This window comes from Pelomonas sp. SE-A7 (assembly GCF_030345705.1).
Lineage (GTDB): Bacteria > Pseudomonadota > Gammaproteobacteria > Burkholderiales > Burkholderiaceae_C > JAUASW01.
In genome coordinates, this window is record NZ_JAUASW010000003.1 from 335972 (window position 1) to 392660 (window position 56689).

Annotated in this window: 54 protein-coding genes and 1 pseudogene (2 of these 55 cut by a window edge); 18 read left to right on the forward strand and 37 right to left on the reverse strand. The window is 62.9% G+C overall.

Features of this window, described 5'->3' with window-relative positions:
• The 4 genes in view from QT382_RS19500 to QT382_RS19510 are tightly spaced (at most 14 nt apart) and all read left to right on the forward strand, a layout consistent with a single transcriptional unit that may run on beyond the window.
• On the forward strand, window positions 1–136 hold the final stretch of the coding sequence (locus QT382_RS19500) for an E2/UBC family protein (RefSeq protein WP_289255792.1). It extends 260 nt beyond the left edge of the window; the window shows 136 of its 396 coding nt (coding positions 261–396); its start codon lies off the left edge, out of view; the stop codon is at window positions 134–136.
• Entirely contained in the window at window positions 133–1518 is a 1386-nt protein-coding gene (locus tag QT382_RS19505; RefSeq protein ID WP_289255793.1) for a HesA/MoeB/ThiF family protein, read from the forward strand. Before QT382_RS19500 ends, QT382_RS19505 begins: the two co-directional genes overlap by 4 nt.
• On the forward strand, window positions 1515–1835 hold the full coding sequence (locus QT382_RS21130; RefSeq protein ID WP_502929929.1) for a ubiquitination-like system serine protease family protein: 321 nt from the start codon (window positions 1515–1517) through the stop codon (window positions 1833–1835). The genes QT382_RS19505 and QT382_RS21130 overlap by 4 nt, the downstream gene beginning before the upstream one ends.
• Before the next feature lie 14 nt (window positions 1836–1849).
• On the forward strand, window positions 1850–2845 hold the full coding sequence (locus QT382_RS19510) for an SDH family Clp fold serine proteinase (RefSeq protein ID WP_289255794.1): 996 nt from the start codon (window positions 1850–1852) through the stop codon (window positions 2843–2845).
• A gap of 157 nt (window positions 2846–3002) precedes the next feature.
• On the opposite strand, the gene QT382_RS19515 is transcribed toward QT382_RS19510, so the two are convergent.
• The 6 genes from QT382_RS19515 to czcI all read right to left on the reverse strand — a co-directional run bounded on the left by QT382_RS19515 (window position 3003) and on the right by czcI (window position 12335).
• A complete protein-coding gene (locus QT382_RS19515; protein WP_289255795.1) occupies window positions 3003–3350 on the reverse strand; it encodes a hypothetical protein in 348 nt (115 codons plus the stop codon).
• A gap of 58 nt (window positions 3351–3408) precedes the next feature.
• Window positions 3409–5940 (reverse strand): heavy metal translocating P-type ATPase, encoded by a 2532-nt coding sequence (locus QT382_RS19520; RefSeq protein ID WP_289255796.1) that lies wholly within the window; start codon window positions 5938–5940, stop codon window positions 3409–3411.
• A 338-nt stretch (window positions 5941–6278) separates the two neighbouring features.
• Window positions 6279–9464 carry a CusA/CzcA family heavy metal efflux RND transporter gene (locus QT382_RS19525; protein WP_289255797.1) on the reverse strand — a complete coding sequence of 1062 codons (3186 nt, stop codon included), beginning with the start codon at window positions 9462–9464 and terminating at the stop codon, window positions 6279–6281.
• An 11-nt stretch (window positions 9465–9475) separates the two neighbouring features.
• Window positions 9476–10684 (reverse strand): efflux RND transporter periplasmic adaptor subunit, encoded by a 1209-nt coding sequence (locus QT382_RS19530; protein ID WP_289255798.1) that lies wholly within the window; start codon window positions 10682–10684, stop codon window positions 9476–9478.
• A 13-nt stretch (window positions 10685–10697) separates the two neighbouring features.
• The gene (locus QT382_RS19535) at window positions 10698–11906 is read right to left on the reverse strand and encodes a TolC family protein (protein ID WP_289255799.1); all 1209 of its coding nucleotides are present in this window, start codon (window positions 11904–11906) and stop codon (window positions 10698–10700) included.
• A gap of 72 nt (window positions 11907–11978) precedes the next feature.
• Window positions 11979–12335: a cation efflux protein, CzcI family gene (gene czcI / locus QT382_RS19540; protein WP_289255800.1), complete on the reverse strand. Its 357-nt coding sequence runs from the start codon at window positions 12333–12335 to the stop codon at window positions 11979–11981.
• A gap of 302 nt (window positions 12336–12637) precedes the next feature.
• On the opposite strand from czcI, the gene QT382_RS19545 reads away from it, so the two are divergent.
• Window positions 12638–13390: a hypothetical protein gene (locus QT382_RS19545; protein WP_289255801.1), complete on the forward strand. Its 753-nt coding sequence runs from the start codon at window positions 12638–12640 to the stop codon at window positions 13388–13390.
• A 56-nt stretch (window positions 13391–13446) separates the two neighbouring features.
• On the opposite strand, the gene QT382_RS19550 is transcribed toward QT382_RS19545, so the two are convergent.
• The 10 genes from QT382_RS19550 to QT382_RS19595 all read right to left on the reverse strand — a co-directional run bounded on the left by QT382_RS19550 (window position 13447) and on the right by QT382_RS19595 (window position 26105).
• Window positions 13447–14100, reverse strand: coding sequence for an HAD domain-containing protein (locus tag QT382_RS19550; protein WP_289255802.1), 654 nt, complete (start codon window positions 14098–14100; stop codon window positions 13447–13449).
• The gene (locus QT382_RS19555; RefSeq protein ID WP_289255803.1) at window positions 14097–14483 is read right to left on the reverse strand and encodes a metallophosphoesterase family protein; all 387 of its coding nucleotides are present in this window, start codon (window positions 14481–14483) and stop codon (window positions 14097–14099) included. Before QT382_RS19555 ends, QT382_RS19550 begins: the two co-directional genes overlap by 4 nt.
• Window positions 14484–14574: 91 nt before the next feature.
• Entirely contained in the window at window positions 14575–16005 is a 1431-nt protein-coding gene (locus QT382_RS19560) for an SNIPE associated domain-containing protein (protein WP_289256079.1), read from the reverse strand.
• Window positions 16006–16439: 434 nt separating this feature from the next.
• Complete coding sequence (locus tag QT382_RS19565) at window positions 16440–19655, reverse strand: efflux RND transporter permease subunit (RefSeq protein WP_289255804.1); 3216 nt, start codon at window positions 19653–19655, stop codon at window positions 16440–16442.
• A complete protein-coding gene (locus QT382_RS19570; protein ID WP_289255805.1) occupies window positions 19652–21136 on the reverse strand; it encodes an efflux RND transporter periplasmic adaptor subunit in 1485 nt (494 codons plus the stop codon). Before QT382_RS19570 ends, QT382_RS19565 begins: the two co-directional genes overlap by 4 nt.
• 3 nt (window positions 21137–21139) lie before the next feature.
• Window positions 21140–22447: a TolC family protein gene (locus tag QT382_RS19575; RefSeq protein ID WP_289255806.1), complete on the reverse strand. Its 1308-nt coding sequence runs from the start codon at window positions 22445–22447 to the stop codon at window positions 21140–21142.
• 23 nt (window positions 22448–22470) lie between these two features.
• Window positions 22471–22878 (reverse strand): hypothetical protein, encoded by a 408-nt coding sequence (locus QT382_RS19580; RefSeq protein WP_289255807.1) that lies wholly within the window; start codon window positions 22876–22878, stop codon window positions 22471–22473.
• Window positions 22879–22940: 62 nt separating this feature from the next.
• The gene (locus QT382_RS19585; RefSeq protein WP_289255808.1) at window positions 22941–23189 is read right to left on the reverse strand and encodes a DUF2789 domain-containing protein; all 249 of its coding nucleotides are present in this window, start codon (window positions 23187–23189) and stop codon (window positions 22941–22943) included.
• Window positions 23190–23199: 10 nt separating this feature from the next.
• Window positions 23200–23724, reverse strand: a complete 525-nt coding sequence (locus QT382_RS19590; RefSeq protein WP_289255809.1) for an SRPBCC family protein — start codon at window positions 23722–23724, stop codon at window positions 23200–23202.
• Between the two features lie 5 nt (window positions 23725–23729).
• The gene (locus QT382_RS19595; protein ID WP_289255810.1) at window positions 23730–26105 is read right to left on the reverse strand and encodes a copper-transporting P-type ATPase; all 2376 of its coding nucleotides are present in this window, start codon (window positions 26103–26105) and stop codon (window positions 23730–23732) included.
• 253 nt (window positions 26106–26358) lie between these two features.
• Here QT382_RS19595 and QT382_RS19600 point away from each other — a divergent pair, with 253 nt between their 5' ends.
• Window positions 26359–26646, forward strand: a complete 288-nt coding sequence (locus QT382_RS19600) for a hypothetical protein (RefSeq protein WP_289255811.1) — start codon at window positions 26359–26361, stop codon at window positions 26644–26646.
• Window positions 26647–26692: 46 nt separating this feature from the next.
• Here QT382_RS19600 and QT382_RS19605 read toward each other — a convergent pair whose 3' ends face one another.
• The 12 genes from QT382_RS19605 to QT382_RS19660 all read right to left on the reverse strand — a co-directional run bounded on the left by QT382_RS19605 (window position 26693) and on the right by QT382_RS19660 (window position 34760).
• Window positions 26693–27268, reverse strand: a complete 576-nt coding sequence (locus tag QT382_RS19605; protein WP_289255812.1) for a hypothetical protein — start codon at window positions 27266–27268, stop codon at window positions 26693–26695.
• 49 nt (window positions 27269–27317) lie between these two features.
• Window positions 27318–27968, reverse strand: a complete 651-nt coding sequence (locus QT382_RS19610) for a methyltransferase family protein (protein WP_289255813.1) — start codon at window positions 27966–27968, stop codon at window positions 27318–27320.
• Window positions 27965–28207: a DUF2933 domain-containing protein gene (locus tag QT382_RS19615; RefSeq protein ID WP_289255814.1), complete on the reverse strand. Its 243-nt coding sequence runs from the start codon at window positions 28205–28207 to the stop codon at window positions 27965–27967. Before QT382_RS19615 ends, QT382_RS19610 begins: the two co-directional genes overlap by 4 nt.
• A 127-nt stretch (window positions 28208–28334) precedes the next feature.
• On the reverse strand, window positions 28335–29015 hold the full coding sequence (locus tag QT382_RS19620) for a hypothetical protein (protein WP_289255815.1): 681 nt from the start codon (window positions 29013–29015) through the stop codon (window positions 28335–28337).
• Between the two features lie 193 nt (window positions 29016–29208).
• Complete coding sequence (locus QT382_RS19625) at window positions 29209–29562, reverse strand: copper-binding protein (protein ID WP_289255816.1); 354 nt, start codon at window positions 29560–29562, stop codon at window positions 29209–29211.
• A 10-nt stretch (window positions 29563–29572) separates the two neighbouring features.
• On the reverse strand, window positions 29573–30073 hold the full coding sequence (locus QT382_RS19630) for a DUF411 domain-containing protein (protein ID WP_289255817.1): 501 nt from the start codon (window positions 30071–30073) through the stop codon (window positions 29573–29575).
• Window positions 30054–30608 carry a cupredoxin domain-containing protein gene (locus QT382_RS19635; protein WP_289255818.1) on the reverse strand — a complete coding sequence of 185 codons (555 nt, stop codon included), beginning with the start codon at window positions 30606–30608 and terminating at the stop codon, window positions 30054–30056. Before QT382_RS19635 ends, QT382_RS19630 begins: the two co-directional genes overlap by 20 nt.
• A 37-nt stretch (window positions 30609–30645) precedes the next feature.
• Window positions 30646–32058 (reverse strand): copper oxidase, encoded by a 1413-nt coding sequence (locus QT382_RS19640; protein ID WP_289255819.1) that lies wholly within the window; start codon window positions 32056–32058, stop codon window positions 30646–30648.
• Window positions 32059–32075: 17 nt separating this feature from the next.
• On the reverse strand, window positions 32076–33494 hold the full coding sequence (locus QT382_RS19645; RefSeq protein ID WP_289255820.1) for a TolC family protein: 1419 nt from the start codon (window positions 33492–33494) through the stop codon (window positions 32076–32078).
• 9 nt (window positions 33495–33503) lie between these two features.
• Window positions 33504–33866 carry a hypothetical protein gene (locus QT382_RS19650; protein WP_289255821.1) on the reverse strand — a complete coding sequence of 121 codons (363 nt, stop codon included), beginning with the start codon at window positions 33864–33866 and terminating at the stop codon, window positions 33504–33506.
• 117 nt (window positions 33867–33983) lie between these two features.
• Window positions 33984–34406 (reverse strand): hypothetical protein, encoded by a 423-nt coding sequence (locus QT382_RS19655; protein WP_289255822.1) that lies wholly within the window; start codon window positions 34404–34406, stop codon window positions 33984–33986.
• A 99-nt stretch (window positions 34407–34505) separates the two neighbouring features.
• Window positions 34506–34760 (reverse strand): heavy-metal-associated domain-containing protein, encoded by a 255-nt coding sequence (locus QT382_RS19660; protein WP_289255823.1) that lies wholly within the window; start codon window positions 34758–34760, stop codon window positions 34506–34508.
• Window positions 34761–34944: 184 nt separating this feature from the next.
• On the opposite strand from QT382_RS19660, the gene QT382_RS19665 reads away from it, so the two are divergent.
• Entirely contained in the window at window positions 34945–37143 is a 2199-nt protein-coding gene (locus QT382_RS19665) for a heavy metal translocating P-type ATPase (RefSeq protein WP_289255824.1), read from the forward strand.
• A gap of 41 nt (window positions 37144–37184) precedes the next feature.
• The gene (gene cueR / locus QT382_RS19670; protein ID WP_289256080.1) at window positions 37185–37646 is read left to right on the forward strand and encodes a Cu(I)-responsive transcriptional regulator; all 462 of its coding nucleotides are present in this window, start codon (window positions 37185–37187) and stop codon (window positions 37644–37646) included.
• Between the two features lie 26 nt (window positions 37647–37672).
• Here cueR and QT382_RS19675 read toward each other — a convergent pair whose 3' ends face one another.
• The 4 genes from QT382_RS19675 to QT382_RS19690 all read right to left on the reverse strand — a co-directional run bounded on the left by QT382_RS19675 (window position 37673) and on the right by QT382_RS19690 (window position 43643).
• Window positions 37673–39481, reverse strand: coding sequence for a 2Fe-2S iron-sulfur cluster-binding protein (locus QT382_RS19675; RefSeq protein ID WP_289255825.1), 1809 nt, complete (start codon window positions 39479–39481; stop codon window positions 37673–37675).
• An 8-nt stretch (window positions 39482–39489) separates the two neighbouring features.
• Window positions 39490–40182, reverse strand: a complete 693-nt coding sequence (locus QT382_RS19680; protein WP_289255826.1) for a PepSY-associated transmembrane domain-containing protein — start codon at window positions 40180–40182, stop codon at window positions 39490–39492.
• Window positions 40183–40251: 69 nt separating this feature from the next.
• Window positions 40252–42963 (reverse strand): TonB-dependent receptor, encoded by a 2712-nt coding sequence (locus QT382_RS19685; protein WP_289255827.1) that lies wholly within the window; start codon window positions 42961–42963, stop codon window positions 40252–40254.
• Window positions 42964–43196: 233 nt separating this feature from the next.
• Window positions 43197–43643, reverse strand: coding sequence for a hypothetical protein (locus QT382_RS19690; protein ID WP_289255828.1), 447 nt, complete (start codon window positions 43641–43643; stop codon window positions 43197–43199).
• Between the two features lie 278 nt (window positions 43644–43921).
• On the opposite strand from QT382_RS19690, the gene QT382_RS19695 reads away from it, so the two are divergent.
• Window positions 43922–44749 carry a hypothetical protein gene (locus tag QT382_RS19695; protein WP_289255829.1) on the forward strand — a complete coding sequence of 276 codons (828 nt, stop codon included), beginning with the start codon at window positions 43922–43924 and terminating at the stop codon, window positions 44747–44749.
• Window positions 44750–44960: 211 nt separating this feature from the next.
• On the opposite strand, the gene QT382_RS19700 is transcribed toward QT382_RS19695, so the two are convergent.
• Window positions 44961–45248, reverse strand: coding sequence for a helix-turn-helix domain-containing protein (locus QT382_RS19700; protein ID WP_289255830.1), 288 nt, complete (start codon window positions 45246–45248; stop codon window positions 44961–44963).
• Window positions 45249–45720: 472 nt separating this feature from the next.
• Here QT382_RS19700 and QT382_RS19705 point away from each other — a divergent pair, with 472 nt between their 5' ends.
• The 5 genes from QT382_RS19705 (at window position 45721) to QT382_RS19725 (ending at window position 48883) form a co-directional block, all read left to right on the forward strand.
• The gene (locus QT382_RS19705; protein ID WP_289255831.1) at window positions 45721–46416 is read left to right on the forward strand and encodes an HAD domain-containing protein; all 696 of its coding nucleotides are present in this window, start codon (window positions 45721–45723) and stop codon (window positions 46414–46416) included.
• A gap of 91 nt (window positions 46417–46507) precedes the next feature.
• Window positions 46508–46912 carry a hypothetical protein gene (locus tag QT382_RS19710; RefSeq protein ID WP_289255832.1) on the forward strand — a complete coding sequence of 135 codons (405 nt, stop codon included), beginning with the start codon at window positions 46508–46510 and terminating at the stop codon, window positions 46910–46912.
• Window positions 46913–46938: 26 nt separating this feature from the next.
• Window positions 46939–47562 (forward strand): HAD family hydrolase, encoded by a 624-nt coding sequence (locus QT382_RS19715; protein ID WP_289256081.1) that lies wholly within the window; start codon window positions 46939–46941, stop codon window positions 47560–47562.
• Window positions 47559–48398, forward strand: a complete 840-nt coding sequence (locus tag QT382_RS19720) for a metallophosphoesterase (protein ID WP_289255833.1) — start codon at window positions 47559–47561, stop codon at window positions 48396–48398. The genes QT382_RS19715 and QT382_RS19720 overlap by 4 nt, the downstream gene beginning before the upstream one ends.
• Before the next feature lie 5 nt (window positions 48399–48403).
• Window positions 48404–48883 (forward strand): HAD domain-containing protein, encoded by a 480-nt coding sequence (locus tag QT382_RS19725; protein WP_289255834.1) that lies wholly within the window; start codon window positions 48404–48406, stop codon window positions 48881–48883.
• Window positions 48884–49841: 958 nt separating this feature from the next.
• On the opposite strand, the pseudogene QT382_RS19730 reads toward QT382_RS19725, so the two are convergent.
• The 3 genes and pseudogenes from QT382_RS19730 to QT382_RS19740 form a co-directional block, all read right to left on the reverse strand.
• Window positions 49842–50039, reverse strand: a pseudogene (locus tag QT382_RS19730) (magnesium chelatase domain-containing protein); the annotation flags it as partial.
• Window positions 50040–50089: 50 nt separating this feature from the next.
• On the reverse strand, window positions 50090–51664 hold the full coding sequence (locus QT382_RS19735) for a fused MFS/spermidine synthase (RefSeq protein WP_289255835.1): 1575 nt from the start codon (window positions 51662–51664) through the stop codon (window positions 50090–50092).
• The gene (locus tag QT382_RS19740; RefSeq protein ID WP_289255836.1) at window positions 51661–52272 is read right to left on the reverse strand and encodes a fused MFS/spermidine synthase; all 612 of its coding nucleotides are present in this window, start codon (window positions 52270–52272) and stop codon (window positions 51661–51663) included. Before QT382_RS19740 ends, QT382_RS19735 begins: the two co-directional genes overlap by 4 nt.
• A gap of 277 nt (window positions 52273–52549) precedes the next feature.
• Between QT382_RS19740 and QT382_RS19745 the strand changes: the two genes are divergently transcribed.
• The 4 genes from QT382_RS19745 (at window position 52550) to gshA (ending at window position 56678) form a co-directional block, all read left to right on the forward strand.
• A complete protein-coding gene (locus QT382_RS19745) occupies window positions 52550–53275 on the forward strand; it encodes a TorF family putative porin (RefSeq protein WP_289255837.1) in 726 nt (241 codons plus the stop codon).
• Between the two features lie 49 nt (window positions 53276–53324).
• The gene (gene glnK, locus QT382_RS19750; RefSeq protein ID WP_289255838.1) at window positions 53325–53663 is read left to right on the forward strand and encodes a P-II family nitrogen regulator; all 339 of its coding nucleotides are present in this window, start codon (window positions 53325–53327) and stop codon (window positions 53661–53663) included.
• A gap of 22 nt (window positions 53664–53685) precedes the next feature.
• Window positions 53686–55212 (forward strand): ammonium transporter, encoded by a 1527-nt coding sequence (amt, locus tag QT382_RS19755; protein WP_289255839.1) that lies wholly within the window; start codon window positions 53686–53688, stop codon window positions 55210–55212.
• A 170-nt stretch (window positions 55213–55382) separates the two neighbouring features.
• Window positions 55383–56678: a glutamate--cysteine ligase gene (gene gshA, locus QT382_RS19760; protein WP_289255840.1), complete on the forward strand. Its 1296-nt coding sequence runs from the start codon at window positions 55383–55385 to the stop codon at window positions 56676–56678.
• Here the strand turns inward: gshA and QT382_RS19765 are convergent.
• On the reverse strand, window positions 56669–56689 hold the 3' end of the coding sequence (locus tag QT382_RS19765) for a hypothetical protein (protein WP_289255841.1). Its footprint extends 744 nt past the window's final position; the window shows 21 of its 765 coding nt (coding positions 745–765); its start codon lies beyond the right edge, outside the window — the gene reads right to left on this strand; the stop codon is at window positions 56669–56671. The two genes, gshA and QT382_RS19765, sit on opposite strands and share 10 nt — an antisense overlap.

A 56689-nucleotide genomic window follows, 5' to 3' on the forward strand; every position in this document is an offset into this window, starting at 1 on the left:
TGGACGTGCGTGGCAACGATGGTCGAGGCACCTCGGGCCAGGTCAATGGCGCTCAGGGACTGACGACGTGCAGACGTATCTGGCGATGATTGCGCGCGAACTTCAGCGCACCACGGTCAAAGAGGCGGTGGCATGACAATCACGCTTGTCATTCCCGAGGCAGTCTCACGACTGCTGGCAGACGCAGTGATCCAGCCGTTGGAAACGGCGGGGGTCCTCTTGGCCCAGGTGGTAATTGTCGGAGGCGAGCACATCCGACTCCTAGCTCGCGAGTACCACCCTGTCGCAGACAGTGCCTATTTGCGTCGCGAGGTTGACGGACTCACCATCGATTCTGCTGGGTATGTCCCCGCTCTGGCGCGAGCAGAGGAGCTGGGCGCGATGGCGATTTGGCTGCATACGCACCCCGGGTCAGGAGCCAATCCGCATCCCAGCTTGCATGATGTGAAAGTTGATTCGTTGCTGGCAGAACCTTTTCGCCTGCGTTCTGGAAGCGACTTTTATGGCGCTCTGATACTTAGCCCGACGGACAACGGTTTTTGCTTCACCGGCCATATGGAGTCGGAGGGGCGCCAGGCCCAATCAATTGATCGCATTTGGGTGGTTGGCGATCGCTTCGCTTTGACCTCGAGCGTTGCCCGTCAAGCTGGTGACACCCTCGAGATGTTCGATCGCAATGTCCGCGCGTTCGGTGCCGCTGTTCAGAACACGTTGTCGAACCTGACGATCGGGATCGTCGGCTGCGGTGGAACGGGCTCGGCTGTTGCCGAGCAGTTGGTACGTCTTGGGGTGAGGAACTTTGTCCTCCTAGATCCCGACACCCTTTCCGAATCGAATCTCACGCGCGTTATTGGATCTACGGTCGGCGATGTAGGGCGTCTCAAGGTCGACGTGATTTCCGACCATCTGAAGACCATTGCACCTGATGCGCAGTGCAAGCCCATCGCAAGCATGTTGACCATCAATGCTGCGGCTCAGCAATTGCTTTGTTGCGACGTAGTTTTTGGATGCAGCGATGACAACGCGGGGCGTCTGATTCTGTCTAGGCTGCCAACCTATTTGCTTACACCGGTTATCGATTGTGGCGTGCTGCTGTCGAGCGATTCATCGAATCAGCTGACCGGCATCCATGGAAGGGTCACGACAGTTGTTCCCGGTCAAGCTTGTCTGCTTTGCAGAGACCGTATTGACGTCGCACGCGCCGCTGCGGAGATGATGACGCCAGAAGAGCGCCGACGACTGGAGAACGAAGGCTATGCCCCGGCGCTAGGGCGGATTGAACCTGCAGTCGTGACGTTCACCTCAATGGTGGCCGCAACGGCTGTGAGCGAACTTCTTGAACGGCTGATTGGGTATGGGCCTGAGCCGCGTCCAACAGAGGTGCTGCTTCGGTGCCATGACCGCGAGATTTCCACCAACATCGCTACGCCTCGGCTCCGGCACTATTGCCATCCTCAGTCCAATGTCATTGGACGAGGGATGACCGAACCGTTTCTGGACATGGCGTGGCCCAAATGAACTTTTCCTGGAAAGAGTGGCTTCCTTGGCGTCGATGGCGAGTGGGCTTGGTCGTCGAAGCTGCGGACGAGGTGCCCGACAAGCTGCCGCCGCGGTTAGCTGTTCTAGTCGGCAGCCGGCCGATGCCCAAGTGGGTTGCCTTTGACTGCCCGTGTGGCGAAGGGCACCGCATCATGGTGACGCTGGACCCGAACCGCCGTCCCCACTGGCGCCTTAGCGGTACAGAAAGGCTCTCTTTATGGCCCAGCATTGACGCTTGGCGAGGTAAGAAGCGTTGCCACTACGTGGTTAGAGACGGCAAGATCTTTTGGACATAGGCAGGGAGATAGTCATGGAACAGCCTCAGCAGTTGGAAGCCGGCGGTGACGGGGGCGTTGCGAAGGTCGATGGCGAACCTTCAAACTTACCGAGCGTTGCGGGTATCCCTCTGAGCCGCGGCGTTGCGAGCAAGCCGCTGAGCAAGACGCCTGCATTCCACGCCATGCATGCGATGCGATACAAGAGACAGGAGTTCATCAACGAGATTGAGAAGCTGACCGGCAATAAGCTGATTTGCTACCTCGGAGGTCATCATGGAGAAATTGGTCGCGATGACGCTGTCTTCTTTGGCGACCTGCTCCATAACATTCCGTCCGGTCACCCAATAGATCTGATGCTGCAGACTCCGGGCGGGGACATTGATGCGGCTGAGAAGCTCATTAGCATGGTGCGCAACAGAGTTGGCAGCGCCAAGCTGCGAGTCGTAGTGCCAGACTACGCAAAGAGTGCAGGCACCCTAATTGCACTGGGCGCCGACGTTGTGGTGATGAGTGACAGCTCCGAACTGGGGCCGATTGATCCACAGGTCGTGATGATCGATTCAAGCGGGAATCGCGTCACGACGTCCATCCACAGCTATCTAGAGGCATTTCGCGAGCACAGCGATGCACTTCGTAGAGACCCAGCTGATCCTGTAGCAAAGCTCATGCTGGGCAAGATGGATCCCACAAAATTCAAGCATTTCGACATGGTCATGCGTCGTGCACGCACGATTGCTGAAGATCTACTCAAGCAAGGGATGCTGCGATCAAGAACTGGTTCAGCAGGGGCGTCATTTACATCTATCGCAACAGCATTGTTGGACCCCAACCGTTGGCCTTCGCATGGTCAGATGATTTGCGCAGAGGACGCCATTGAGATTGGCCTAACGGTCGATCGGCGGAACCCTGAAGATCCCGAGTGGCAAATGTTTTGGCAGCTGTATTGCTATCAGCGACTCGATCTGAATGCGACTACGAAGTTTTTTGAGTCGAGCTGCGCCAGTCTGGCATGCGACTCGGCAGCCTGACAGCATTCCTATCGGCGACTCATTTCTCAAGATTTGGACGACCGCCTTTGACCATCGGGGAGCTTGTCGCGTTCAATCCCGCCAAGTACATCGAGAGACGAGGGCAGTGCAGGTAAAGGCTATCTACGCAAGGCACAGCAGGCATTCGTACCTCAGCCTAGCTTGAAGCAAGCTCAATCACGCAGCGTTTGACGTTGACGTACACCTTGTCGCCGGCCTTTAGCGTTGAATCAGACGCGACGGGTAATGCGACGAACTTGCCTAGCCGCCCACTACGAAGACCAACTTTTGCAACCCGGCGGTCATCCTTCTCGCTGTTCGTCTCGCATTGCCGGGATGTGGTAGTGGACAGTTCGATTGCTGGGCCGATTGCCTGGATCCATCCCATTCGCCAGCCGTCCTCTGAAGGATATTTGCCTTCATAAACGGTGGCGCATCCGACCAAGGAACCAAGCAGGGGTATCAAGCAGAGGAACCGGATCTTCAGACCATGGGATCGATTCATGTCCATCTCCTCAATCAAGCCAACTGCAGAGGTCCCTCATGCTTGTGCGACAGGGCTGCTATTCCGGCTTGTAGGCCAAGAGCCGCAACGCGTTCACGACAACCAAAAGCGTCGATCCCTCATGAAAAATCACCGCGGTCCCGATGTTCAAGCCGAAGATCGTCGCGGGAATGAGCACGGCCACCACCCCGAGGCTCACCCACAGGTTCTGCTTGATAACACGGCTGGTGCTCCTGGAGAGCCCGACGGCAAAGGGCAGCTTTGCCAAGTCGTCCGCCATCAAGGCGACGTCGGCCGTTTCCAGCGCCACATCTGAGCCAGCAGCCCCCATCGCGATGCCAACGGTCGCGTTGGCCATGGCAGGCGCGTCATTGACGCCATCGCCCACCATTGCAACCTTCCCGTGCTGTGCGCGCAGCTTCTTGATCTCCTCGACCTTCTGGTCAGGCATCAAGTCTCCACGCGCTTCCGTCAGCCCCACTGTCTGGGCAACAGCATCGGCGACCTTCTGGTTGTCCCCGGAGATCATGATGAGCCGCTCAATGCCAAGCTTGCGCAGGCTCTCTGTCACCTGCTTGGCACCAGGACGCGGCGTGTCCATCACGCCCAGCACGCCCAGGAAGCGACCACCTTTTCGGATGACCATGGTCGTGCGACCGTCATTGACGAATCGTTGATTGATCTCCTCGACGTCAGGCGGCATTGCTGCATCTGGCAGCTCTGTGAACAGCACGGGCTTGCCGATGTAGGCCGTTTCGCCGCCGATCTGCGCCTGAACGCCTCGCCCGGTGATGCTCTTCACCTCAGAGGCTTGGAGCAAAGCCGCACTGCCCAGCCGCTCCCGCGCTCCGGCGACGATGGCCGAAGCCAAAGGATGATCGCTGTGCTCCTCGACAGCCAGCGCGACAGACAGCAGCTCCTCTTCGGTGGCTCCACTCGCGACGGCCACGTCGGTCAGCTTCGGTCGTCCCTCCGTGAGCGTCCCGGTCTTGTCGAACGCGATTGACGTCAAGGTCCCCAGGTTCTCCAAAGGCCCGCCGCCCTTGACGAGGACGCCTCCTCGCGCGGCACGCGCCACCCCACTCAGAACCGCGCTGGGCACCGAGATGGCCAGCGCGCAAGGGCTGGCCGCTACCAGCACCGCCATCGCGCGGTAGAAGGTCGCTGAGAAGGGTTCGTCGACGACCAGGCCCGCAAACATCAGCAGGCCGACCAGCGCCAGCACGGAGGGAACGAAGATGCGCTCGAACTTCTCTGTGAACTGCTGGGTCGGTGAACGCTGTGCCTCCGCTTCCGTGACCATCTTGACCACCCGAGCCATGGTGGACTGATCTGACTTGCGCGCGACCATCACCTCGATGGCACCGGCTCCATTGATCGTCCCGGCAAAGACCCGGTTCTCTGGCGGCAGTCGTTCAAAGCCTTCGATTGCAGCCTTTCCGTTCTCCACAGGCCGCTTGTCGACGGGGACACTTTCTCCCGTCACCGGCGCCTGATTGACGCTGGAGGTGCCAACGACCACAACGCCGTCGGCAGGCAGACGCTCATTGGGCTTCACGACCACCACGTCGCCGACCTGCAGTTGCTCAAGGCCAACCACTTCGGTCGAGGTGCCGCGGCGGACCGTCGCGGTCTCTGGCGCCAGCTTGGCCAAGGCCTCGATGGCGCGTTTCGCACGCCCCATCGCGTATTGCTCCAACGAGTGCCCCAGGCTGAACAAGAAGAGCAGCAGCGCGCCTTCTCCCCACTCGCCCAAGGCTGCTGCGCCACCTGCTGCCACCAGCATCAAGGTGTCGATCTCGAAACGCCGCGCCCGTAGGTTCTCGAGAGCCTCCTTTACCGTGAAGTAGCCGCCGAAGAAGTAGGACGCGACGTAGCAAGCGGTCGAAAACCACTTGGGCAGCAGATCATTCCGGCCGCATAGCCAACCGATGAGCAAAAGAGATCCGGCTAGCGCCGCGAAGATGAGTTCGGACTTTTCACCGAAAGGCCCGCCATGGTTGTGCCCGTCCTCACCGGCGCCATGATCCTTGTGATCGTGGCCTTCATGGCTGCCCTTGTGGTCATGGTCGTGACCATGCTCATCGTCAGCGTGGCTTTCGTCATTCGCCGCTTCGGGCCTGGCAGTCGACTTTCCTACGGTGCCGACAGTCGCGCCCAATGCGTTGAGCCTTCGATGCATGTCGGCAAGATCGATCTCTCTTCGGTCGTACTCGATGCGCATGGCGCCTGAGGCCGACACTTCAGCTTCGATCACACCGGGCAATTTCCTCAATTCGTTGGCAATGCGCTCCGCCGCGCGGGCGTGCATCGGTGTGGCGACGGTGCCCACGAAATGGGCGAACTTGCCCGTGATCTCGAGTCCAGCGGACATCACCAGCTCCCGCAGTCGGGCGACCGAGATCACCTCGGGGTCGTAATGCACGCAAAGCTGAGGCTTGCCCTCGTCAACGCCAACAACATGGGCGTCTGCAATGCCAGGTCGCCCCATCAGTCGTTCCGTCAGACGCGCTACACAGGCGTCTCCCGCATCAGGAACATCTGGCAGCAGCAGGGGCAGATCCAGGCGCAAATTCTGAGATTGACTCATAGTGAATTCACCTTGTTCAAAGGTAGAGGGCTATCGCTTCTTCCTGTTCCGGTGTCGCCGTCTTGCGTTCCGAATCCTTCGCATTCCTTGCAGTCTCCGCGCCCGTCTGTTTCGCAGATGGGTCCAGCTCGCATAGGCGAAGAACGCCGCGGTCAGCGCGGCGAACGCAATCAAGCAGCCGAGGAGGTAGTCGGCGATAGCGCATTGGTCAGTACAAAGGCGGACGAGGCTCAAGATCGATCCCCCCGTTCCTTGTGTTCAGTGGAGCAAAGCTGTGCATCGCAATCCTTGTGATGGAAGCGGGCTGCCTGGCACGTATGCTTGCAGCCCGCCGTTCATCAATGCATGGCCAATTTCTCTTCGGGAACTGCGGACTCCTCTTCAGTGCTGGCTTCTGCGTCATCGCGCCTGTGCGCCCAGCGATAGAGGATGGGCAGGACCAGCAAGGTCAGCGCCGTGGACGACAAGATGCCGCCGATGACCACGGTTGCCAGAGGCCGTTGCACTTCGGCGCCCGTGCCGGTGGCCAAAGCCATCGGCACAAAGCCGAGCGATGCCACCAGCGCCGTCATCAACACGGGGCGAAGTCGGGTCAACGCACCCTCGCTCACAGCCTCGTCCACCGAGCGGCCTTCCTCGCGCAGGCTGCGGATGAAGGACAGCATCACCAAGCCGTTCAGCACCGCAACCCCGGAAAGCGCGATGAAGCCAACCGCGGCCGAGATCGACAGAGGAATTCCTCGCATCCACAGCGCCAGCACGCCGCCCGTCAGGGCGAACGGGATGCCGGTGAACACCAGCAAGCCATCCTTCGCGTTGCCGAACATCGCAAACAGCAGCACGAACACCATCAAGAGCGACAGGGGCACGACGATCTGCAGCCGCTGGGTCGCGGACTGCAGTTGTTCGAAGGTGCCACCCCAGGTGGTCCAGTAGCCGGTCGGTACCTTGATCTTCTGATCGATGGCCGCTTGCGCGTCGGTCACGAAGGAGCCCAGGTCTCGGCCAGTCACGTTCGCACTGACGACGATGCGCCGCTTGCCGTTCTCGCGGGACACCTGGTTGGGACCAGGCGCCAGTTCCAAGGAGGCAACTTCGGACAACGGCACGTAGCTGACCCGCCCTTCAGCACTTCCCTTGGGCAGGGGCACCGGCAGGCGGCGCAAGGCCTCCATGTTCTCGCGCTGAGCATCCGGGAGCCGGACCAACATCTGGAAGCGACGGTCGCCTTGGAAGAAGGTACCCGCCTCGCGGCCGCCGATGGCTGTGGCCACGGCATCCTGCACATCGGTCATGTTCAGGCCGTAGCGCGTTGCCTTGGACCGGTCGATGTTGACCGTGAGCATTGGCAAGCCCGTGGTCTGCTCGACCTTGACCTCGGTGGCGCCAGGTACTGCCTGAAGGACCTGGGCAATCTTGCCGGCGGTCTCGTTCAGCACCTCGTTGTCGTCACCGAAGACCTTCACCGCCACATCGGAGCGAACGCCGGATATCAGCTCATTGAAGCGCAGCTGGATGGGCTGAGAGAACTCGTAGTTGTTGCCCGGCACGTTGTCGGCTTCCTCCCGGATGGCAGCCAGCAGCTCATCTCGCGTCTTGCGCGGAGTCGGCCACTGGTCCATCGGCTTGAGCATGATGTAGCCGTCCGAGATGTTGGGCGGCATCGGGTCGGCAGCAATCTCCGCCGTGCCGGTCCGAGCAAATATTCGCTCGATCTCAGGGAACTTGGCCTTGAGATGGGATTCGAGCTGCTTCTGCATCTCGATGGACTGGGTCAAGCTCGTCCCAGGAATGCGCAAGGCCTGGATGGCAAAGTCGCCTTCGTTCAGGTTGGGCACAAACTCTGAGCCCAGCTTGGTCGCCACCGCGCCGCAGAAGACCACCAGGACCGCAGCGGCGGTCAACACGACAGGCGCATTGCCCAGCGAGCTGGCCAGCAGCGGCTTGTAGCGGCGCTCCGCCCACTGCATCAGGCGGTTCTCCTTCTCGGACACGCGATTGCCCATGAACAGCGCCACGGCAGCCGGCACGAAGGTCACCGACAGCAGCATGGCGCCGAGCAGTGCCAGCAGCACGGTGTAGGCCATCGGATGGAACATCTTCCCTTCGACGCCCGTGAGCGCCAGGATCGGGATGTAGACCACCATGATGATGAGCTGCCCGAACAGCAGCGGGCGACGAGCCTCGCGGGCAGCAGCGAACACTTCATGGAAGCGTTCGTTCCGAGTCTGGGCGCGTCCTCTGTGCTCCTGCGCGTGCGCCAGGCGGCGTACGCAGTTCTCGACGATCACGACAGCACCGTCCACGATGATGCCGAAGTCCAGGGCGCCGAGGCTCATCAGGTTGGCGCTGATGCCCGCTTTCACCATGCCAGTGAAGGTGAACAGCATGGACAGCGGGATCACCATGGCGGTGATGAGAGCCGCGCGGATGTTTCCGAGGAACAGGAACAGGACAGCCACGACCAAGGCCGCGCCTTCGATCAGGTTCTTCTGGACTGTGCGGACTGCCTTATCGACCAAGGTCGTGCGGTCGTAGACCGTCACGGCCTTCACGCCAGCCGGCAGGGTCTTGTTGATGGCATCCATCTGCTTGTCGACGGCGCGGGACACCGAGCGGCTGTTTTCACCCATCAGCATGAAGACGGTGCCGAGCACGACTTCCTTGCCGTTCTCGGTCGCCGCGCCAGTGCGCAGCTCCCGGCCCAGCTCCACGTCGCCGATGTCTCGGACGCGGATCGGCTGCCCTTGCGCGGTGCCGATGATGATGTCGCGCATGTCGTCCATGGACTGGACCTGGCCAGGCGCGCGAACGAGGTACTGCTCGCCCTTGCGCTCGATGTAGCCGGCGCCTTGGCTGGAGTTGTTCTTCTCCAGCGCATTGACGACGTCCGCCAGGCTCAGGCCGTAAGCAGAGAGCCGCTCCAAGTTGGGAGCAACCACGTACTGCTTCTCAAAGCCGCCGATGGAGTTGATCTCCGTGACGCCCTTGACGTTGCGCAGCTGAGGCTTGATGACCCAGTCCTGGACCTCGCGCAGATCCGCCGGCGTGTAGGGCGAGCCGTCAGCCTTCTTAGCCCCGGGCTCGGCCTCCACGGTCCACAGGTAGATCTCTCCCAAACCGGTCGAGATTGGTCCCATGGCGGGGGCAATGCCTGCAGGGAGTCGATCCCGAGCTTCCTGGATACGCTGATTGACCAGCTGGCGGGCAAAGTAGATGTCGGTGCCATCTTTGAAGATGACCGTCACCTGCGACAAGCCGTAGCGGGACAGCGAGCGTGTCTGCTCCAGGCCGGGCAAGCCGGCCATCACGGTCTCGATTGGGAAGGTGATGCGCTGCTCGGTCTCAAGCGGCGAGTAGCCAGCGGCCTGGGTGTTGACCACCACCTGCACGTTGGAGATGTCGGCGACGGCGTCGACGGGCAGCTTGGTATAGCTGAACAAGCCCAGCCCGGCGATGCCGAGCACGGCGAGCATGACCAGCCAGCGCTGCTCGATGCAGAAGCGAATAAGTCTTTCAAACATGGATTCGCTCCTCAGTGGCCATGCTCGGCGCTGGCCTTGCCCAGCTCCGACTTGAGGATGTAGGAGTTGCTGGTGGCGACCTTGTCGCCGGCCTTCAGCCCCTGCAGGATCTCGGTCCACTTGCCGTCCGACCGTCCGGTCTTCACCGACACGAGTTGGAAGCCAGTTGGTACCGCCTTGAACACCGCGCTTTGGTTGTCGATGCTCTGAATTGCCTCGGCCGGCACGGCGATGGGAACCTGCTGTTCGACGCCCAGCACGCTCACGGTGACAAAGAGCCCGGGGCGCCATGCGCCTTGCGGATTCGCCAAGGTCACGCGTGCTCGGGCCGTGCGTGTCTGTTCACCCAGAAGCGAACCAACATAGGAGATCGTGCCTTGCACCTTCTCATCAAAGGCCGACGAGGAGACGATGACCTTTTGCCCCACGCGCACGACAGCCAGGTCCTTGGGCGCGACCGCGAACTCGGCCCAGACCGAGTTGAGGTCGGAGACCGTGAAGATGCTGGCATCCTCTTTGACGGACTCGCCGCGAGACAGATGCTTCTCAACCACCGTTCCGTCGAACGGTGCTTTGACCTCCAGGCGATTGAGGCCCGTGCTGGAGCCGCTGGCTCCGATGGCTGCGAGCTTCTGTCGCGCGTTGTCGACGGCGATATTGGCCTCACGCAAAGCCGTCTGGGCTTGCAGGAAGTCCTGCTCGGCAGAGATCTTTTCCTGCCAGAGCTTCTTCTCGCGGTCATGGGTGGCCTGTGCGGCCTCCTGGCGACGCTGAGCCGTCAGCAGTTCACTGCGCTGTTCGGACAGCGAGGTGCTGGCAATCACTGCGAGCACCTGGCCGGCACGCACTTGCTGCCCCAGGTTGGCGATGACGGATTCGGCGACGCCGCCCAGGCGCGGTACGACGTGAGCAGTCTTGTCTTCGTTGAATTTGACTTCGCCGCTGAAGTCGTTGGCGGCTTGGAGCTCGCCGCTGCCGGCAACGGCGACAACAATGCCTGCCGTCTTTTGCTGCTCAGCAGAGAGCTTCACGACACGCTCTTCTTCATGGTCGCCCTTGGCTGCGCCATGACCCTTCTCTTCGCCTTCATGCGAGTCCGAGTGCTCGGCTTGCGCTGCAGCGCCGCCACTGCGGCCGCTCCACAGGACGGCACCGCCGCCGATGACACCGGCCACGACGACCGCGACCATGGTGAGTTTTTGCTTCTTGGTGATATTCATTTGGGTTGCCCTCTCAGCGGCCCGTAATACGGTCAATGGCGGCAGCAGCTTGGTAGGCGCCGGCCAGGGTGTTCAGGTAGCGGGTGCGTGCTTGCAGCAAGGAGCGTTGGGCATCGATGACTTCCAGGAAGCCAAACTTGCCGGCGTCAAAGCCCTTGCTGGCGGCCTCATAGGCCTCCTGGGCGGACGGCAGCACCGTGTCCTGCAAAGTCCTCAGCGAAGCGCTCGCAACCGTCAGCCGGTTCGAGGCCTCTTGCAGCTCGCCCAGCAGGCGCAGGCGCGTCATTTGCAACTCGTCCTTGGCCTTCTCTGCACGGCGGGAGGCCTCGAGGATGGCGCCCTGGTTGCGGTCGAAGAAGGGCAAGGGGATGGAGAAGCCGACGATGGCCTGGTTGCGTCCGGCTGAGGCGTCGCGCTTGCCACCCATGCTGAGGGTCAGGTCCGGGACCGCCTTGCTGCGCTCGATGTCGACCAGCGCTTTGCGCCGTTCGGCTTCGAGACTGCCGATGATGAGCATCGGGGAGCCTTCCAGCATCGACACCAGTTCTGCGAAGACTGGGCGACCGGGCAAGGCGTTGGCGTCGCCTTGCACTTCATCGAAGGTCGGTGCGCTGTCACCCAGCACTGTGGCCAGGCTGAATCGGAGCGTCTGCAGTTCCGACTTGGCCTCAGCCCATTCAAGCTGGGCATTGGCCTGGTCGACTTTGGCGCGGGTTTCCTCGACAGGAGAGGCCTTGCCAGCAATGACACGCTTGCCAACGGCGTCCGTAGCCCGGCCGGCAATGCCGGCGGAGCTGCCAGCGAGCTTTGCACGCTCCTGGGCGACCAGGACGTCGAAGAAGGCCGCAATGACGCGCGCCCGCACCTCGGCTCGGACGTTGTCCAGCTCGGCAGAGGCCAGGCTGGCCGCGCGCTCGGCAGCGGTGATGCGTGCCGTGCGCTTGCCTCCAAGCTCGATCGGTATATCGACCGTGACGGTCGTGGTCCGCGTGTTGTTGCGGAAGTCCTCGACCGTGGTGCTCAGTTCAGGATTGCGCCAAGTGCGGGCCTGACGCGTCGCGCCTTCGGTCGCTTCGACCTCTTTGACTGCCGCGGCAATCGCAGGGTTGCGTGAGAGGGCCTGATCGAGCGCTCGCTCAAGTGTCAGGGTGGTTTGCGCCCACAGGGGCACGGGGCTGAGCAATGCTGCCGCCAGCCCGAACGGCAATAGAAGTTTTCTCATCGAATCTCATCGGTTGGAACCTTGGGATTCGGCGAGACGGAACAAACAGAGGGAGTTCAGACGTCTCGCCGACTAGGCGAGACGGGACCACTTAGGGCGTTCAGGCGCACGCTGTGGCGCTGATGGGTGGCCAACGTCTCCGAGGTGCATTGGCACTTGTGCAAGCACCTGGATCGGCGAGACGGGATTCAAATCAGGCAGCATGCCGCCGGGGGAGGCATGGCAGAAGTTGCAGTCGGCATCGATTTGCAGCTTCAGCGCAGCCTTCTTGGCTGCGTCTTGCTTGGCAGCTTCATGGACATGGGTGTGATGCCCGAAGTGCTTGGCGGTCACGACGCTTGTCTCATGCTGGCAATAGGTCGCGGCCACTCCCCAGGCAAGCTGGAGTGGCAACAGCACAGCAAGAAAAATGGCGACGAGACGCTTCATTGGATACGGATTATCCCTAGGTCTGGGATTTTGGCAATCAAGCCCTTCGGTGACATCTGGGCAAGAAGTCGCATTTGACAATGGCTGATCGACGCCAATGCATCTGTCGCCAATACGGTGAACACTCGATGGCTAGTGGCTGTTCTGAATGCGTCGCCGTCTTCTTCGCTCCGCGCGCCCCTTCTTCCCGGGACTGTGCTCAGCAGCCTCTCTCTTGCTGCGTTGTAGCCGCGACCTTGGGTGCATAACACCGGCTAGCCATGACAGCATTGGGGAGTCCAAAGATCACCCAACTTTTGCCCATGGAACACCAAGCAGGACTGTCGTTTTCCCACTCGGCCGACTACACATACATCGACTACGCACTCAGGGCTCGCTGGGAGCCATTCGTCGCTCTAGAGCAAGAGGTGACAAACTTTGTCCCAAGGACTACGGGTGACTTCGCCGATCATCGAGTTGCTGAGTTGGCTCGGCTCAAACGGCTGAATCCAGATTCGCCGGATGAACCTCTTCTGGAAATCATCGATGGTCAGATTCGAGCGAACGCCGATCCAGCCCTTCAGACATACTTTCGATTTAATGATCGGGTAATGTCGGAGTACGTCACTGTCGCATTCCTAGCGCATGCGCTGGCTGAGGCGTCCATCAATACCATCCTTGCCATCGGATTGGCAACGTCAGATGCGGTTGATCTTTTCGCTCTGATAGAGCGCGCTGACATCAAGGAGAAGTGGGTCGCTGGTCCGAAGGCATTTCACCCACCCTATTCGTTAGCAAAGGGGGCGACTCTCTATCAAACGCTTCAGCACCTTACGCGGCAGAGAAATTCCTTTGTGCACTACAAGATCGAGCTCGAGATGAACGGGAAGAAGACGCTTGAGGGATCCCGGCTGGACAGAGTTCCGCTGCAAACGCAACTCCAATGGATTCGCCGGTTCTTTAGCCTTCCCTACGACTTGGTATCGCATGTGAGGAGTCAAATCCCTGGCTATCCTGGTCTCATGCTGTACGACCCGACCCCTGTTGAACGCTTCGCGGCACATTCAGCAACTTAGACCCACCCGCAATTGCTGGAAGGCACTTGGCCGCGACAGCCAATCGCGCGGACACGCTAAAGGCTGCCGCCATGTTTGATGGCTTGCAAAATGCTCTGGACTCGTTTGAGCCCGCCAGGCGAGGCTGCAGCCTGAATTGGCGTGCGGCTCCCAAGCATGGGATGCGTCCGTTGCAGCCATGCGCGAGCCTCATCTGCGCTCTCGAAAATGTCCTTGGCCGCAGCCTCCAGTTCATATGCAACTGGATCGGTCGCCGACCACCCCAGTATCCGATCGGCGTCATCGAGATTGGAGCTCGTGAGGCCGATTGAACCGTCGCAACGCACAAGTCGTGGTTCATGCGGTGGAAACAGCCATGCCTGATCGTCCAGAGCAACCCATGAGCTGCACGGCCCTTCGTTGCGATTCAACCATTGGAGGATTTCACGCTGTCGCTCAAAGCGCGTTGGCATTGGCTCTCCGTCCCACTGCGCCCATTCATCCCGCTTGATCTGAGGCGTCGCGCCAAGTACTCTAGATTGCAGATCACCATCGAAGAAGGAGCGGAGTTCATCTAGCGGATGGCACTCTCGCCAAGAACTTGAGATCACGACATCCACACTTGGTCGATTGCGGAGCCAGTCCTGAAACAGGTGAAGTCGACAGAAGAGCTGGTCGACGGTCGATCGAACGGGATGCAAGACGCCGTCGAAATCTAGAAACGCAATCACGATAGAACCTCAATCAGGAACTGTGGATCGAACTTCGAGTTCTCCAGATGCCCGCTGCCTCCTTGATATCCGGCCGGGTTGGCCACAACGCGGCACCCGGCCACGCGGTAGTCGAAGCTGTCGTGGACATGGCCATGCAACCACAAGTCTGTCTGTCGAAGCAGCGGCTTTAGATCGCTATAGAACCCGCCATTGATCTTGCTCCCAGCAAACCTGTGATGGATGGAAAGCGGATGGGGCGCGTGATGGGTGATGACGACCGTGGTTCCTGGCCAGGACTTTGCGAGTTCTGATTCCAGCCAGGATCGTGAAGATTGGTGATCGGCCAGTGTGGAGGCGGGCTCTAGAGGCGCGCCTGCATCGGAGCTTGAATAGAGGCTCATGAAGGGCAATGAAGGTAGCGCCCCTGTGTACATCGCCTGCTCTCTGACGCGCCACGCCCACCCTTTGGGTGGGTGACCTGTTTTACGCGCATCAAGGGGCCGCTGGCGCGCCATTCTCCTCATCAGGGATGGTAAGCCGACCATTCGCCGCAGCGCACTCGGCCACCTGGATTGCCTGCAGCGGCATTGCCATGCGAATGCTCTCTCGGTACTGTTCCGCCGGCGCGGTGTGGACCACCTCAACCACCGCGTCATAGTTCGCCCGGATGACAGCCTCGATCTCCGCTAGGTCCGCGCGGAAGAATTCCTTGCGCCCGTTGACCTTATTGATGCGGCCTGCTGCGAAGTGCGCATGGAGCTTAGCCTCAAGCTGCGGTGCGTTGTCTGAAAACACCAGAGCATGCACGTCGAATCGGAAGGGCACCGAGGCGTCACCAAGTTCGTCGACTCGGTCCATCGGCTCAAGCCGTCGGGTCATGCCAATCTTGAAGACGCCGTCACCGAACGCGCCGATGTTGGAGATGACGTAGACATAGCCTGCGCGAGCATTCTGCTCGCGGTAGTCGAGCAGCCGCTCCTCTTCATCCAGCTTGCTGTTCTGGCTGGACAGCTCATCGATGCGGGCCTGAATCTCAGCACGCTCCTTCTCATCGGCCGAAGCCTGCATTCGCACCAGGAGCTTCTGAAGCGCACCAGTGAAATGACGTCGCTCCTTCTCGATCTTCGCCCTGGCCTCCCGAATCTCACGCTCCAGCTTCTCCTGCTCACGCTGATCCTCGCGAGCCTGACGCGCTGCATCCTTCTCCTCTTGCCGCTTGACCTGGTACTCGTGGGAAAGGCGCAGCTCTTCTAGCTTGCGCTCCAGGACGATGTCCTTCCACCATGCGTCGGTCCTCCGCAAGAGCTTGTTGCAAGCTTCAAATGAACGCCGGATGCGCTCGTCCATCCGTTCGACGTTGTTGAACTTGACGTTGTCGATGCAGTATTCACTCTCGCTGTTAAAGGACCTAAGGGCGAGCTTGAGTACATCCTTGCGGAGTTGCTTCCACTCAGCCTTGGTCAAGGTGACGCCAGGCGCATCCCATGCGTCGACTGATGCACTCAGTCCTCTTGCAGTTGCCTTCTGGTCTTCTCGGATCTCTTCGAGCCGCGCCTTGTATTCAAGGCTGTTCGTGAACTGGTATTTCGGGTTGTAGAGAGCAAACTCTTCTAGTTCAATCGTGTCCTCCGCGACAAGGATCTGCTTGCGCAACTGTGCGAGCCCTTCCTGTGCCTTGGCCAGCTCCGCCTGGGCGGCTTCAACCTCGGTGCAAATACCGGCCAGACGCGACTCCTCGCCCCTGATGCGTTCCTGCACCTCCAACAGACTTAGAAGACCGATTTCTTTGGCCTTGGCCTGCAGTTCGTCGAACTGGGTCTGAAGGGTGCTGTACTCCTGCCGTGCTCGATGCTTGGCCGCTTGCAGGTCTGCCTCAAGGCGCAGTGCCTTGGCCGCGTGCTCCGGGCCCTTTAGGTAATCCATCAGCGCCACACATGTCTCCCTTCTGTTCCATCACCTGTCTGAGCAACTGTGGCTGCTCCCAAAGGCCGCCACGGATGGGCTATCGCTGGCGGCACAGGTACGCGCACTGCCGCCTGTCCATTGCGGATTCTCACTGTTTCGCATGCTCCGTGTCATAGGCGATGGGTCGTCCGACGACGAGCCAGGGAATAGACCGAACCTCGCTGAAGTTCCAGTTCGATGGACTGCGCGGCTCGCTATGCAATTCCGCTAACGGCCGGGAGTGCCAATTCCAGATGGAGGGCCAGTGGTCCGCGTACTCCTAGCGAATGTCCGGTTCCTTCAAAACTTCGGCCCTTCAATTTGATGGTTGCGGCCGGTTGTATTCGATGTTGAACTGCGGCCGCCTTGGTAAGGGCTGGTCAAGGCTGGTTGCGGACATCCTGCGCGATAGGCTATGTGTCCGCTTTCGTACAGGAAGCTGGCGTCGAAACCTGCAAACTCGGAGGCCCCTCCTGCAAGTCGCGTTGAAGCTCGCGGAGCTTTGCTTGCTCGCTCGGACCGCGCCTAAGCAAAAAGGCCGCCGGAATCAAGAACAGCGACAGCAATGGCGCGCTGACCATGCCGCCCAGCATCGGCGCCGCAATCCGGCTCATCACCTCGATGCCGGTCCCGCTGCCCCACACGATGGGCACCAGGCCGGCGAGGATCACGGCCACGGTCATTGCCTTCGGTCGCACGCGCAGCACCGCGCCTTCGCGGATCGCGTCGAGCAGCAATTCGCGCGTTGGCGTCTTGCCAATTTCGACCCGCGCTTCCAGAGCGTGCCGCAGGTAGATCAGCATCACCACACCAAACTCCGCCGAGACCCCGGCTAGCGCGATGAAGCCGACACCGGTGGCGATCGACAGGTTCATCCCCATCAGGTAGATGAACCAGATGCCGCCCGTCAGCGCGAACGGCAAGGTCGCCATGATGAGTACCGCTTCGTCCAGTCGCTTGAAGGTCAGGTACAGGAGCACGAAGATGATGAGCAAGGTGGCAGGCACGACCACCTTCAGGCGGGCATTGGCTCGTTCCAGGTATTCGAACTGGCCTGAGTACGCAACGCTGGCGCCTGGCTCCAATCGAACCGACTTGGTGACGGCCGCGCGCAGGTCATGGGCGACCGCCGCCAAGTCTCGCCCGCGTACATCGACATAGACCCAGCCCGAGGGCCGGGCGTTCTCGCTCTTCAACATCGGCGGGCCATTCGTCAAGGCCACCTCAGCCACCGTTCCAAGCGTGATCTGCTGGCCCATTGGCGTCAGGATGGGCAGTTGGACCAGCCGCTCGGGCGAGTCCCGCCACTCTCGCGGATAGCGCAGGCTGATCGGGTAGCGCGCCAAGCCCTCCACGGTCTCGCCGATGTTCTCGCCGCCGATCGCGCCTGCGACGATGGCTTGCACATCGGCTACGTTGAGGCCGTAGCGGCCTGCCGCCACGCGATCGATGCGAACGTCGACGTATCGCCCACCAGTCAACCGCTCCGCCAGGGCCGAAGACACTCCAGGCACGGTCTTGGCGACCTGCTCGATAGCAGTGGCCATGCGATCGATCTCCAGCAAATCTGAGCCCGACACCTTGACGCCGATGGGGCTCTTGACCCCGGTCGCCAGCATGTCCACGCGATTGCGGATCGGCGGAATCCATATGTTGGCCAGACCGGGAATCTTCACCGCGCGGTCCAGTTCGTCGACGAGTTTCTCTGGCGTCATTCCAGGACGCCACTGCTCACGGGCTTTTAGCTTGACCGTGGTCTCGAACATCTCCAGCGGCGCCGGATCGGTCGCAGTCTCGGCGCGGCCGGCCTTGCCAAACACCCGTTCGACTTCGGGCACCGTCCTAATCATCCGGTTGCTGAGTTGCAGAAGTTCGGTGGCGCGCTGGGCCGAAAGCCCCGGCAGTGCCGACGGCATGTAGAGCAAGTCGCCCTCATCAATGTTGGGCAGAAACTCGCCGCCGAGATGCATGAGCGGCCAGGCCGTCGTTGCCAGCACCGCCAGGGCAATGCCCAAGGTTGCCTTGGGCCAGCGCAGTACCCATTCCAGCGCCGGTCGGTAGACGGCAATCAGTGCGCGCGTGATCGGATTCTTCTGTTCGTCGGGGATGCGGCCGCGTATCCAGTAGCCCATCAACACCGGGATCAGCGTGATGGACAAGCCGGCTGCCGCCGCCATCGCATAGGTCTTGGTGAAGGCCAAGGGCCCGAACAGGCGCCCCTCTTGCGCCTCAAGCGTGAAGACGGGGATGAAGGACAGCGTAATGACCAGCAGCGAGAAGAACAGCGCGGGTCCGACTTCTACTGCAGCCTCGGTGATGACCCGCCACCGCTCCGTACCCACCAGTTGCTGGTCGGGATGAGCATGCTGCCAAGCCTCCAGCTTCTTGTGGGCGTTCTCGATCATCACGACCGCCGCATCCACCATCGCGCCGATGGCGATGGCAATGCCGCCGAGCGACATCATGTTGGCATTGATGCCCTGGTATCGCATCACGATGAAGGCCGCGAGAACGCCCAGTGGCAGCGAGATGATGGCCACCAGCGCCGAGCGCAGATGCCACAGGAACACGACACAGACCAGGGCGACGACGATGAATTCCTCGCCGAGCTTGTGCGTCAGGTTGTCCACTGCGCGCTCGATCAGCGCGCTGCGGTCGTACGTGGTCACGATCTCGACGCCCTTCGGCAGGCTCGCCTGCAACTCGACCAGCTTCTTCTTGACCGCTGCGATGGTCTCCTGGGCGTTCTTGCCTGAGCGCAGGATCACCACGCCGCCGGCCACTTCACCTTCCCCGTCCAGCTCGGCAATGCCGCGTCGCATCTCGGGACCGACCTGAACGGTGGCCACGTCGCCGACCCGTACCGCAACGCCGCCGCGGGCGGTCAGCGGGATGGCGCGGAAATCGGCCAGCGATTTCAGGTAGCCGCTGGCGCGCACCATGTACTCGGCGCCCGCAAGCTCGAGCACCGAACCGCCGGCCTCCTGATTGGCTGCCATCAGGGCGTCGCGCACCTGGACCTGGGTGACTCCGAATGCCGCCAGCTTGGTCGGATCCAACACCACCTGGTACTGCTTGACCATGCCGCCAACGCTGGCCACCTCCGCCACGTTGGGGAGGCTCTTCAGTTCGAATTTCAGGAACCAGTCCTGCAGCGATCTCAGTTGAGCCAGGTCCGTCTTGCCGCTGCGATCCACCAAAGCGTACTGGAAGATCCAGCCCACACCCGTGGCGTCAGGCCCCAACGCCGAACGGGCGGAAGCTGGCAAGCGCCCTTGCACCTGATTCAGGTACTCCAGCACGCGCGAGCGGGCCCAGTACAGATCGGTGCCGTCCTCGAACAGCACGTAGACGAACGAGTCACCGAAGAACGAGAAGCCCCGCACCGTCTTCGCGCCGGGCACCGAGAGCATGGTCGTCGCCAAGGGGTAGGTGACCTGGTTCTCGACGATCTGTGGCGCCTGCCCGGGATAGCTCGTGCGGATGATGACCTGGACATCCGACAGGTCGGGCAAGGCGTCGATGGGCGTGCTCCGCACTGCCCAGATGCCCCAGGCGAGCAGCGCCAGGGTCGTCAGCAGCACCAGAAAGCGGTTGCCGACGGACCAGCGGATGAGCCGCGCGATCATGGCCGACCTCCAGACACTGCACCCGGCTGGATAGCAACGATCACGTAGTCGTCGCCACGCTTGGTGAAGCTGAACTGGATGGCCTGGCCTGGCTTCAAGCCGGCACTCAGCCCGGGTTGCCCCAGCTTGAACCCCATCGTCATGGCCGGCCATTGCAAGGCGGGAATGGCGTCGTGGGACAAGGTCAATTCGCCCGCAGTCATTTCGGTGATCCGGCCCCTGCCGGTATAGGCGACCGCGTGCCCCTGGTGCTCCTGTGCATTGGACGCCGCAGGCTCGGCCGGCTTGGGCACAACGCCTCGCAGGCTGGCCTCGGAATCGATGAGGAACTGAGCCGAGGCGACCACCTCCTGCCCAGCTTCAAGGCCTCCGAGGACGACCAGGGCATCGTCCAGTTCGCGGCCCAATTGCACCTCGACAGGGCGGAAGCGCCCGGGGGCATCAACCACATAGGCGATGGCGCGTCGGCCCGTGCGAATCACGGCCTCGCTGGGGACCAACAGCTCGGGGCGCTTGGGCCCGTGCAGACTGGCCAGCGCGGACATGCCCGCCTTCAGACGCAGCCCAGGATTGGGCAGCTCGAGCCGCAGCTTCAAAGTTCGGGTCTCGCCGCTCGCCTCGGGCAGGACCGCTGCCACGCGCGCCTTGAACACCTGACCGCCGAAGGCGGCCAGGCGCAGCTCGACGGTCTGGCCGACGGCGATCACACCGGATTGAGCTTCCGGCACCGCCACCTCGAACCACATCGAGCTCAGGCCGTTGATGCGCGCCAGGCTCATGCCCGCCGACACCGTCATGCCTTGCCTGACCATCAGTTCGGCAATCAGGCCACCCTGCGGCGCCATGATGGTGTGCCGAGCTTGAACCTGGCCGCTGCGCTCCACCGCTGTCACAACGGCCTCCGGCATTCCGAGCAGCAGCAAGCGCTGACGGGTGGCCTCGGTGAGTGTTGCGTCACCCAGCGAACGAACCGACAGGTACTCGCGCTGGGCAGCCACCCATTCGGGAAGCAGCAACTCGACCAGCGGTGCGCCAACCGCGATCACGTCGCCCGGCGCGCGGGCATAGACCTTCTCGACAAAGCCGCCGCTGCGCGCCTGGACAATGCTGACCTCGCGCTCGTTCAGCTGCACCGTGCCCAATGCATCGACACGGGCTGCGATCTCGCGTCGTTCCACCTTGGCGGTCCGAACGCCCAAGGCCTGCACTGTCCCGCTTGCGACGCTGACCCCGATTCCCGCTGCATCTGCCTCGTCGGCGTATTTGGGCTGCAGTTGCATGTCCATGTACGGTGACTTGCCGGGCTTGTCGAACCTCTGAGCTGGTGCCATGGGGTCGTACCAGTACAGGACCTTGCGGTCGGCAGAGACAGATGCTTGAGGCTGAGCTGACGGCGTGTGGGACCACCGCGAAGCAGCCCAACCCAGTCCGGCGCCGAGAACTACCAGGCAAAGAGCCCATGAGAATTTCTTGGTGTTCATCGCTTACTCCTCGGCGAGCGAGTTCAGTCGTACGCGCAGCAGCGTCTGCTGCGATTGCAGGTCGATCAGGCGCAGGCGCAACTCCAGAAGTTGGCCGCGGGCGGCAAGCACGGCCCCCAGGTCGGACTTGCCGGACTGGTAGCTACTCATGGCCAAGGTCAGCCGCTCCCGCCCCAACGTCAGGCCTTCCGACTGCATCCGGGCGATCTGATTGCCCAGCGACTGCAGTTCTGCAAGCTGCTCATCAAGCTCCTGGCGGTGCCGACGCTCGGCTTCCTCGCGCTCGGACTCCACCCGTGCGGCCTCGCGCTGCTTGGCTGCAATGGCCGGCTGCTGGCGTCGGTCCTTTTGCCACGGCAGGTCGAAGCTGAGTTGGAACGAGACCATGTCGCCCCATTGCCGGCCGCGGCGGCTGTAGGCCACCTCCCATGCCCAGTCGCCACGCGACTCGGCCTGCGCTTCACGTAGCTCGGCTCGCGTCATGGCTTGCATGGCCGGATAAGGAGCCAACTCGGCGTGCTGGTGCAGCTTGGCACGCAGCTCGTCGGGCTCCATCTGGGGCAGTGTCACGTCACCGTCCAATGGCTCATCGGCCTGTGGGCCGATCAGGCGGCGGAGCGCGGACCTGGCCTTGTCGGCATCTCGCTGCAAGTCGTCCAACCGATCGGCCAGGGACAGCGCCTCCTGGCGGGCCATCAGGAGCTCGGCCGCTCCAGCGGCGCCACCGGCGATGCGGGATGGCAACGTCTGTTGGAGTCGCTGGTTCTCCGCGACCAAGTCTTTGAGGAGCGCACGACGTTGCTCAACGCTCCGCGCGCCAACCCATGCCAGTCCCAGGGCCTGACGCACTTGCAAGCGCTGGACGACGAGCATGGCGCGCTCGCGTGCCGCCCGAGCCTCGGCTACATCCGCTTGCGCCACCCTCTTGGCGCTGTTCGGCACTTCCTGCATCAGCCCGATGCGCTGCATGGTCATGAAATCGCGCGTCGGGCTCCAGCGATCCATGCCGCTGGTCGGCAGGTTCTCGATGCCTACGGACAGGCGGGGATCTGGCAGTGAACCGGCTGCAACTTGAAGCGCCACAGCGCCATCGACGTTGGCTTGCTGAGCCCGCAAAGCGGGGTTCTGGCGCTCGGCGAGGCTGAGAGCCTCGGTGTAGCTCAGGGCAAAGGCCGGGAAGGCAAAGAAGGCTCCCGACAGCAACAGCGCCTGGCGGATGCGCTTGGCGACCAGGCGCGGGGCGTGGTCGGACGATGGAATAGGCATGTTGATCCTCGAAATCAAGACTTGAACGAAGGTCAGCCGCGTCAATTGCGCGGCGACTGTCGTTCAGCTCAATTCCTGAGAATCAGCAGGGAGATGTAAAGCGGCGGCGCGCCCGTCGGGCGATCAAGAGTGCCAGCCGGGCCTGTGGCAAGCGACCTGGGCAAGGCCAGGGGCACCGGCTCAACCACACCAACCAGCAAGGTCAACGCGGCGGGATTGGGCTGCAAGTCAGGCACAGCAGCCGCGCCCGTGCCCTGCACGTCCTTGACGCAATGGGCCTTGCAGAGCTGTGGTTGATCCTGGTCCATCTGACCGGACATGCCCTCGCATCCCGGCATATCAGCGGCCATGGCTGATTGCTGGACATCCTTCACCAGTTGCGGGCACGCGTAGGCCGCCGTGGCCAGCTGCATGAACAGCATGGCCATCATCACGCTGGATGCGATCCAGCGACGTAGGCGCTTGGTGAAGGGCATGGCATCAAGCATAAGCCCTAGCGCAGCAGACTGTTTGTCCTAAGTCAGAACCCGGCCCAAGACTATCCCCTCGAATTTGGCTTTCGCAGCGCCGCATTGAGTTGGTCGACCACCTCGGCCCAATCGGCATCTTCGAGAAGCTCGTCCTTCAACAGGCTAGCCTGCGATGGATTCCAGAACGGGGCCTCGGCCAACGGGATGTGAGCCGCCAACGGCGCATGGTTCTGAAGAAAGGCGGCAATGCCTGCCTCGTCGGTGGGGAGCCCCAATTGCTTGAACAACTCCGAGAACTTGTGAAATGGTTTGTCCATCGTGCTTCCTCTAGCTCTGTGTCGCCCGACTGCCCGAGACGTCCGGTCGTTCGCCGAATCGATCCACGGCATCTTGCAGCATGTGGTCCACGCACCAGCGCGCGTAGGCCTGGCCGAACCAGCGACCGAGCAAGGCTGGCGCGCCGACTATTGGCAGCGAATAGTCGATCCAGATCAAGGTGCGCGTGCTTCCCTGCTCATCACGCAGCTCGAACCCCATCCGATAGCCGGCCAGCAGAATCAGCTTCGGGGTCCGAATCGTCTGCCACGTCTTTCGTAACGGCACTTGCCGATCGACCACCTGCTCATCGACTGCCAGCGAGAGGCCGAGCATGTTGCCACGCAAGTTGATGACACTGCCAATCGATTGGCCACCCGCTGCATCCAGTGCCAAGGACATCCTTCCGCCGGCCATCATCAACGAGCGCTTCGCCATATGCCCCACCAAGCGGGCGGGGTCGTCCAGGAACGCGAACACCACTTCGGGCGTCGCTGTCAGCACCCGCTCTGCCCGGTAATGCTTGTCATCAGGCATGGCCGTCATCCACGGCGCAGGCGCAGCGCATTGGTGATGACCGACGCCGAGCTGAGGCTCATGGCCAACGCGGCAATCATTGGCGACAAGAGCCATCCCGTGAACGGGTAAAGCAGCCCGGCGGCGATGGGAATGCCCAGGGCGTTGTAGACGAAGGCAAACATCAGGTTCTGCTTCATGTTGCCGACCGTGGCCTCCGACAGCGCACACGCCGTCGAGATGCCGCGAAGATCACCCTTCACGAGGGTGACTTGGGCGCTGTTCATCGCGACGTCGGTGCCCGTGCCCATCGCGATGCCAACGTCGGCCTTGGCCAGTGCCGGTGCGTCGTTGATGCCGTCGCCGGCCATCGCCACAACGCGCCCTTCGGATTGCAGGCGCGATACGAGTTCCAGCTTGTCCGCTGGCTTGACTTCCCCGTGGACCTCGTCGATCCCGAGGCGAGCGCCAACCGCCTTGGCCGTCGTCAATCCGTCACCCGTGGCCATCACGATGCGGATGCCTGCGTCCCGCAATGCGGACAGCGCCTCGGGCGTGCTGGCTTTGACTGGGTCAGCGACGGCCAGCAAGCCAAGAAGTTGGCCATCTGCCGCCAGGTACATCACGCTGGCACCTTCGGTTCGCAGGGACTCAGCTTGCGGCAGCAGCGCGCCGACTGCGACGCCATCCTGTTGCATCAGCGCCGTGTTGCCGAGCGCGAGGCGCTGGCCGCCGACCGAGCCCCGCACGCCGATGCCGGTGCTCGACTCGAAGCCCTCGGGCTTTCCGAGCGTGAGGCCTCGCTCGCGGGCTGCCTTCACGATGGCCTCAGCGAGCGGGTGCTCGCTGCCCTGATCCAGGCTGGCGGCAAGGCGCAGCACCTCATCGCCGTCGACGCCGGGCGCCGGCAGCACCCGATCAAACACCGGACGCCCTTCGGTGAGCGTCCCCGTCTTGTCGACGATCAGCGCATTCACCTTGCGCAGGTTCTCGATCGCTGCGGCGTCGCGGAACAGCACGCCGCTGGTCGCGCCTCGGCCCGTGGCCACCATAATGGACATCGGCGTGGCCAGGCCCAATGCACAGGGGCAGGCAATGATGAGGACGGCGACGGCATTGACGAGGCCGTAGACCCAGCGCGGCTCGGGTCCGAACAGACCCCAGGCCAGCAGCGTCAGCAAGGCAATGCCCACAACGGCGACGACGAAGTAGCCGGCAACCTGATCGGCCATGCGTTGCATCGGTGCCCGCGAGCGCTGTGCCTGCGCCACCATTTGGACGATCTGCGCCAGCATCGTCGCTGAGCCCACCCGCTCCGAGCGCATGACCAGTGCACCGTTGGTGTTGAGCGTGGCGCCGATCAGTTTGTCGCCCGGCTCCTTGACGACGGGGACGGGTTCGCCGGTCAGCATGGCCTCGTCCACTGCGCTGCGTCCTTCGACGACAACGCCATCCACCGGAACCTTCTCACCCGGCCGAACGCGCAGCAGATCGCCTACATGCACGTGGGTCAGTGGAACGTCGCTCTCCACGCCATGCTCGTCGATCCGGCGCGCGGTCTTGGGCGCCAGGCCCAGCAGCGACTTGATGGCCGCCGAGGTCTGCGAGCGTGCCTTCAACTCCAGGATCTGGCCCAGCAGCGTCAGCGAGATGATGACCGCTGCAGCCTCGAAGTACACCGCCACGCGGCCCATCGCCTGGAACGAGGCCGGGAACAGTTGCGGCGCGACGGTGGCGACGACGCTGTAGACAAAGGCCGCGCCCGTGCCCATGCCGATCAAGGTCCACATGTTCGGGCTGCGGTTCAACACGGACTGCAGCCCTCGCTGGAAGAACGGCCACCCCGCCCACAGCGCCACCGGCAGGGTCAACACCAGCTCGATCCAGCTCTGCGTTGCCATTTCGAACCATTGAAGCCGATGACCGACCATGGCCAGCAGCGTGACGACCATGGTCAGCGGCAGCGTCCACCAGAAGCGCCGCTGGAAGTCGACCAACTCCGGGTTCGTCTCCTCATCCAGTTCGGGTAGCAACGGCTCCAGCGTCATGCCGCATTTCGGACAAGTCCCTGGATGGTCCTGCCGCACCTCCGGATGCATGGGGCAGGTGTAGATCGTCGAATCAAGCGGCAGTGCTCTGAGCTTGGCGCCGGCTGGCGGCGTCGGCGTGTCGACCCGATCAACATGCTGTACCGGAGGCTGTGGGGCCGTGTCATGCGAGTGATGGTGCCCGTGATCGTGATGATGCTCGTGCGCTGAATGGGCGTGCGACTGGGCCATTGCTGCGGGCACCAAGGTCATGCCGCATTTCGGGCATCGCCCAGACTGCTCCTGCCGCACCTCGGGATGCATGGGGCAAATGTAAGTAGTCGGGTTCGCGGGCTGGTCGTGCTCGTGCTTCATGCTTTTCCCTGTATTGGTGCAATCCATGGACGGCTGATACGACCTCGACTGTCGACCTTGACACGATGGCAAGGTCAAGAGAATCTTCTTCCGCACGGGGCTGCCGATCAGTATCCGGGGCAAGCCGCCGCAGATCCAAGAACGCACTGGCCCAGAGTTGATGTCGATCAACGCGACCGCCAAAGCCTGTTCCTATCCTGCACCGTGAGTCGGTCGCCGACCCATCGAAATGACAACGTTCAGGAGTAGCGACATGCGCGCCTTTTCCACCATTGCCTCCCTTGCCACCTTCATGCTCGTATCCGCCGCTGCAGTGGCCCAGGACCGCCCGGCTGCTGCCGCCTCGGCGGCCCCCGCAGCCTCGATGCCCATGGATTGCGCTGGAGGGAAGATGAAGCGTCACGACCATGGCGCCGAACGAGGCATGCCCAGTGCGGCGGCCGCTCCTTGTGCGCCTTCGGCGGCATCGGCCGCGTCTGCGCCGGCCAAGGCGAAGGCCAAGCCATTGCATGACCACGCGAAGGTCCACAAGAACCAATGACGAGACAGCTGCGGCAATGCCGCGGACTGAGACCGCCCGCCGGTCGTCAAGGACCGGCGGGCGCCTTCATGCTTCGTGCGAGCGTGGCACGCAGGGCTTCGACATGTCGCCACTCGGTTCGCAGCGCACGCTCCGGAAACCGTGAAGCCAGCCAGGCATACAGCAGGTACTTGAAGAGCTTTCCGAGCCACAGCGCCAGCAGCACCTCGACGATGGGCAGTCGAGAGATACCCGCGAACATCAGCGCAGGCGTCAATGGCAGTGGCGTGCTGGCAATGGCGAACAGAGCCACTACGCCATAGGCACCCAACCATCGGGTCGCATCGCTCCATGCGGATGAGCGCACGACATCGGGATAGGCCGCGAGCAATCGCTCCCAGCCCAGGTGATGAAAGGCCAGCAGCCCCCCACCCAACGCCGCGCCGAGGCTGGCGAATAGCGCAATCGAGCGCCAGCGCCTTGGCGCTATCAAGACGGATGCCATCAGTAAGCTTGCGAACGGCACTGACATCGACAAGGTCGAGATAGCGGCGATGCCGCCAACGACGACAGGAAGTGTCTGGGTGTCCGCGCGGTCGAGAATCGAACGCAACAGACCTGATTCCAATGCGCGGCGCAGCATGGCCATTCCTTGAGAGGGACTTAGCCTGCTACGGGATCCGGCACTTCGCTCAGGTCTCGGCGGGCTTTGCGCCCAGCGCTGGAATGAACCGCGGCGTGCGGGCCGCATAGCGCCGATACGCGTCGCCGAACTGCTGCTCCATCTCGCGCTCTTCGGTGATGGCCAGGCGGCCGTACATCACCATCAGGATCGGGAACATCAGCAAGGTGAGCAGTGTCGGCCACTGCGCCAGGAAGCCGAGCAAGATCAGGACGAAGGCCACGTACTGAGGATGCCGGATGCGCGCATAGGGCCCGACGATGGCCAGGCTGTGGCGACGCTGAGCGTGATACAGCACATGCCAGGCGCTAGAAAGCAGCCAGAAGCCACCGCCCAGGAGGATGTAGCTGGCAATGTGCGGCACGCCGAAGTGCGGGTCGCCCTTCTCGCCGAGCAGCGTCGACCAGAGGTGGCCCGAGTTGTGGGAAAGCAGGTCAAGGCTGGGAAATCGTGTCTGCAGCCAGCCGGACAGCAGATAGATCGTCAGCGGGAAGCCGTACATCTCGACGAAGAGCGCAACGATGAACGCCGCAAAGGCGCTGAAACTGCGCCAGTCACGCGCCGTCTGCGGCTTGAAAAAGCTGAACGCGAACATCAGGAAGACGGCCGAGTTCAGGATGACCAGCGACCAGAGCCCGTAGGCTGGCGCGTCGTGCGTCATGGCTGCCTCCCTTCGTCGCGTTCCTCGGCGTGGTGGTGATGTCCTCCGCCATGGTGATGGCCCCGGTGCATGAAGACATGCATCAACGGGCAGGCCAGCAGGAACAGGTAGGGCAGGACGCCAAGGAGGTGGGCACGGTGCTCCTCCCAGAGAAACCAGCCAGCAATAGCCGCCAGCACGAGCCAGCCCATGCCAAAGCGCGAACGCCAGAACGGCGCGGGTCGATGGTCGTGGTCCATGTCGAACTCCGAATCAGCAAGGAAAGAATGCGGCAAGTGCGCAGCTTTCGAATTGATCCGAGTCAACAAGACGAGTGGTCGCTCGTCACCCCTGGTGAACATTCGCGTTGCTTATCCGCAGAGGCTGTCAGTGGCCGAAATGCCCCACACCGATCGCGTGCAGGATGACAAGGTGCAGGACGAAGATCGCCCCCACTATTCCGATCATCTGGGCGCGATTCAACCTGATCGTGACGACTGGATGCTCCGCCTCAGCTCGGCTGTTGTCGTTCACCGTTTGCACGGCAGGCCGATCAGCACTGCCCTGTGTGCGTCGGCCATGGTCGGTCATGCCGCGCGGCTTGTAGATGGAGAGGATGGTCGGAACCAGCAAGACCAATAGGCCACTGATTGAATGGAAATCGAGCTGGGCGCCGGCTTCATGCAGCGCACCGAGACGCAGGACCGGCTCGTTGGCCAGAGCGGCGGCGGTTGCGGCAAGCGGCATCTTGGCCAGCAAGACGGCCATCGCGAATGCGGTGAGCAGCAGCTTTGCAATGACCCAGTAGTGCCGGAAGAAGCCCCATGGAGTTCCCCACGCCATGAGAGCCCCCGTGAGCAAGGCTGCCAGTGCCAGCGGCAGGATGGCAAGTCGCGCGAGCAGGTCCATCCCGACATAGGCAGCGCGCATCAGCTGCGGTTCATGTGCCTGCAATCCGGCGACGGCCAGCACAAGAAAGCTGGCCACGGCGCCGAGCAAGCTCACCGAGGTGGCGACATGAGCAGTGAGCGCCAATCTGCGCTGTCCCTGGGTCAGGATGAATCCCATGCTCGCTGCTCCTCGTGATCTACCTCTGAAGCATAAGGCTGAGGTCGACGGGCTTGTCGGTTTTGTTCGTCCACATCCAGCAGTAGCCCTGATCGACTGGAACCGTCTAGCTTGTTTCCGGCTGCTGCGGTCGCGTCGAGCTTGAGAGAGACGCATGCTTGGTCTTGAGGACCGAGCATGCGTCTTGCGCCGATTACTTGCCTGCCTGCACCAGTTCGGTCACCACAAAGCCGGAGGCAGACTTCTCGACCACAAAGCGAACCTTGTCGCCGACCTTGACGCGATCGACCATGGCCGGATCCTTCACCTGGAACACCATGGTCATGCCGGGCATGTCGAGGTTCTTGATGTCGCCATGCTTGATGGTCAGCTTCTTGTTGTCCTTGTCGACCTTCTTGATTTCGCCATCGGTCATTTCCGTAGCCGGGGCCGACGCGCCAGCGCCATGCATCTTGCTGTGATCCATGGCTTGCGCGCTTGCGGACAGGGCCAGGGTCGAGAGGGCCGCCACCAGGGTGGCCTGAGCAATGTTCTTGACGATCTTCATGGGTTCTCCTTCAACGGTAGGTTTGAAAAACACGCGCACTGCCATCCTTGTTCAGCAGCAGCACGTCATAGGGATCCTTGCGCGAGCCGTAGGCCGGCCCATCCATGCCCGGTGAGCCAATCGGCATGGCGGGCACCGCCAAGCCGACGGCCTGCGGCCGCTCCTGCAGCAGGCGCCTGATGTCCTTCGCTGGAACATGGCCTTCGATCGCGTACCCGCCGACCAAGGCCGTGTGGCAAGAGCCGTACTTGATGTCGACGCCCATGCGCTCGCGCGCATCGGTGTTGCCGACGTCACTCACCTGCACCTGGAAGCCATGGGCCTCCAGGTGCTTGATCCAGTCCTTGCAGCAGCTGCAGCTGGGCCCTTTCCAGACCTGAATCGCCACGGCTGACTTGGTCGGCGGCGAAGTCTTGGCGCTGGCCGATCCAAGCAGCAGCCAGGCCGCGCCGCCAGCGATGAACTGACGGCGTTGAATACGGAGCAGAGGCTCAGTGCTTGTGGTCGGCATGGCCATCATCCTTGCCGTCCTTCGTCGGCTTGGCCGCGGCGACCTTGACCTTGCCGACCATGCCGGCCTGGTAGTGGCCAGCGATCAGGCAGGCGAAGTCGAACTGGCCGGCTCGGTTGAAGGTCCAGGTGATTTCACCCGCCTTGCCTGCCGGCACATGGGACATGTAGGGCTCGTCGTGCTCCATACCGGGGAACTTGAGCATCAGCGCCGCATGCTCGTCGAGCTCCTTCTTCGTCCCGAGCACGAACTCGTGCAGCATCTTGCCGTCGTTGCGGATCACGAATTTGACGGTCTCGCCTTGCTTGACCTCGATGAGATCGGGTGAGAAGCGCATCACATCGCTCATCGAGATTTCGATGGTGCGGCCGGCGTCCTTGGCCTCGGCGGCAATGCCCCAGGCCTTCTGCTCTTTCTTGACCGGGCCGGCCTTCTTGGCATGGTCCTCATTGCCATGGGCACAGGCGATGGTGCTTGCGCCCAGGAGCATCGTGATGGCGGCTTGGGCCGCGACTCGCTTGATACTGATCTTCATGTAACTTCCTTGTTCGGTTGAATTTGGCGAGCTGGGCTCAATGCCCCGAATGCCCGCTCGGCTTGCGAACGTTGACTTCGGCCGTGGCGTCCTTGCGCTGCAGCCTGGGCATGGACTGGCCGCCTTCGGCGGCGAAGCGTGCAGGCTCCGGCAGAGCACCGGTCCAGGGGAAGGCAACCTCGCCCTTGGGGTGCTGATACCAGCCCGGGTCGCTGTAGTCGCCGCGCTTCTGGTCCTTGCGGACCTTCAGGATCGAGAACATGCCGCCCATCTCGACGCCGCCGAACGGCCCCTCGCCGGTCATCATCGGCAAGGTGTTGTCGGGCAAGGGCATCGTCATCTCGCCCATGTCGGCCATGCCGCGCTCGCCCATCACCATGTAGTCGGGCACCAGCTTCGTGATCTGCTTGGCCACCTGACGGTGGTCGACGCCGATCATGGTCGGCACGTTGTGCCCCATCGCATTCATCGTGTGATGGCTCTTGTGGCAATGGAAGGCCCAGTCGCCTTCCTCGTCGGCGAGGAACTCGATCTGACGCATCTGGCCAACGGCGATGTCGGTCGTCACCTCCGGCCAACGGCCGGCCTTCGGCGTCGGCCCGCCGTCGGTGCCGGTCACCGTGAACTCGTGGCCATGCACGTGGATCGGGTGATTGGTCATGGTCAGGTTGCCGATGCGGATGCGCACCTTGTCGTTCTTGCGGACGTTCAGCGTGTCGATGCCCGGGAAGACGCGGCTGTTCCAGCACCACAGGTTGAAGTCCGTCATCGTCATGATCTTGGGCGTGGCAGCGCCGGGATCGATGTCGAACGCATTCAGCAGGAAGCAGAAATCGCGGTCGACCTCGTCGATCTGCGGGTTCTTGACCTTGGGGTGCGTCACCCAGAAGCCCATCATGCCCATCGCCATCTGCGTCATCTCGTCGGCATGCGGGTGGTACATGAAGGTACCGGGCCGGCGCGCGACGAATTCGTAGACATAGGTCTGGCCCGGCTGGATGGACTTCTGCGTCAGGCCCGACACGCCGTCCATGCCGTTGGGCAGGCGCTGGCCATGCCAGTGGATGCTGGTGTGTTCGGGCAGGCGGTTGGTGACGAAGATGCGTACGCGGTCGCCTTCGACCACCTCGATCGTCGGTCCCGGCGACTGACCGTTGTAGCCCCACAGATGGGCCTTCATGCCGGGTGCCAGCTCGCGCACGACCGGCTCGGCGACCAGGTGGAACTCCTTGACGCCCTGGTTCATGCGCCATGGCAAGGTCCAGCCGTTCAGCGTCACGACCGGGTTGTACGGGCGTCCGGTATTGGGCACCAACGGGGCCATGGTGTCCGGCTTGGTCTGCAGCACGGGCTCGGGCAAGGCTGCCATCGCCACGCGACTGACGGCGCTGGCCGACACAGCCGCGGTCAGCGCTCCGGCGCCGCGGAAGAAATTGCGTCTTGAAAACATCGTGGATGACTCCTGATTCAGTGGGCTGCAGCGCCGCCGCCGGTGCCGGCCACGGAGGCCGAGGGGCCTGCGCCGCCCAGGCTGGGCTTGCCGACAAGGGCCATGTCGAGGTCCGACTGGGCGACCCAGAAGTCGCGCAGCGCCTCAATCGATCCGTTGACGCTGGCAATCTGGGCTCGAGCGTCGGCCAGCAGTTCGAACACGCTGATGAACATGCCGTTGTAGAGCAGCACGTTCTCGTCGGAAATGCGCTTGGCCGTGGGCACGACGTCGTCGCGGAAATGCTTGGCCACGTCGTAGGCCGAGCGATAGCCCTGATAGGCCTCGCGCACCTCGGACCTGGCCTCGACCGCCGTCTTCGCAGCGCGGTGTGCGCTCTGCATGTAGACCGCTTCGGCCTTGGCGATGCGAGCATCACCCCAGTCGAACAGCGGGATCTCGATGCCGATCTCGTAACCGGTCTGGCGCGGCGCCTCGTTCGAGCTGTTGCGCTGGTAGCCCAGTTCCAGCACGTTGATGAAGCGCGTCACCTTGGAAAGGCCAAGGTTCTTGGCCGTTGCTTCCACCATCGCCTTGGCGCCCTGCACGTCGAGACGCGTGGTCATTGCGACCTGCTCGATGTCGGGGCGGTCCTGCGGATCGGCCGGAAGGTCGGGCAGGCGAGCTGGCAGGGCGAACGCGCTTTGCGATCCCCAAAGCCCCATCAACCGGGTCAGACGCTCACGGGCCGAAACCCGGGCCGACTCGGCACGGGCTGCGTTCAACACGGCCTCGGAGAAGAAGCCATGTTCGCGGGCCTGCTGCAGCTTTGTCCAGTTGCCGGCCTGTGCCAGACGCCTGGCCAGCTCGGCGCCGGCATCGGCCGTCGCTCGGACGTCGCGCATGTAGCTGGCGGTTTGCTCGGCAGCCACGGCCGCATAGAAGGCCTTGCGGGTCTCCGCGGCGAGCGACAGCATTTCCATCGCCACGCTGCGCTGGACAGCGGCAAAGCGACGGCTCTCGACCTGGCGGGCCAGCGGCAGCGCCACGAGATGGCCGAGGTCAAAGGAGAAGCCCCGCTCGATCTCGCGCTCATCGCCTCGCTTCAGCTTGGCGATGCTGAAGCCGGGATTGGGCATGCGGCTGGCCTGCACCATCTCGGCCTCGGCGATGCCAAGTTCCTGGAAGCTGGCTTGCAGCCCGCGGTTGTTCAGCAGCGCAATCTGCACCGCTGAATCGGCCGTCAGCGGCTTGGTGAGCAACTCGGCGACTCGCTGGTCGATGCCGTCCAGGTCCTGGTCCGTCGAGGCGGCCAGGAGCGTTGCGCCGAGATGGTTCTTCGCGGCATCCTGGATGGGTGTCATGCCGCCGTTGCCGCTGAGGCTGGCACAACCGGCCAGGAGCAACGGTGCAGCCAGTAGCGCAAAGCGTATTGCCGTGTTTCGGGAAGTGGTCATTTCGGCCCCTCAGTGATGCGCATGGCCGCCGGGTTTGTCGGTTGGCGGCTTGGATGGTGTCGAAGCTGCCGAAGCTGCCGGTAGCGGCACAGCGGGTGCATCGGCCTGTTTGGCTTCCTTGGCATAGGCTCGCCACCCGCCGGCCTGATGCACGGCCTGGTTGGCGTCCTTCCACGCGCCCACTTCGACTTCGGCGTTCGGTCGGTAGTCTTTGAAAGTCGATCGGTAGACCAGGGGCGGGATCTGGGCCTTGGGATTCAGGGGATCAGCGCGCCGTGTTTCGGGCGGCGCCGTCTGGGCCGACGCGCGAGGCGCCAGCCACATGGTCGTGGTCGCCAGACATAGCGCCACGCCAAAGACGATGGATTTCATGGTTTTCTCGCAAGTGAGCTGATGTGCTGCCACCGGCTTGCTGCGTCAAGGCGACGCTACCGAGGCAGGCTCAGGGAATGGGGCAAGCTGCGGCGCGTGACGCGCCGCAAAGCCCGTTCAGATGCGAGTGAGTCGGGGAGGTCGGTCGAGCCCACCCACCATGACGCGGTCGCGGGAGACTTTGATGGTGGGGACTTCGGGCAGATCAGGGGCCGAGACGGCAAAACTCACGACCGAGGTCATGATTGCCGCGGCATTGCAGCAAGAGGAGCACAGGCTGCATTTGCCGGCATGCTTTGCCTTGGCGGGCGACGCCTTGTCGGCATCACTGCTTGGCGAACCCATATCCGCCTTGGCATGAGCCGTGGCGTCGTCATGGGCCATGCTGGCATGGTCATGGTCGTGCCCCGCGTGCTCTTCCAACACGCTGCTTTGATGATTGGCGGGGCCGCACAGGAGCATGGTCTGGGCGGCGTACCCCTGAATGGGTAGCGCCACGGCCAGCAGCCATGCCAACGCGATCCGCCAAAACTTGCTCATGGTCAAAGTGTACGGGACGAAGGCGCTATGTGTGCAGGCTCCGGGCTTGATCCGCGTGTCGGTATGCGCGCAATCAACCATGGAGCCTGCGGCATGCCCTCAATGGCAGCAGCCCTGACCAGCAGAAGCGCCAGTGACGCAAGCCGCCGTCTCCGCCACCTGGACGGGCGTGTAGCCGGCTTCCTTGATCGCATCGCTCAGCTCGGCAGCATCAGCCTCGGTCGGCTCGATCTGGACGCGGTGTGTGGCCAGGTCAATCTGTACTCGGGCGCCCGCATCGACCGCTTTCAGCGCTTTGGTGATGGTGCTGACGCAATGGCCGCAGGTCATGTCTTTCACTTCAAAGGCAATCATCTTGACTCTCCAGTTGTTTGCTTGATCGCGGAGCCGACTTTCATCGTTGACATGGTTGGAGGGTCAAGTAGTCGTGTTGAGAAACCCCACAGTTGCTACGCCATCAATGCCCAAGGTGTTGACCTTGACATCGCTGGAAGCTTGAGCATCCCGACACCTTGAACAACGTGACTGGAGAGTTGCCATGTCCACTTCCATCGCTGCGCTAGGGCAGCCTGCCGCCTTCGATCTGCAGGTGCTTGGCATGACCTGCGCGTCATGCGTCCTGCGGGTCGAAAAGGCCCTGATGAAGGTGCCCGGGGTGTCTGCCGTATCCGTCAATCTAGCGACGGAGCGAGCGACAGTGCAGGCAACGCCCCAGGTCAGCGAAGCCGACCTCAATCAAGCCGTGGAGAAGGCTGGCTACAGCGCTCGGTCGGTTGCGGCGCCTATCAACCCTGCGCGCCGGCTCGTCCCCGATTGGTTGCCCGTCGCGGCGAGCATCGCGCTGACCCTGCCCCTCGTGGCCCCGATGCTGCTGCAAGTGTTCGGCATCGAGTGGATGCTGTCAGGCTGGCTGCAGTTGGCGTTGGCGACACCGGTGCAGTTCTGGCTGGGGTCCCGTTTCTATCTGGCAGGCTGGAGGGCCGTGCGCGCGCGCAGCGGCAACATGGACCTCCTGGTCGCGTTGGGAACATCGGCGGCGTTCGGTTTGTCGATCTACCTGCTGCTGAAGCACGCCGAGCACGGCATGCCCCATCTGTACTTCGAGGCTTCGGCTGCAGTCATTACCTTGGTCCTGCTGGGCAAATGGCTGGAAGCCAGGGCCAAGCGTGGCACTACCGCGGCATTGCAGGCGCTGAACGCCCTGCGGCCGGACGTGGCCCGCGTGCTTCGAGCTGGTATCGAGACTGAACTGCCCGCTGGCCTGGTGCGCATCGGAGACCTGGTCCTGGTCCGGCCTGGCGATCGCGTGCCAGTCGATGGAGAGGTCGTCGACGGTAGCAGTCACCTCAACGAATCGTTGATTAGCGGCGAAAGCCTGCCGGTAGCCAAGACCGTCGGCGACCGCGTGACGGGCGGCTCGGTCAATGCCGAGGGCGTGCTGACCTTGAAAACCCTGGCCGTCGGGACCGAGACGACGCTGGCCCGCATCATTCGGCTGGTCGAAAGCGCCCAGGCCGCGAAGGCTCCGATACAGCGCATCGTCGACCGCGTGAGCGCAGTCTTCGTGCCGGTGGTACTGGGGCTTGCGCTCCTGACGTTTCTTGCTTGGGCGGCAGCGACCGGCAACTGGGAGCAGGCGCTGGTGAATGCCGTGGCCGTTCTGGTCATTGCCTGCCCCTGCGCCTTGGGCCTGGCCACGCCGACAGCCATCATGGCGGGCACCGGCGTCGCTGCCCAGCAGGGCGTGCTCATCAAGGACGCCCAGGCCCTGGAGCTGGCGCACGCGGTCAATACCGTGGTGTTCGACAAGACGGGTACGCTGACGGAAGGCCGGCCAAGCTTGGTCGCGGTCCATGCCGTGTCGGGGCTGACGGAGTCCGAAGTCCTCGCGCTGTCGGCAGCGCTTCAGAAGAACAGCGAGCACCCCTTGGCTCGAGCAGTCATGGACCAGGTGCGTGACCTTCGCTTGCCGGTGCCTGAAGCACGAGATGCGAGGGCTCTGCCTGGACGTGGTCTGGAAGCCGTTGTTCGAGGCCAGCAACTGACGCTGGGCAGCAGCCGCCTGTTGCGCGAACTGGGTGTCGACCCCGGTGTGCTGGCGCTCGATGCGCAACGGCTGGAAGCACAAGGCTCCAGCATCTCTTGGCTGATGCAGAAGACCGGTCAGGGGGTGTCGCTGTTGGGGCTGCTGGCGTTTGGGGATTCCATCAAAGCCTCATCCCGGCAGGCTGTGGAGCGCCTGCATGCGCTGGGCGTTGAGACGGTGCTGCTGACGGGCGACACCCGAGGCAGCGCCATGGTCGTTGGTCAGGCTCTTGGCATCCGGCAGATCGAAGCCGAGGTGCTGCCGGCCGACAAGGCCGCGGTCGTGCAATCGCTGCGGGCCGCCGGCAAGACCGTGGCCATGGTCGGCGACGGCATCAACGATGCGCCTGCGCTGGCCGCAGCGGACGTCGGCATTGCCATGGCAACCGGCACCGACGTCGCCATGGAAACGGCAGGCATCACGCTGATGCGGGGAGACCCGCAACTCGTTGCCGCGTCGCTGGATATTTCGCGCCGCACCTATGCCACGATCAAGCGCGGGCTGTTCTGGGCTTTCATCTATAACCTGGTTGGCATCCCGCTGGCGGCTCTCGGCCTGCTGAACCCGATGCTTGCCGGTGCGGCCATGGCCTTCAGCAGCGTCAGCGTGGTCGCAAACGCATTGCTGCTGCGACGCTGGAAGGCGCGTTGAGCGGGACGAGAACGAAGGAACAGGAGCATTCGATGGAAGGCATGAACATCGGCCAAGCGGCCGAAGCCTCGGGAGTCTCGGCAAAGATGATCCGGCACTACGAGCAGGTCGGCCTGCTGCCGGCCGCCCGGCGAACGGAGTCCGGCTACCGGCAGTACGGCGACAACGAGGTCCACACCTTGCGCTTCATCCGTCAGGCTCGCGACCTGGGCTTTTCCATCGCCGAGATCGGTGAACTTGTGGGACTCTGGCAGAACCGGCGTCGACCCAGTCGCGTCGTCAAGGCGATGGCCGAGGCGCATATCGAGGCGCTTGAAGCGAAGGCTCAGGAACTGCTGGCCATGAAGGCGACGTTGGAGCACCTGGTGCATTGCTGCCATGGCGACGATCGCCCGGAATGCCCCATCCTTGACACCTTGGCGGGTCAAGGTGCGACCGCACACGCGAAGCCCAACGCCAAGCCCACGGCGCAAAGCGGGCGCAAGAGGACTCAGTTCCAGTAGGGCGCCGAGTCCTCTTGCAGGCGGCTTCAGATCTTGAAGTCGTCGAAGGCTACGCGATCGTCCTGTACGCCCAGCTTCTTCAGCATCGCCCGCGTAGCAGTCAGCATCGGCGGAGGTCCGCAAAGGTAGAAGTCGCAGGCCTGCAAGTCCGGATGCATCTGCAGCATGCCCTCGCGAACCGCATCGTGCACCATGCCGGATGGCCGCTCCGCGCCCCGTTCCTCGGACAGCACGAGCTGCCAGCTGAAGTTGTCGAAGCGGGTGGCCAGGGCCTCCATTTCTTCGACATAGGGTGCATCGGCAAGGTTGCGGGCGCCGTACCAGAAATGGATGGGCTCGTCCGCGCCTGACTCCAGCAGATCGCGCACCATGGCGCGCAGCGGAGCCATGCCAGCACCGCCGCCGATGAAGACCTTCTCACGTTCGCCGTGTTGAATGGCGAAGTCGCCGAACGGTCCGCTGTACTGCAGCTTGTCGCCGGCCTTCAGGCCAAAGACAAAAGCCGATCCCTTGCCCGGTGGGTGGTTCTTGCTGCCTTGCTTGCCATGGCAGAAACGTACCAGCAGCGTCAGCCGTCCATCGGTCTGCTGGACGGGCGCCGACAGCGAGTACGAGCGCCGCAGCAGTGCCCCGCTGGTCCACTGCGCGGGCAGGTGAAGGCCCGACCAGGCGGAACGATGCTCATCCGGCGCTTCGATCTGGTGCTTGCCCATCTTGTAGGCTGGCACATGAACCTGGATGAACGAGCCGGGTCGATAGTCCGGACCGGGCTTGTTCTTGGGCAGGAGCACGACTTCACGCAGGAATGGCGAAAGTGCCCGGACGCTTTCGACTTCGGCCTCGTGGACGGCGCCGAAGTCGGCGCCGCCGCGGACTTCGATGTCGAGGTTGCGATCCAGCTTCAGATTGCAGGCCAGACGGCAGCCGGCCTCGATCCTGGAAGGTGACAGCAGCGCGCGATCGGAACTTGTGGCCTCGGGTGCGGAGCCGCGCACACGAACCTCGCACAGGCCGCAGGTCTGGCCGCCTCCGCAGTTCGACGGCAACTGCAGCCCCTGCTGTGCCAGCGCGACGAAGACCGTGTCCCCAGCGTGGGCCCGGAGACTGCGCAGGCGGCTACCGTCCGGCGCGTGGACCATCAGCGCACGTGTGCCCCGCCAGCGCTTGGGGATGAACTCCGCCAGACTGAAGCTGGTGAACAGCAGCCAGATGCCACTGAGCGCCAGCCAGAAACCACCCACGGCAGCACTGACGACCAGCGGGTTGTTAAAGTCCTGGCGGCCGCTGTAGTCCATGATGTGCAGCATCCAGAACACATCGAACAGGCGCCAGGTCTTGTTCCGGTGTTCCAGCACGTCACCCTGCAGGGAGAGGTAGACGGTCGTGTCCTCCGCATCGGAGAAGCCGACCCGCCAGACCTTGCCTTCGTGGGCTCGGGTCTCCAGTGAGCGATCGACCAGTTCGGCCTGCACGGCCTTGCCCGGTCCCCGGTAGGAGGCCTCAGCCAGACTTTGGGCCAACGCCGCGTCGAGTTCAACGCGCTGACCGCTGCGGGCATCGATCAACTGCGTTGCCTTCTCGCCGACCAGCCGGTAGACAGGGCGATCGACCAACCAGCCGGTGGAGACGGTCTGGGACGGCTCGCGCGCTACGGTCAACAGACCGCTCACGGGCCGGGCATCGGACGGCCAGGGTTTCTTGGCGGCCACAGGTGCTCGGAACTCTCGTCCGCGCACCTTTTCTGCATCCAGCAGGCTCATCACGAAGCCGCTGCACATCCACAGCACGAACTGCAGGCCGATCAGCAGACCGATCCACTTATGAATCTTGCGCATCCAGGGAGTCATGCCTGCGCCCTCCGACGGAAGCTGTAGAACACCAGCCAGGCACCGCTCAGAGCGAACAGCAGGCCGACGCCGGCGGCGACGCGCAGCAGGCCGTTGTTGACGTCGTCACGGGTGTCGTAGTCCATGATGTGGAACATCCACAGGAAGTCGAACCAGCGCCACAGATCGTGGCGCCGCGCGAGCAGGTCACCGGTGTCCGGCGAGAAGTAGAGCGTCGAGTTCGCTCGGTCGTTGAACCGGACGGCCCACATCGGCACCGGTCGCTTGGCCACCTCTTGCGGCGCCTTGGTGATCCAGGTCACCTCGCGGATTTCTGCTTCGCCCTGGTAGATGTCCTTGGCGCGTGCCACGATTTGTTCGCGCGGCAACGGGTTCAGAAGCTCTCCAGTTCTGGCATCGACCAGGCTGGCCTTGCCATCGGCGCGCAGCTCGTAGACCTCCTTGCCGAGGAAATTCTTCAGCTTGAAGGACTCGAAGCCGGGACGCAGCTTGGCCAGTTGGTCGATGTCCAGGCGCTCGCCGCTGCGATTGAGCGGTGCGTCGAAGACATGGGCGAGATGATCTCCGTGGATGACGTCCAGGGAAATGACGGTCATGTAGACGCCACTGAGCATCCAGAGCAAGGCCTGGACGCCAATGACGAGGCCGATCCATTTGTGGGCTCGGCGGACCCAGAAGGGCAGGTTCATAGCTTGTGTCTCACAGCGGTTGATGCGCTCCCTGGGCACCGCAGGTCTGGCCTGCGGTGCCCTTGAGACTTACCAGCGATAGCCGGCCCGAACGTGCCAACGACGCCCCTGGAGGTCGTAGGTCATCGTGTCGGTGTTCGCATCCGTGTTGGACTTGATGAACGGTGCCTTCTTGTCGAACAGGTTGTCGATGCCGAACGCAAAGTCCAGCTGCTTGCTATAGGCGTACTTCACCTGGGCCGAGTGGTACGTCACCGTCGGCGCCTTGGCACCGATATCCGTCGCCGCAGCGTTGATGTCGTCGGCGGAGCCGATGTACTGGAGCGTGTACGAACCCGACCACGGTCCCTTGGCCAACGTCAGCGAGCTGAGCGAGCGCCACTGGGTGTAGCTGCCCCGACCGCCGGTGATCTTGCCGGTGTAGTCGATGGCGGCCGCGCCCGGGAACGGACGCACCTGGTAGTTCTTCAGGTGCGACAGCTCGGCGTTCAGCGTGGTCGTGAAGCCGGCCAGGTTGAACTCATACAGCGCGCCGACGTCGATGCCGGAGATCTTCTCGTCCGCAGCATTGACCGGCTGCGACGACAGGAAGTCGATCTCGCCGGTGGTCTTGTTGCGGGTAAAGCTGGATGGGTTGCAGAAGATGTGGGCCAGGCCCGGCGTGTTGTAGCAGGTGGCCAGCTTGGTCGAGCCGGCCACGCTCTGGATGGCGTTGGTGATCTTGATGCTGTAGTAGTCCAGCGTCAGGGTCAGCGTCTTCGCCGGGGACCAGACCGCACCGGCCGTGATCGTCTTCGCGTCCTCGGGCTCCAGCTTAGGATTGCCACCCACCGTCGTCAGGATGGTGTTACCCAACTGTTTGAAGCCGGCCGGCACGCTGGCGGCCTTGCAGTTCTGCGACACGATGGACGTGGTCGGCAGTGTGCTCCAGTTGCTGCAGGGATCGGTGGTCGTCAGATTGCCTTCGGACACACCGCCGTACAGCTCCGGGATGTTCGGCACACGGAAGGCCGACGAGACGTTGCCGCGCAGCTTCAGGCTGGGAACAACTTGCCAGTCCAAGCCCGCCTTGTAGGTGCTCTTGGAGCCGAACATGCTGTAGTCGGAGTAGCGTGCCGCCGTGTTGAATTGCAGTGACTCGACGAACGGGAGCTTCTTGAGCAGGGGAATGGCCAGTTCGGCGTAGACCTCGCGGGCGTCGTACGAGCCTGCAATCGGATCCGCCTTGTTGGTGTTGGCGACGCCCAGCACGGTCAGGTTGTCGGGATTGCGCCAGCCGCTTTCCTTGCGTGCCTCGGCGCCGGCCGCGAAACCGACCGGACCTGCCGGCAGCGAGAACAGCTCGCCGCTGATGTTGGCGCTGAAGCCCTTCTGGTCATTGCCGCCGGTGTCGCGCGTGGTCGCCATGATGTAGCGCAGCACCTCGGGCGTCACGCTGCCATAGCCGAGGTAGTTGCCGCAGGGGATGGCGGCGCCGGGCGCCGTGCTGCACTTCGTGCGATCCAGCGTCAGGTCCACGCGGTCGAGGTTGGCCACATTGGTCGTGCCGTCCATGCCGGTGTTGCGTCCCCAGTTCAGCGCGGCAGACCAGTCCCAGTTGTTGCCGAGGCTGCCCTTGACGCCAGCGACGACCCGGAAGATGTTGGACTCTTGCGAGAAGGTACGGGTGCCGCCTTCCGCAAGACGGCGACGCTCCAGGACCAGGCTTTGACCCGTCGGATTGGTCGGATGATTGGCTGCGATATTGATCGTGCGGTAGACGCCGAGCGAGCCCGGCGTGGCGAGCTGGTTCGATTCGCGGTGCGAGAACAGCATCTCGGTGAAGAGCTGCGCGTCCTCAGTCAGGTTCAGCGTGCCAAAAGCGCTCATGCCCAGGCGCTTGATCGGATTGACCGCATTCAGCGCCGGGTTGCTGTTGTAGTTGTGCTTGGTCGCCGAGTAGGTTTCGTAGGAACTCGGGTTGCCGCCGGGCGTTTGATTGAAGTTGATGCGCTGGCCATCGGCCAGGCGGGCGCGACCGCCAATGGTGGCTGAACTGCCCACGCATTCCAGCTTGCCATTCACTTCCCCGAGGCCGCAGGGCGCGCGGCTGGCCATGTTGATTTCACCGCTCTCGGAATAGTTGATGCCGGCGACCAGCGAACCGCCGCTGGCTTGCAGGCCCCAGGACAGGTCCGCGGCCTTCTCGTCGCCATCACCGCGCGAGGTCTTGCCATAGCGCACCGAGGCTTCACCGCCCTTGAGGCCGGTCTTGGTGATGATGTTGACCACGCCGGCGACAGCGTCGGCGCCATAGATGGCAGACGCGCCGTCCTTCAGCACTTCGACACGCTCGATCATCGCGACCGGAATCATGTTCAGGTCGACCGAGCTGTTGGCGCCGGTGCCGCCATTGACAACGCGGCGACCGTTCAGCAGGACCAGCGTGCGGTTGATGCCCAGGCCACGCAGGTTGACCTGAGTCGTGCCGTAGCCGTTGCCGGTCCAGTAAGCATTGGTCTGATTGCCGGCGCCACCGGCCGAGGCGGGCAGTCGCTGCAGCAATACTTCAGCGGAGATGGCGCCGGTGCGCTGGATCGCTTCGGCATCAATGACGGTGACTGGGCCGACGCCCGAGATCTGGGCCTGCTTCAGGTTGATACGGCTGCCGGTGATCTGGACCTTCTCGAGGGACGAGGTCTGTGCGGCGCCGGCTTCAGTGGCTGCCTGCTGCGCGATGGCGCTGTTGACGAGGAGCAGGACTGCCGCGGCGACGGCCGTTTGCGAGAGTTTTGTAGTCATCATGTACATCCGTTTGGGTGCCGCGCGCTGCCGATGAAGGGGGCAAAAACACGAGCTCAAAGCACCTTCGAACCAATCGTTCGTTGGCGAGCACATGAAGATGGACAGGGGGTCTTGCCAAGGGCTGGTGCAGCGGCCCCGCCCTGTCTATCGAAGCATGCGACTCAGCCAATCCCAAGTCGGTGCGACGGGCAAGCACGATCGTGCACGCCGCCTACCGACGGTACGCTGAGTCAGCTGGTTCGAGGGGGGCGTTCCTGCCCGGAGAGCAAAAACTCAGCTCGGGGTCCACCAGGCTCCGGCAGGGCCGACATGGCGAACGGGCGGGCGTAGGTGCCGAGGTCGATCGAGGCGACCATCGACGCGCAGGAGCCGCAGCCAGCGCAATGGCTGCAGGGCGTCAAGTCGCAGCAGTGTTCAGCCTGCGGATCAGCTGCACCGGCCTTCTTAGTGGCCGTCTTGACCTTCGCGACTCGGACATGCGATCCCGAGATTGCAGCATGCTTGGAGGCGCTCGGCACCTGCACGACCTGGCCCCGGGCCTGGGCCTTGGCTATCGCCGCAGGTGGACAAATCATTGACGTGGCAATGGAAGCTGTCGCCGGCACGAGCACGGCGAGCAGAACCAACAGCCAAAAGCCAACGAGTTTCATGCGAACTGACAGCAACAGATGTTGCATTGCATCAAGAGTCACTCGGAAAAGCTAGCTAGGGAGTACCCCGGTACAGATCCGCCAGTACGAGTCGCCAGGCCAGCTTCAAAGCGTGACGACTGGCATCGACCGCCGGTGGCGCCGGAGGCTTCCTGCAGCATCGAAGGGCTCTGACCATCGCTAAGATTGCTCGCTTGCCGCTGTGCCTCCCGACAACCCCTCAATCAATCTTGATGCCACAGCCAATCCGACGATGGGCAGTGAAGGCCTTGTCACGCTTACTGCCTTGGCGGTTCTTGCTTGTGATGACCGGGACAGTATTCCTTGCCGACTCGGTACTGGCCAAGGATCGCGTGACGTGGCTGGCGGTTGATACGGTCGATCAGCACCAGAGTGGGTCACGCCCTTCGGTGCCACCCCATCCCGGTCCGGGTGAGCAAGCTCGGATCTGGCTAGAAGCTCATCTCCCTGACTTCGACCATGGGCATGACAGGGCCAGCGTTGCGCGCATAGAGCGGCAGATCGAAGGTACGGGCGCGACCTACTGTTACGCCAATGCACTTCGAACGCCAGCACGTGAAAGCTATGGCCTATTCAGCGACGCGGTGCTGCATCGCCTTCCTCCTCGCCTCATCCTGCGCAAGGATCGACTCGGCCTGCTGGCGCCCCACTTGAACTCGGCGAAGCAGGTCGTGGTCTCAACCCTGGTCAATGACGCAAAGCTGCGAGGTGCCGTAACCCTTCAGCGCAATTACGGCACTGGTATCGACAATATCTTGGCCGGTACCAAAGGGCTGGAGCGCGTCAGTGCCTACAGCACGCCCAGCCGAATGCTGAGCGCAGGGCGGGTCGACTGGATCATCGCCGAACCCGTTGAACATGCGCGAGCCTTGCAAGCGGAACCCGGCACTCAGCGCATCAGCACTCGCAGTTTCGAGATCGCAGGGCAGGTGATGCCAGTTGTCAGCTATGTGATGTGCAATCGGACGCCAACGGCGCGCAAGCTGATCGCCCAGCTGAATAGCATCATGGCTGGAATCCCGGAACGGCCGTGGGAGCGGCCCTACCTCGAGCAGTTGGATGCGCATGAGCGCGCCGATTTGGCTCGAATGACGATGCCGAAATCACAATGAAGCGACTCGGCTGGGCGGCGGGGTGAAGACGACTTGTACCGACGACTGCATTTGATGAGAGCTGCAGTTGCCAACAAGGTGGCGAGGGTCTGCAATCGCTGCGGAACGGACGTTTGCCGCGTCATGATTATGTTGCCGAACTTGATGTGCGCAACCACCGAAATACGCAGACTGGTAGTTGGATGATCAGCAAGGCCGCGAGTGCGCTGAGCTACTGCTTGCCGCCCCGCCTGAGACGCCGCTCAGTTCCTGACTCGTGCTTGAGCGCACGATCGACCCGCTTCGCGAACGCCTGAAAACTCAGCCCCAACGCGTCAGTCCAGTTTCGCAATTCGATGACATCCAGGCGACGCACGCCAAGCTCGCATTTGGATACATACGACTGATCCTCACCCAAGGTCTCAGCCAACTGGCGCTGCGTCAAACCGCACTCAGAACGAGCTTCACGCAGGAGTTCAAGCAACTTGGAATATTGAGCATTGTGTAGCGGCTTCGGCATTGACCAATCCCTTGACAGGATGTCGAGCGTCAATGCGAGAATCGAATATGCGAAAATCGCTTCGCAATGTCCCAAACTAAACAAGACTGATCAGATGGCTCATAGGCGTGGTCGTTATTTAGGCGTTGCGCTGAACGGCGACGTCGCTACTACTTCCGCCCGCCTTGAGGCGATGGGGCTGACAGATCGCCGTGCCTTAGAGATTGCCAGCGCCGCGACGCAATACGCAAAAGAAGAGGCGGATCAGTTAGCGCGATACATGACTCCCCAGGATCTTTGGCCCGGCCATGTCTGCCTAAGGCGGCACATAGTGCAGCCCCGCGATGAGACATGGTTGGTGTTGCGATATGACGTCGCCAGCAATTGGGTTCTCGACGCTGTGTTCGTAGCCTGAAGGATTCCAGTTCTGCGGATTTGCTGCCGTCCTCCCAGCTCATCTTCTCCGCGGCAATTTACAAGACCACCAGCCTTCTTGCTGGTATCGCTGATGATTCTTTACTTGGACTTTGATGGTCCGCTGCATCCCGACGCTGTCTACATCACTGCATCTGGCCAGGTTGAACTGCGCGCACCTGGCCATCGATTGTTCGAATCGATGCACTTGCTTGAAGCGGTCTTGGAGCCTCACCCTTCAGTTCGAGTCGTTCTCTCGACGTCGTGGGTGTTCATGAAGAGCTTCTCGTTTGCACGTCGGCAGCTGTCACCCTCGTTTCAAAGCCGAGTGGTCGGCGCCACCTTCCATAGTCGCGAGGATCGAGATAGCTTTTCACGGATGACCCGCTGGCAGCAGATCGCACGCGACGTTGCGAGACGACGGCCACATACTTGGATCGCGCTGGACGACGACGATTTTGAATGGCCGGATGAGCAGCGACATCACTTGGTCAAGGCCGATGAATGGCTCGGCTTACAGGACGCAAACTGTCGCCTTCGACTGGCCGAAGCCCTCGCGTCAGGCAGTAGTGCCGTGAAAGCTTCGGGCGAGGGTGCACCAAGCGATGGTGGCCTTCAATTGCTCAAAGATGTTCAACGCAAGGACGCTGAAGACGTGGCTGCCGGGCGCCGACAGGCACGTAGCCTATGGGTGGTTCAGCCGGGCGATCTTGAAGGCTATACCTTCACATCAAACCCAAACTCCGAGTTTGACAAGCCTGGTAACGGATGGTGAGGGGCGGTCGCCAGATGGTGCAATGTTCCGAATCCCACCTGCCCAAGGGGGAGTGAAACAGCCTATGAGCGCTGGTCTCAACTGCGCGACGATGGGCAACGTGATCGACTTGGTCATCAACGTCAGGCACTCCATTGGCAAATTTCGCCTGCCAGTCGGAACGACCGAAGACGTGGCGCGAGAGGTGCGTCACTGGTGCGGGCAAACCAGGCTGCTGGAGCTTTGGTCAAGTTCTAGACGCAGCGCAGCGCTGACGCTCTACACGACGGCAGCGCTGATTGCGGAGCACGCCATCGAAGTCGCTGGATCTGAACGCGCCCGGGCTCCCGAGGACTTGAATCGAGTGTTGGACGCAGTCAGGAATTCCAGCGTGGACCACCCGCCCGACGGGGATCAGGGGCTACATCAATCGATCGAAGAGGACGCGATGACCGACAACATTCAGGCTCTGCCAGGAATCAAGATCGTCATCGACGGCGTTGCCCTTGGAGACTAGCAAATCGATGGGACCGCTCCTTGCATATGCCCACTGACTTAATCGCACTTGACGCGGATGGCGTGCTGCATGACTACAGCGCTGCCTATGCCGACGCCTGGGAGCGAGCGTTTTGCCTGCGCCCTGAACTTTGCAATCCAGCAGCCTATTGGCCCATGGACCGATGGAGTGTGCCGTGCTTAGAGGGTATCGAACTTGAGCGGCTGCGAAGCAGTTTCGATGAGACGTTCTGGAGCACAGTTCCGCCGAGCGCCGGCGCGCTCGATGCTTGTCATGAACTTGTCGACCAAGGCTACGAGCTGATTTGCGTGACCGCATTGGCTACAAGGTTCCGCGAGGCCAGAGTCACCAACCTGCGCGAGCTTGGTTTTCCCCTGAGCGATGTTCTCGTCGTGGAAGATCGGGGCCACGATCAAAGCCCGAAGGCAGAGATCATCAGAGCCCTCAATCCGGTGGTTTTTGTCGATGACTTTCTGCCGTATCACCGAGGTATACCAGGCCATGTTCACAAGGCGCTGATTGTTCGGGATCCGGATGGGCCGCCCAATGTCGGGCTGGAGCTGTCGATCGTCGACTCGCAACACAAAGATCTGCGCGCGTTCTCGCGAGCATGGTCAATTCAACGATTCACAGGAGGCGAGAAGCAATGAAGCTGCTCGTTCTTTCTGACCTGCACAGGGAACATGCTGAGTTCTCTCTGCCGCCCGAGCTGCAGTACGACGCAGTGATCCTGGCAGGGGACATCCACTCGCCTGGCCGGCGTGTGGTCGCCTGGGCTCGGAGCGAAGCCCTGTTCGGCCATGAGGTGCCGATCATCGTCGTGCCTGGCAATCATGAGTTCTATGGGTGTACGCAGCCTCTGGAGTTGGCGGCAATGCGCGAGGCCGCTTCCGGAACCAATGTGAGCATCCTGGCTCGCGATGAAGTGCTTATCGCCGAGCATCAGGTACGCATCCTTGGCGCCACGCTTTGGACGGACTTCAGGTTACCAATCGAGATGCCGAACGGTGAATCTAGGCGCGATGTGAGGCTGGCATTGCATGAGGCCAACAACCGGCTGAACGACTTTCAGATGATCGATGTGCCTTATGTCGATACCTCTCGACTTCTTAGCAGCCCGCGAACGCGCAAGCGGCGGGCGACGGCTGAGGACACGCTGGCCTGGCATTGGACTGACCGCGATTGGCTCGAAGCGAAGCTGACAGAGCCCTTTGATGGGAAGACAGTGGTCGTCACACACCACGCGCCGACGCCACTGTCTGTGGCGGCGCGATATAGAAACGACTGGCTCACTCCAGCCTTCGTGAGCGATTTGCCCAAGTCCTTCTTCGACGTGCCATCCCTGTGGGTACACGGGCACACGCACACGGCGTTCGACTACGCGATCGGAGCATGCCGCGTGGTGTCCAACCCAAGAGGTTATCGGCTGAAGGACAGCAGCTTTGAGAATCCGGCTTTCAACCCCGGATTCGTGATTGAGGTGTAGCTCACATGAGCGTACCGGCGCACCTGCTCTTTCTGGATTTCGATGGCGTGCTGCACCCTCATGACGCGCACTTTGCCGTCGCGGACGTCAAGGTACCAATTGCCGACTTGCTGGCAGCTGGCCTGTTCGTTCATCGCCAGTTGCTCGACGATTTGTTGCGACCACACCCCAGCCTTGGCCTCGTGGTCCACAGCACCTGGCGAAAGACTCACGACCTCCGTGAGCTGCGCACCTTGCTCGGCCCCCTTGGGAGCCGCCTAGTGGGATCAACAGCTGCGGCGATGGAGCGCGAAGCGTCTATTCTTGACTTCATGCGCAGGCGTGGCGTCCGCGCCGAGCAGGTGCTGGTTCTCGACGACGCCCCAAGTGAATTTTCAGCACTTCGGTCGCGAGTCGTGGCGTGCAGTCCGGCACGCGGACTCAGCGAGGCCGGTGTTCAGTCCTTGCTGCAGTCAGCATTGGGGGCCTTGTGCAGACAGGGCTAGTCCGCTGCTTCGACCAATGGCGCATTCCTCGATCCAGCATTGCCCAAACATGACCACCTACTCATTCCGCGATTTCAATGTCGACCTACCGAACAATCGATAAAGCGGCTATCGAAGATGCCGTTCAGCTGGCTGGTGAGCTGGTCCGAACCGGAACTAAATGGCTGGACAGCGCAACCGTTGAAGTACACGCACGCCATGCGATGGCGGACTCAATCACTGACTTATGCGATCCCAACCTATTGGCCCACCAATGGGCTAGGGAGGGTAGGATTTTTGGCATTCTGGGAGGTGGGTCCATCCTTTTCCCGGCCTATGCATTCGATGCTAGTGGTGAGCCGGTGCCCGCACTTAAGGCCATCCTGACCGTTCTACGCGGTATGAGCGCGTTTTCAATTGCCGCTTGGTTCGAGTCACCTTCTTCGACTCTCGGAGGGATGAGGCCTCGAGAACTGCTTAACCGGGACGGCGATAAGGTTCTTGCAGCAGCAAGTGCGCTTCGAGAAGGTCCGCAACACGGTTAGAGGCTACGTCGGTTAGCAACCCCAGGCGACGGCGGCTTCAACCGGCTACCTTGGATTAATGAATGGGCTTGCTGGCGATGCACGTCGTCAGTCACGTGAAAGGCCTGTCGTTAGACGTAAGGTGACCGCATTACGAGTTCGCCGCCATTCGCATTAAGCGTTCCAATGCCCCTGAGCGGCCTGTTGCAGGCGGTGCTCCTCATCTCGCCCGTGTTGCAACTCATGTACCAGGCCCAAGTTCAAAGTTAACCGGCCGTGTTGCGAAAACGAGGCTCGGTTGGGGCCTGATCAATTGCGACTGAACTTGCTGTTCAAGTCTTTGTGAACTGACTGTTCAACTGCGACCGAACTAGCTGCGCAATTGCGCCTGAAATATGCAGAGGGGGAGTTGCTTCACTCTTCTCAAAGTTCAAGAAATCTTCTTGACTACTTCGGATGCGCTTGTTGTGGGGGAAGGCCAGACCACTGCTCTGCAAAGCCGCCCGCACTCTCTCGCGGGCTTCCTTGACCTCGGTATCGGCCAGTCCCACCAGGGTGAAGCTGGGCAGGCCGTTGGCCAGATGGACCTCGACCTTCACCGGCGCCGCGGCCAGGCCGTCGAGCGCGCGGCTGTGAATGACGGCCAGCGACATGACCGCTCCCTCAGCTTGTTATCAGGAGCGGTATTGTGCGGCGCTGCCGCCTACTTGACGTACCAAGGCGGGAGGATGGGCGCCAGCGCGCCGAACAGCGGCGGCTTGCCGTGGCGGTATTCGTTGAGCAGGTTGAGGTCGGTGATGACGCCGGGCGGTTCGGCGGCCCGCAGGCCGGCCAGGTAGTCGGCTGCCGGCCGCAGCGGCTGGTTGAGCAGCCGCCAGGCCACCTCGGGCTTGGTGAAGGCGCGCTCGGCGAAGGTCGCTCCCCCGCCGGTGCGGCAGGCGCGGAGCACCGCCTCGGCCTGGTCATGACGCTGCAGCGGGCTGTCGCTCATGTAGGCGAAGTTGCTGTAGCGCGCCACATGGCCGAAGACCGCCTGCGCCGTTGCATAGGCATCCGGGCTGTCGGTCGTGTTCATGGCAACGATGCCGCCAGGGTTCAAATGGCGCTGCGTTTCTTGCAGGTACTCCCTGGAGAGCAGCATGGCGGCATAGGCCCGCCAGTGGAAGGTGGTGTTCTGGAAGATCAGGTCGTAGCGCTGGTCCGCGTGGGCGCGCAGCCAGCGCCGGCCGTCGTCGATGTGCACGCGAACGCGCGGGTCGGCCAGCACACCCGCCACCGCGGGATGGCGCGAGATCAGCTCACGGTAGCCCGGGTTGATCTCGACCACGTCGACCTGCTCGACACCGGGGAAGCCGAGGATGGCCGCGGTCCAGGCCCCCGTGGACAGGCCGATGACCAGCACCCGTTTCGGCTGCGGATGCAGCACCGCCATCAGGTAGGCGCGGTCAAGGCCATTGGAGTTGATCGCCATGTTCACATTGATGCGGCCGTCGTAGGCATTGCCGCCGTAGGTGACGTCGCCGGTCGCGCCGCCGGCCGTCACGTGGAGGATGCCGTGCTTGTTCTGGATCTGGTGGACCAGCTCGCCTTCACCCTCGGCCACCTTCTCAATGACCTCCAGCGGCCGGGCGACCAGGGCCGCGCCCAGCAACAGCAGCAACACCGGCATCGCAAACCAGCTGGCCTGGCGAGGCCGGACTCGCAACAGGGTCAGCAGGCTCAGCGAGGCCGTGGCCGCCGCCACCAGCGCCCAGGCGGCCTCGACCCGCAGCAGATCCAGCAGCCAGAAGCCGGCCAGCAAGGGACCGAGGGCCGAGCCCATCACATTGGCCAGATAGACCTTGGACACCGAGCTGCCCAGGCCGGCCTCACTGTCGTTGGAGCCCAGGTGGTGGACGATGGGGAACAGCACACCCTTTGCACCGGCCGTGACGGCAATCATCAGCATCAGGAACGCCAGGCGCTCGGGTGATTCGCCCAGCAGCGGAGCCATCAGCTGCAGGGCCATCAGATCCAGCGCCGCGGCCCAGCCCAGAGCGCGCGCCGCGGCGGCCAGCAGGTCCGGGCTGCGGCCACAGATCCGCCGGCCCACGATGGCGCCCAGCGAGATGCCGATCAGGAAGGCGGCCAGCACGATGGCAAAGGCCTGGGGCCGGCCCTGCTGGCCGAAGCCGACGAAGCGCACCCAGAAGATCTCCTGGCTTAGCGACAGCAGGCCGACGCTGAACGACAGGCCCAGGGCCAGCTTGCGCACCGACATGGAGGTAGCGGCGCTCATGCGGCGCTCCGTTCGCGCAGCGCGCTGGCAACGATCAGGCTGGCCGTGGCGTTGAGTCCCGCCGCCAGCCAGACCGCCTGGCGCAGGTCCATCCAGTACAGCAACACAAATCCTATGGCGAAGGCCCCGGTCGCGGCGCCCAGCGTGTTGATGAAGTAGAGCGCGCCGGTGGAGACGCCGACGTTGCGCGAACTCTTCCAGGCATGGGCCACCAGCATCGGCAGGGTCGCTCCCATGCAGACCGTGGGCAGCAGCAGCAGGGCGAAGCTCAGGGCGGCAGCCGCCGGCCGGGCCAGGCCGGCGAACAGCGAGGCACAGGCCTGCAGCAGGTCCACGCTGACCAGGCCATAGGCCGCGATGGCCCCTTCGAACAGGCAGAAGGCCAGCAGGATGCGGGCCGGCCAGCGGTCGGCCAGCTGGCCGCCCAGCAGGGCGCCCAGGCCCAGTCCGAGCATGAAGGTCGAGACCACGATGGTCACCGATTCGATGTCCACGCCGACCACCGCGAACAGCAAACGCTGCCAGGCTAGCTGGTAGACCAGGGCCGCAAAGCCCGAAAGGAAGAACGCAGAGGCCACGCGCAGGGTGGCAGGAGATCGCTGGGTCAAGGCCTGGCCTCTCGTGGCTGGGAGGAATGGGTGGCCGATGCTAACCGCCCGGACCGGGCCCGGGCTGCACACATCTGGGGCGCGCACCAGACTGGCGCAAAAGCCAAAAATGGGCCATCGTGGTGCATCGCAGACGCCGGAGCGCCCCTGGTCTGCTACCACCCGGCCGCTACTCCCCGGGGAAAGCCGCACCAGGTCGCGCTGGCACGGAAGCTGCAAGAGCCGCTGCGATTGCTGTTTGCCATCCTGACCATTCCCCAATCAAGGAGTCCTGCGCATGAATCACAAGCCCGTTCTCGCCGCCCTGGCCCTGGCCTTGAGCGCCACCGCGATGCCCGCCTTCGCCGACGCGGCCCCGGATCCGCTGTCGTTCAACGTCAGCCTGACCACGGACTACCGCTACCGCGGCATCTCGCAGACCCGCCTGAAGCCGGCCCTGCAGGGCGGCGCCGACTATGCCGCGCCGAACGGCTTCTACATCGGCACCTGGGCCTCGACCATCAAGTGGATCAAGGACGGTGGCGGCGACGCCCCGGTCGAGCTGGACGTTTACGCCGGCTACAAGACCGAGCTGGCCAAGGACCTGGCCCTGGACGTCGGCGTGCTGCAGTACTACTACAACAAGAACAAGCTCAACCCCAGCGCCAACACGCTGGAGGTCTATGGCGCCCTGACCGCCGGCCCGATCACCGCCAAGCTGTCGCTCAGCACCAGCAACCTGTTCGGCTTCGCCGACAGCAAGAACTCGGCCTACCTCGACATCAGCGGCAACTTCGACCTGGGCGACGGCATGACGCTGACGCCGCACGTGGGCCACCAGAGCGTGCGCCATGGCAAGGCCTACAGCTACACCGACTACGGCCTGACCCTGGCCAAGGACGTCGGCAACGGCGTCGTCATCTCGGGCGCCGTGATCGGCACCGACACCGACGCCTATGTCGGCCCCTCGTCCAAGAACCTGGGCAAGGCCGGCCTGGTGCTGGCCGTCAAGAAGAGCTTCTGAGACAGAACAACGCGGCCCCTCGTTGGGCACATGCTAGGAGTAGCAAAACATGAAACTGATCACCGCCGTCATCAAGCCCTTCAAGCTTGACGAAGTGCGCGAAGCCCTGAGCGCCATCGGCGTTCAGGGCCTGACCGTCACCGAGGTCAAGGGCTTCGGACGCCAGAAGGGCCATACCGAGCTGTACCGCGGGGCCGAGTACGTCGTCGACTTCCTGCCCAAGGTGAAGATCGAAGCGGCCGTGGCCGACGACGTGGTCGAGCAGGTCATCGAGGCCATCGAGTCCTCGGCCCGCACCGGCAAGATCGGCGACGGCAAGATCTTTGTCTCGCCGCTGGACCAGGTCGTCCGCATCCGCACCGGCGAGACCGGCGCCGACGCTCTTTGACAAGCTCGTTGGAGAACAAAAGATGAAGAAACTTCTCGCCTCCCTGGCGCTGGCCGCCGCGGTGTTCGCGCCGGCCGCCTGGGCCCAGGACTCGGCGGCTTCGGCCCCGGTCGCCACGACGGCCTCCGCTCCTGCCGCTGCTGACGCCGCTTCGGCGCCGGCCGCAGCCGCCTCTTCGGCCGACGCCGCCTCCGCAGCCGCCGCTCCGGCCCCGGTGCCCAACAAGGGCGACACCACCTGGATGATGGTCGCCACGCTGCTGGTGATCATGATGACCGTGCCCGGCCTGGCGCTGTTCTACGGCGGCCTGGTCCGCAGCAAGAACATGCTGTCAGTGCTGATGCAGGTGATGGTCGGCTTCTCGCTGATCGTCGTGCTGTGGGTGCTGTACGGCTACAGCTTCGCCTTCACCGAGGGCAATGCCTTCATAGGCGGCACGGACCGGCTGTTCATGAAGGGCATTTGGGACAACGTCGCCGGCACATTCTCCAATGCAGCGACCTTCAGCAAGGGCGTCTACATCCCCGAGATCGTGTTTGCGGCCTTCCAGGCCACCTTCGCCGGCATCACCGCCTGCCTGATCATTGGCGCCTTCGCGGAACGGGCCAAGTTCTCGGCCGTGCTGCTGTTCCTGGCCCTGTGGTTCACCTTCAGCTACCTGCCGATCGCCCACATGGTCTGGTTCTGGATGGGTCCGGATGCCTACACGGCCGCCACTGTGGTGGACGAGATGAACGGCAAGGCCGGCCTGATCTGGCAATGGGGCGCGCTGGACTTCGCCGGCGGCACCGTGGTGCACATCAATGCCGCCGTGGCGGGCCTGGTGGGTGCCTACATGATCGGCAAGCGCGTCGGCTACGGCAAGGAAGCGTTCACGCCGCACAGCCTGACCCTGACCATGGTCGGCGCCTCGCTGCTGTGGGTGGGCTGGTTCGGCTTCAACGCCGGCTCGGCGCTGGAAGCCAACGGCTTCGCCGCCCTGGCCTTCATCAACACCTTCGTCGCCACCGCCGCGGCCGTGCTGGCCTGGTCCATCGGTGAAGCCCTGCTCAAGGGCAAGGCCTCGATGCTGGGTGCAGCCTCGGGTGCCGTGGCCGGCCTGGTCGCCATCACTCCGGCCGCCGGCAACGTCGGCATCGGCGGTGCCCTGGTGATCGGCTTCGTCGCCGGCTTCGCCTGCCTGTGGGGCGTGTCGGGCCTGAAGAAGCTGCTGGGTGCGGATGACTCGCTCGACGTGTTCGGCGTGCACGGCGTCGGCGGCATCGTCGGTGCCCTGCTGACCGGCGTGTTCAACTCGCCGGCCCTGGGCGGCCCCAGCGCCGTCGGCGACTGGGTCGCGGCCAGCATGATCGCCCCGGATGCCTACAGCATCGCCGGCCAGGTCTGGACCCAGGCCAAGGCCGTGGGCGTGACCATCGTCTGGTCGGGCGTCGTGTCCCTGGTGGCCTACAAGATCGTCGACCTGGTGATCGGCCTGCGCGTCACCGAGGAAGAGGAACGCGAGGGCCTGGACATCGTCGCCCACGGCGAGACGGCCTATCACAAGTAATCCGGCAGAGCAGTTGCCTGATGCTTCAGGGCCACCTTCGGGTGGCCCTTTTTCATTGCGGCGGCCCGCCGAGGCATTGCGTGGGCCAAGGGCTTGTGATGTGGCTTCCCACCCCCAGATGCCCTGTCCCTAGAATGGTCCACCGACCTCCAGAGACGAAGCCACAAGCCATGGTCCCCCACCTCATCACCGCCCTCACTGGTCCGATCAACGAGCTGGAGCAGCGCATCCTGGAGTCGATGCCGGCGATCGAGCGCTGGTTCCGGCTGGAGTGGATGGAGCACACGCCGCCGTTCTACACCTCGGTGGACGTGCGCAATGCCGGCTTCAAGCTGGCGCCGGTGGACACCAACCTGTTCCCGGGCGGCTTCAACAACCTGACGCCCGAGATGCTGCCGCTGGCGGTGCAGGCGGCGATGGCAGCCATCGAGAAGATCTGTCCCGAGGCCAAGAACCTGCTGCTGGTGCCCGAGAAGCACACGCGCAACAGCTTCTACCTGAGCAATGTCGCGACCCTGGTGCGCATCTTCACCCAGGCCGGCCTGAACGTGCGCCTGGGCACGCTGGACCCCGAGGTCACCGAGCCCACCGAGCTGCTGACCGCCGACGGCGGCACGCTGACCGTGGAGCCGCTGCAGCGCAAGCGCGGCCGGGTCACGCTGAAGGACTTCGACCCCTGCACCATCCTCCTGAACAACGACCTGTCGGCCGGCATCCCGCAGGTGCTGGAGAACCTGCACGAGCAATACCTGCTGCCGCCGCTGCATGCCGGCTGGGCCGTGCGCCGCAAGACCAAGCATTTCGCGGCCTACAGCAATGTGGCCAAGAAGTTTGCCAAGCTGCTGGGCATGGACCCCTGGCTGATCGACCCGATGTTCGCGGCCGGCAGCGAGCTGAACTTCGCCGACGGCACCGGCATTGACGCCTTGCAATCGCAGGTCGATGCCCTGCTGACCAAGATCCGCCGCAAGTACAAGGAATACGGCATCCAGGAGAAGCCCTTCGTCGTCGTCAAGGCCGACGCCGGCACCTATGGCATGGGCATCATGACCGTGCGCGACGCCAAGGACCTGGACGCGCTGAACCGCAAGACCCGCAACAAGATGAGCGTGATCAAGGACGGCCAGGAGGTCTCCGAGGTCATCATCCAGGAAGGCGTGACCACCAACGAGCGCGTCAACGACGCCGTGGCCGAGCCGGTGGTCTACATGATGGACCGCTATGTGGTGGGCGGCTTCTACCGGGTCCATGCCGAGCGCGGCGTGGACGAGAACCTCAACGCCCCGGGCGCCAGCTTCGTGCCGTTGGCCTTTGCCGAGAGCTCGCAGCTGCCCAAGCCGGGCGAGAAGCCGGGGGTCAGCGCCCCCAACCGCTTCTACATGTATGGCGTGATCGCCCGCCTGGCCATGCTGGCCGCCAGCTACGAGCTGGAGGTCACCGACCCCGAGGCCGAGATCTACGCCTGAGGCTTGAGCGA

Bases quoted from the DNA above. Each gene is read 5' to 3' on its own strand.
- QT382_RS19605 (WP_289255812.1), bottom strand. From the start codon at position 27,268: ATGCTGCGCCGCGCATTGGAATCAGGTCTGTTGCGTTCGATTCTCGAC.
- QT382_RS19685 (WP_289255827.1), bottom strand. From the start codon at position 42,963: ATGACTACAAAACTCTCGCAAACGGCCGTCGCCGCGGCAGTCCTGCTC.
- QT382_RS19595 (WP_289255810.1), bottom strand. From the start codon at position 26,105: ATGAAGCACGAGCACGACCAGCCCGCGAACCCGACTACTTACATTTGC.
- QT382_RS19690 (WP_289255828.1), bottom strand. From the start codon at position 43,643: ATGCAACATCTGTTGCTGTCAGTTCGCATGAAACTCGTTGGCTTTTGG.
- QT382_RS19615 (WP_289255814.1), bottom strand. From the start codon at position 28,207: ATGGACCACGACCATCGACCCGCGCCGTTCTGGCGTTCGCGCTTTGGC.
- QT382_RS19620 (WP_289255815.1), bottom strand. From the start codon at position 29,015: ATGGGATTCATCCTGACCCAGGGACAGCGCAGATTGGCGCTCACTGCT.
- cueR (WP_289256080.1), top strand. From the start codon at position 37,185: ATGAACATCGGCCAAGCGGCCGAAGCCTCGGGAGTCTCGGCAAAGATG.
- QT382_RS19700 (WP_289255830.1), bottom strand. From the start codon at position 45,248: ATGCCGAAGCCGCTACACAATGCTCAATATTCCAAGTTGCTTGAACTC.
- QT382_RS19510 (WP_289255794.1), top strand. From the start codon at position 1,850: ATGGAACAGCCTCAGCAGTTGGAAGCCGGCGGTGACGGGGGCGTTGCG.
- QT382_RS19600 (WP_289255811.1), top strand. From the start codon at position 26,359: ATGCGCGCCTTTTCCACCATTGCCTCCCTTGCCACCTTCATGCTCGTA.
- amt (WP_289255839.1), top strand. From the start codon at position 53,686: ATGAAGAAACTTCTCGCCTCCCTGGCGCTGGCCGCCGCGGTGTTCGCG.
- gshA (WP_289255840.1), top strand. From the start codon at position 55,383: ATGGTCCCCCACCTCATCACCGCCCTCACTGGTCCGATCAACGAGCTG.
- QT382_RS19675 (WP_289255825.1), bottom strand. From the start codon at position 39,481: ATGCGCAAGATTCATAAGTGGATCGGTCTGCTGATCGGCCTGCAGTTC.
- QT382_RS19665 (WP_289255824.1), top strand. From the start codon at position 34,945: ATGTCCACTTCCATCGCTGCGCTAGGGCAGCCTGCCGCCTTCGATCTG.
- QT382_RS19645 (WP_289255820.1), bottom strand. From the start codon at position 33,494: ATGACCACTTCCCGAAACACGGCAATACGCTTTGCGCTACTGGCTGCA.
- QT382_RS19680 (WP_289255826.1), bottom strand. From the start codon at position 40,182: ATGAACCTGCCCTTCTGGGTCCGCCGAGCCCACAAATGGATCGGCCTC.
- QT382_RS19590 (WP_289255809.1), bottom strand. From the start codon at position 23,724: ATGCCTGATGACAAGCATTACCGGGCAGAGCGGGTGCTGACAGCGACG.
- QT382_RS19580 (WP_289255807.1), bottom strand. From the start codon at position 22,878: ATGCCCTTCACCAAGCGCCTACGTCGCTGGATCGCATCCAGCGTGATG.
- QT382_RS19710 (WP_289255832.1), top strand. From the start codon at position 46,508: ATGGGCAACGTGATCGACTTGGTCATCAACGTCAGGCACTCCATTGGC.
- QT382_RS19725 (WP_289255834.1), top strand. From the start codon at position 48,404: ATGAGCGTACCGGCGCACCTGCTCTTTCTGGATTTCGATGGCGTGCTG.
- QT382_RS19625 (WP_289255816.1), bottom strand. From the start codon at position 29,562: ATGAAGATCGTCAAGAACATTGCTCAGGCCACCCTGGTGGCGGCCCTC.
- QT382_RS19640 (WP_289255819.1), bottom strand. From the start codon at position 32,058: ATGTTTTCAAGACGCAATTTCTTCCGCGGCGCCGGAGCGCTGACCGCG.
- QT382_RS19695 (WP_289255829.1), top strand. From the start codon at position 43,922: ATGACCGGGACAGTATTCCTTGCCGACTCGGTACTGGCCAAGGATCGC.
- QT382_RS19720 (WP_289255833.1), top strand. From the start codon at position 47,559: ATGAAGCTGCTCGTTCTTTCTGACCTGCACAGGGAACATGCTGAGTTC.
- QT382_RS19735 (WP_289255835.1), bottom strand. From the start codon at position 51,664: ATGAGCGCCGCTACCTCCATGTCGGTGCGCAAGCTGGCCCTGGGCCTG.
- QT382_RS19560 (WP_289256079.1), bottom strand. From the start codon at position 16,005: ATGGATTACCTAAAGGGCCCGGAGCACGCGGCCAAGGCACTGCGCCTT.
- QT382_RS19555 (WP_289255803.1), bottom strand. From the start codon at position 14,483: ATGAGCCTCTATTCAAGCTCCGATGCAGGCGCGCCTCTAGAGCCCGCC.
- QT382_RS19655 (WP_289255822.1), bottom strand. From the start codon at position 34,406: ATGAGCAAGTTTTGGCGGATCGCGTTGGCATGGCTGCTGGCCGTGGCG.
- QT382_RS19570 (WP_289255805.1), bottom strand. From the start codon at position 21,136: ATGAACACCAAGAAATTCTCATGGGCTCTTTGCCTGGTAGTTCTCGGC.
- QT382_RS19745 (WP_289255837.1), top strand. From the start codon at position 52,550: ATGAATCACAAGCCCGTTCTCGCCGCCCTGGCCCTGGCCTTGAGCGCC.
- QT382_RS19520 (WP_289255796.1), bottom strand. From the start codon at position 5,940: ATGAGTCAATCTCAGAATTTGCGCCTGGATCTGCCCCTGCTGCTGCCA.
- QT382_RS19635 (WP_289255818.1), bottom strand. From the start codon at position 30,608: ATGAAGATCAGTATCAAGCGAGTCGCGGCCCAAGCCGCCATCACGATG.
- QT382_RS19585 (WP_289255808.1), bottom strand. From the start codon at position 23,189: ATGGACAAACCATTTCACAAGTTCTCGGAGTTGTTCAAGCAATTGGGG.
- QT382_RS19545 (WP_289255801.1), top strand. From the start codon at position 12,638: ATGGAACACCAAGCAGGACTGTCGTTTTCCCACTCGGCCGACTACACA.
- QT382_RS19535 (WP_289255799.1), bottom strand. From the start codon at position 11,906: ATGAGAAAACTTCTATTGCCGTTCGGGCTGGCGGCAGCATTGCTCAGC.
- QT382_RS19515 (WP_289255795.1), bottom strand. From the start codon at position 3,350: ATGAATCGATCCCATGGTCTGAAGATCCGGTTCCTCTGCTTGATACCC.
- QT382_RS19525 (WP_289255797.1), bottom strand. From the start codon at position 9,464: ATGTTTGAAAGACTTATTCGCTTCTGCATCGAGCAGCGCTGGCTGGTC.
- QT382_RS19565 (WP_289255804.1), bottom strand. From the start codon at position 19,655: ATGATCGCGCGGCTCATCCGCTGGTCCGTCGGCAACCGCTTTCTGGTG.
- QT382_RS19610 (WP_289255813.1), bottom strand. From the start codon at position 27,968: ATGACGCACGACGCGCCAGCCTACGGGCTCTGGTCGCTGGTCATCCTG.
- czcI (WP_289255800.1), bottom strand. From the start codon at position 12,335: ATGAAGCGTCTCGTCGCCATTTTTCTTGCTGTGCTGTTGCCACTCCAG.
- QT382_RS19630 (WP_289255817.1), bottom strand. From the start codon at position 30,073: ATGCCGACCACAAGCACTGAGCCTCTGCTCCGTATTCAACGCCGTCAG.
- QT382_RS19530 (WP_289255798.1), bottom strand. From the start codon at position 10,684: ATGAATATCACCAAGAAGCAAAAACTCACCATGGTCGCGGTCGTCGTG.
- QT382_RS19715 (WP_289256081.1), top strand. From the start codon at position 46,939: ATGCCCACTGACTTAATCGCACTTGACGCGGATGGCGTGCTGCATGAC.
- QT382_RS21130 (WP_502929929.1), top strand. From the start codon at position 1,515: ATGAACTTTTCCTGGAAAGAGTGGCTTCCTTGGCGTCGATGGCGAGTG.
- QT382_RS19650 (WP_289255821.1), bottom strand. From the start codon at position 33,866: ATGAAATCCATCGTCTTTGGCGTGGCGCTATGTCTGGCGACCACGACC.
- glnK (WP_289255838.1), top strand. From the start codon at position 53,325: ATGAAACTGATCACCGCCGTCATCAAGCCCTTCAAGCTTGACGAAGTG.
- QT382_RS19505 (WP_289255793.1), top strand. From the start codon at position 133: ATGACAATCACGCTTGTCATTCCCGAGGCAGTCTCACGACTGCTGGCA.
- QT382_RS19660 (WP_289255823.1), bottom strand. From the start codon at position 34,760: ATGATTGCCTTTGAAGTGAAAGACATGACCTGCGGCCATTGCGTCAGC.